Annotated in this window: 56 protein-coding genes, 1 pseudogene and 2 riboswitches (1 of these 59 running past the window's edge); of the genes and pseudogenes, 30 read left to right on the top strand and 27 right to left on the bottom strand. The window is 51.0% G+C overall.

Annotated elements, in window-relative coordinates:
• The 7 genes from HOM51_02285 to HOM51_02255 form a co-directional block, all read left to right on the top strand.
• Positions 1-207, top strand: partial view of a transketolase gene (locus HOM51_02285; protein ID MBT5033326.1) — the final stretch only. Its footprint begins 609 nt before the window's first position; the window shows 207 of its 816 coding nt (coding positions 610-816); the start codon falls outside the window, past its left edge; its stop codon occupies positions 205-207.
• Positions 204-1,151, top strand: coding sequence for a transketolase (locus tag HOM51_02280; protein ID MBT5033325.1), 948 nt, complete (start codon positions 204-206; stop codon positions 1,149-1,151). The genes HOM51_02285 and HOM51_02280 overlap by 4 nt, the downstream gene beginning before the upstream one ends.
• A gap of 26 nt (positions 1,152-1,177) precedes the next feature.
• Positions 1,178-2,122 carry an NAD(P)-dependent oxidoreductase gene (locus tag HOM51_02275; protein ID MBT5033324.1) on the top strand — a complete coding sequence of 315 codons (945 nt, stop codon included), beginning with the start codon at positions 1,178-1,180 and terminating at the stop codon, positions 2,120-2,122.
• Entirely contained in the window at positions 2,109-3,635 is a 1,527-nt protein-coding gene (locus tag HOM51_02270) for a radical SAM protein (protein ID MBT5033323.1), read from the top strand. The genes HOM51_02275 and HOM51_02270 overlap by 14 nt, the downstream gene beginning before the upstream one ends.
• Before the next feature lie 2 nt (positions 3,636-3,637).
• Complete coding sequence (locus HOM51_02265) at positions 3,638-4,372, top strand: NTP transferase domain-containing protein (protein MBT5033322.1); 735 nt, start codon at positions 3,638-3,640, stop codon at positions 4,370-4,372.
• Positions 4,369-5,373, top strand: coding sequence for a kinase (locus tag HOM51_02260; protein MBT5033321.1), 1,005 nt, complete (start codon positions 4,369-4,371; stop codon positions 5,371-5,373). The genes HOM51_02265 and HOM51_02260 overlap by 4 nt, the downstream gene beginning before the upstream one ends.
• 95 nt (positions 5,374-5,468) lie before the next feature.
• Positions 5,469-6,497, top strand: a complete 1,029-nt coding sequence (locus tag HOM51_02255; protein MBT5033320.1) for a radical SAM protein — start codon at positions 5,469-5,471, stop codon at positions 6,495-6,497.
• A 78-nt stretch (positions 6,498-6,575) separates the two neighbouring features.
• Here HOM51_02255 and HOM51_02250 read toward each other — a convergent pair whose 3' ends face one another.
• The 5 genes from HOM51_02250 to HOM51_02230 all read right to left on the bottom strand — a co-directional run bounded on the left by HOM51_02250 (position 6,576) and on the right by HOM51_02230 (position 12,566).
• Positions 6,576-7,544 carry a glycosyltransferase family 2 protein gene (locus HOM51_02250; GenBank protein MBT5033319.1) on the bottom strand — a complete coding sequence of 323 codons (969 nt, stop codon included), beginning with the start codon at positions 7,542-7,544 and terminating at the stop codon, positions 6,576-6,578.
• Between the two features lie 167 nt (positions 7,545-7,711).
• Positions 7,712-8,608, bottom strand: a complete 897-nt coding sequence (locus tag HOM51_02245; protein MBT5033318.1) for a glycosyltransferase family 2 protein — start codon at positions 8,606-8,608, stop codon at positions 7,712-7,714.
• Positions 8,609-8,611: 3 nt separating this feature from the next.
• Complete coding sequence (locus HOM51_02240; protein MBT5033317.1) at positions 8,612-10,597, bottom strand: hypothetical protein; 1,986 nt, start codon at positions 10,595-10,597, stop codon at positions 8,612-8,614.
• A 39-nt stretch (positions 10,598-10,636) separates the two neighbouring features.
• Complete coding sequence (locus tag HOM51_02235) at positions 10,637-11,353, bottom strand: alpha/beta hydrolase (protein ID MBT5033316.1); 717 nt, start codon at positions 11,351-11,353, stop codon at positions 10,637-10,639.
• Positions 11,354-11,501: 148 nt separating this feature from the next.
• Positions 11,502-12,566: an autotransporter outer membrane beta-barrel domain-containing protein gene (locus HOM51_02230; protein ID MBT5033315.1), complete on the bottom strand. Its 1,065-nt coding sequence runs from the start codon at positions 12,564-12,566 to the stop codon at positions 11,502-11,504.
• Between the two features lie 470 nt (positions 12,567-13,036).
• Between HOM51_02230 and HOM51_02225 the strand changes: the two genes are divergently transcribed.
• Both HOM51_02225 and HOM51_02220 read left to right on the top strand, forming a co-directional pair.
• Positions 13,037-14,434, top strand: a complete 1,398-nt coding sequence (locus HOM51_02225) for a threonine synthase (protein ID MBT5033314.1) — start codon at positions 13,037-13,039, stop codon at positions 14,432-14,434.
• Positions 14,431-15,690 carry an insulinase family protein gene (locus tag HOM51_02220; GenBank protein ID MBT5033313.1) on the top strand — a complete coding sequence of 420 codons (1,260 nt, stop codon included), beginning with the start codon at positions 14,431-14,433 and terminating at the stop codon, positions 15,688-15,690. The genes HOM51_02225 and HOM51_02220 overlap by 4 nt, the downstream gene beginning before the upstream one ends.
• 25 nt (positions 15,691-15,715) lie before the next feature.
• Here HOM51_02220 and HOM51_02215 read toward each other — a convergent pair whose 3' ends face one another.
• Entirely contained in the window at positions 15,716-16,279 is a 564-nt protein-coding gene (locus tag HOM51_02215) for a YqgE/AlgH family protein (protein MBT5033312.1), read from the bottom strand.
• Between the two features lie 182 nt (positions 16,280-16,461).
• Here HOM51_02215 and HOM51_02210 point away from each other — a divergent pair, with 182 nt between their 5' ends.
• Positions 16,462-18,600, top strand: coding sequence for a hypothetical protein (locus tag HOM51_02210; protein MBT5033311.1), 2,139 nt, complete (start codon positions 16,462-16,464; stop codon positions 18,598-18,600).
• Positions 18,601-18,952: 352 nt separating this feature from the next.
• Positions 18,953-19,231 (top strand): hypothetical protein, encoded by a 279-nt coding sequence (locus tag HOM51_02205; protein MBT5033310.1) that lies wholly within the window; start codon positions 18,953-18,955, stop codon positions 19,229-19,231.
• A 44-nt stretch (positions 19,232-19,275) separates the two neighbouring features.
• Here HOM51_02205 and HOM51_02200 read toward each other — a convergent pair whose 3' ends face one another.
• Genes HOM51_02200 through HOM51_02185 form a run of 4 tightly spaced genes read right to left on the bottom strand, consistent with a single transcriptional unit; the run spans position 19,276 to position 21,955 of the window.
• A complete protein-coding gene (locus HOM51_02200; protein ID MBT5033309.1) occupies positions 19,276-19,683 on the bottom strand; it encodes a hypothetical protein in 408 nt (135 codons plus the stop codon).
• Between the two features lie 24 nt (positions 19,684-19,707).
• Positions 19,708-20,502 carry a 3-hydroxybutyrate dehydrogenase gene (locus HOM51_02195; GenBank protein ID MBT5033308.1) on the bottom strand — a complete coding sequence of 265 codons (795 nt, stop codon included), beginning with the start codon at positions 20,500-20,502 and terminating at the stop codon, positions 19,708-19,710.
• Positions 20,503-20,528: 26 nt separating this feature from the next.
• Positions 20,529-20,990 carry a ribonuclease HI gene (gene rnhA / locus HOM51_02190; GenBank protein ID MBT5033307.1) on the bottom strand — a complete coding sequence of 154 codons (462 nt, stop codon included), beginning with the start codon at positions 20,988-20,990 and terminating at the stop codon, positions 20,529-20,531.
• A gap of 2 nt (positions 20,991-20,992) precedes the next feature.
• Positions 20,993-21,955 (bottom strand): homoserine kinase, encoded by a 963-nt coding sequence (locus HOM51_02185; GenBank protein ID MBT5033306.1) that lies wholly within the window; start codon positions 21,953-21,955, stop codon positions 20,993-20,995.
• 131 nt (positions 21,956-22,086) lie between these two features.
• Between HOM51_02185 and HOM51_02180 the strand changes: the two genes are divergently transcribed.
• The 7 genes from HOM51_02180 (at position 22,087) to gcvPB (ending at position 29,509) form a co-directional block, all read left to right on the top strand.
• Positions 22,087-23,802, top strand: a complete 1,716-nt coding sequence (locus HOM51_02180; protein MBT5033305.1) for a hypothetical protein — start codon at positions 22,087-22,089, stop codon at positions 23,800-23,802.
• A 96-nt stretch (positions 23,803-23,898) separates the two neighbouring features.
• Entirely contained in the window at positions 23,899-24,135 is a 237-nt protein-coding gene (locus tag HOM51_02175; GenBank protein MBT5033304.1) for a CDGSH iron-sulfur domain-containing protein, read from the top strand.
• Between the two features lie 29 nt (positions 24,136-24,164).
• Positions 24,165-24,803: a hypothetical protein gene (locus HOM51_02170; protein ID MBT5033303.1), complete on the top strand. Its 639-nt coding sequence runs from the start codon at positions 24,165-24,167 to the stop codon at positions 24,801-24,803.
• Positions 24,804-24,881: 78 nt separating this feature from the next.
• A riboswitch (glycine riboswitch) is annotated at positions 24,882-24,989 on the top strand.
• 3 nt (positions 24,990-24,992) lie between these two features.
• Positions 24,993-25,093: riboswitch (glycine riboswitch) on the top strand.
• A gap of 43 nt (positions 25,094-25,136) precedes the next feature.
• Positions 25,137-26,270: a glycine cleavage system aminomethyltransferase GcvT gene (gcvT, locus tag HOM51_02165; protein MBT5033302.1), complete on the top strand. Its 1,134-nt coding sequence runs from the start codon at positions 25,137-25,139 to the stop codon at positions 26,268-26,270.
• A 13-nt stretch (positions 26,271-26,283) separates the two neighbouring features.
• Positions 26,284-26,655, top strand: a complete 372-nt coding sequence (gene gcvH / locus HOM51_02160; GenBank protein MBT5033301.1) for a glycine cleavage system protein GcvH — start codon at positions 26,284-26,286, stop codon at positions 26,653-26,655.
• Positions 26,656-26,660: 5 nt separating this feature from the next.
• Positions 26,661-28,007 carry an aminomethyl-transferring glycine dehydrogenase subunit GcvPA gene (gene gcvPA / locus HOM51_02155; protein MBT5033300.1) on the top strand — a complete coding sequence of 449 codons (1,347 nt, stop codon included), beginning with the start codon at positions 26,661-26,663 and terminating at the stop codon, positions 28,005-28,007.
• Positions 28,004-29,509: an aminomethyl-transferring glycine dehydrogenase subunit GcvPB gene (gene gcvPB, locus HOM51_02150; protein MBT5033299.1), complete on the top strand. Its 1,506-nt coding sequence runs from the start codon at positions 28,004-28,006 to the stop codon at positions 29,507-29,509. Before gcvPA ends, gcvPB begins: the two co-directional genes overlap by 4 nt.
• A 77-nt stretch (positions 29,510-29,586) precedes the next feature.
• Here gcvPB and HOM51_02145 read toward each other — a convergent pair.
• A pseudogene (locus HOM51_02145) lies at positions 29,587-29,871 on the bottom strand (hypothetical protein).
• A gap of 183 nt (positions 29,872-30,054) precedes the next feature.
• Here HOM51_02145 and HOM51_02140 point away from each other — a divergent pair.
• On the top strand, positions 30,055-31,338 hold the full coding sequence (locus tag HOM51_02140; protein ID MBT5033298.1) for a DUF2336 domain-containing protein: 1,284 nt from the start codon (positions 30,055-30,057) through the stop codon (positions 31,336-31,338).
• An 8-nt stretch (positions 31,339-31,346) separates the two neighbouring features.
• Here the strand turns inward: HOM51_02140 and HOM51_02135 are convergent, their stop codons facing one another.
• The 6 genes from HOM51_02135 to HOM51_02110 are packed head-to-tail and all read right to left on the bottom strand — an operon-like array spanning position 31,347 to position 39,980.
• On the bottom strand, positions 31,347-32,303 hold the full coding sequence (locus tag HOM51_02135) for a hypothetical protein (GenBank protein ID MBT5033297.1): 957 nt from the start codon (positions 32,301-32,303) through the stop codon (positions 31,347-31,349).
• Between the two features lie 34 nt (positions 32,304-32,337).
• Positions 32,338-33,300 (bottom strand): glutathione S-transferase family protein, encoded by a 963-nt coding sequence (locus HOM51_02130; protein ID MBT5033296.1) that lies wholly within the window; start codon positions 33,298-33,300, stop codon positions 32,338-32,340.
• 25 nt (positions 33,301-33,325) lie between these two features.
• A complete protein-coding gene (locus HOM51_02125; protein ID MBT5033295.1) occupies positions 33,326-35,407 on the bottom strand; it encodes a hypothetical protein in 2,082 nt (693 codons plus the stop codon).
• An 8-nt stretch (positions 35,408-35,415) separates the two neighbouring features.
• A complete protein-coding gene (locus HOM51_02120) occupies positions 35,416-38,112 on the bottom strand; it encodes a DUF4159 domain-containing protein (protein MBT5033294.1) in 2,697 nt (898 codons plus the stop codon).
• Positions 38,113-38,115: 3 nt separating this feature from the next.
• On the bottom strand, positions 38,116-38,997 hold the full coding sequence (locus HOM51_02115) for a DUF58 domain-containing protein (protein MBT5033293.1): 882 nt from the start codon (positions 38,995-38,997) through the stop codon (positions 38,116-38,118).
• 14 nt (positions 38,998-39,011) lie between these two features.
• On the bottom strand, positions 39,012-39,980 hold the full coding sequence (locus HOM51_02110) for a MoxR family ATPase (GenBank protein MBT5033292.1): 969 nt from the start codon (positions 39,978-39,980) through the stop codon (positions 39,012-39,014).
• A gap of 86 nt (positions 39,981-40,066) precedes the next feature.
• On the opposite strand from HOM51_02110, the gene HOM51_02105 reads away from it, so the two are divergent.
• The 4 genes from HOM51_02105 to HOM51_02090 all read left to right on the top strand — a co-directional run bounded on the left by HOM51_02105 (position 40,067) and on the right by HOM51_02090 (position 42,819).
• Positions 40,067-40,612: a DUF1285 domain-containing protein gene (locus HOM51_02105; GenBank protein MBT5033291.1), complete on the top strand. Its 546-nt coding sequence runs from the start codon at positions 40,067-40,069 to the stop codon at positions 40,610-40,612.
• Positions 40,613-40,703: 91 nt separating this feature from the next.
• Positions 40,704-41,234 (top strand): CoA pyrophosphatase, encoded by a 531-nt coding sequence (locus tag HOM51_02100; protein ID MBT5033290.1) that lies wholly within the window; start codon positions 40,704-40,706, stop codon positions 41,232-41,234.
• An 8-nt stretch (positions 41,235-41,242) separates the two neighbouring features.
• Positions 41,243-41,509, top strand: a complete 267-nt coding sequence (locus HOM51_02095; GenBank protein ID MBT5033289.1) for a hypothetical protein — start codon at positions 41,243-41,245, stop codon at positions 41,507-41,509.
• An 11-nt stretch (positions 41,510-41,520) separates the two neighbouring features.
• Positions 41,521-42,819 (top strand): CCA tRNA nucleotidyltransferase, encoded by a 1,299-nt coding sequence (locus tag HOM51_02090; GenBank protein MBT5033288.1) that lies wholly within the window; start codon positions 41,521-41,523, stop codon positions 42,817-42,819.
• Here the strand turns inward: HOM51_02090 and hemF are convergent.
• A complete protein-coding gene (gene hemF / locus HOM51_02085; GenBank protein ID MBT5033287.1) occupies positions 42,806-43,666 on the bottom strand; it encodes an oxygen-dependent coproporphyrinogen oxidase in 861 nt (286 codons plus the stop codon). The genes HOM51_02090 and hemF overlap by 14 nt on opposite strands.
• A gap of 2 nt (positions 43,667-43,668) precedes the next feature.
• A complete protein-coding gene (locus tag HOM51_02080) occupies positions 43,669-44,145 on the bottom strand; it encodes a tRNA (cytidine(34)-2'-O)-methyltransferase (GenBank protein ID MBT5033286.1) in 477 nt (158 codons plus the stop codon).
• 214 nt (positions 44,146-44,359) lie between these two features.
• Here HOM51_02080 and petA point away from each other — a divergent pair, with 214 nt between their 5' ends.
• The 4 genes from petA (at position 44,360) to HOM51_02060 (ending at position 48,228) form a co-directional block, all read left to right on the top strand.
• Complete coding sequence (gene petA / locus HOM51_02075; GenBank protein MBT5033285.1) at positions 44,360-44,911, top strand: ubiquinol-cytochrome c reductase iron-sulfur subunit; 552 nt, start codon at positions 44,360-44,362, stop codon at positions 44,909-44,911.
• 10 nt (positions 44,912-44,921) lie between these two features.
• Positions 44,922-46,187: a cytochrome b/b6 gene (locus tag HOM51_02070; GenBank protein MBT5033284.1), complete on the top strand. Its 1,266-nt coding sequence runs from the start codon at positions 44,922-44,924 to the stop codon at positions 46,185-46,187.
• Positions 46,184-46,948, top strand: coding sequence for a cytochrome c1 (locus tag HOM51_02065; GenBank protein ID MBT5033283.1), 765 nt, complete (start codon positions 46,184-46,186; stop codon positions 46,946-46,948). Before HOM51_02070 ends, HOM51_02065 begins: the two co-directional genes overlap by 4 nt.
• 80 nt (positions 46,949-47,028) lie before the next feature.
• Entirely contained in the window at positions 47,029-48,228 is a 1,200-nt protein-coding gene (locus HOM51_02060; GenBank protein ID MBT5033282.1) for an MFS transporter, read from the top strand.
• A gap of 14 nt (positions 48,229-48,242) precedes the next feature.
• Here HOM51_02060 and HOM51_02055 read toward each other — a convergent pair whose 3' ends face one another.
• The 4 genes from HOM51_02055 to HOM51_02040 are packed head-to-tail and all read right to left on the bottom strand — an operon-like array spanning position 48,243 to position 51,161.
• Positions 48,243-48,503 carry a hypothetical protein gene (locus HOM51_02055; GenBank protein MBT5033281.1) on the bottom strand — a complete coding sequence of 87 codons (261 nt, stop codon included), beginning with the start codon at positions 48,501-48,503 and terminating at the stop codon, positions 48,243-48,245.
• Positions 48,504-48,522: 19 nt separating this feature from the next.
• A complete protein-coding gene (gene mtnA, locus HOM51_02050) occupies positions 48,523-49,620 on the bottom strand; it encodes an S-methyl-5-thioribose-1-phosphate isomerase (protein MBT5033280.1) in 1,098 nt (365 codons plus the stop codon).
• Positions 49,617-50,495 carry an S-methyl-5'-thioadenosine phosphorylase gene (locus tag HOM51_02045; protein ID MBT5033279.1) on the bottom strand — a complete coding sequence of 293 codons (879 nt, stop codon included), beginning with the start codon at positions 50,493-50,495 and terminating at the stop codon, positions 49,617-49,619. Before HOM51_02045 ends, mtnA begins: the two co-directional genes overlap by 4 nt.
• The gene (locus HOM51_02040) at positions 50,496-51,161 is read right to left on the bottom strand and encodes a dienelactone hydrolase family protein (GenBank protein ID MBT5033278.1); all 666 of its coding nucleotides are present in this window, start codon (positions 51,159-51,161) and stop codon (positions 50,496-50,498) included.
• A 286-nt stretch (positions 51,162-51,447) separates the two neighbouring features.
• On the opposite strand from HOM51_02040, the gene HOM51_02035 reads away from it, so the two are divergent.
• Genes HOM51_02035 through HOM51_02025 form a run of 3 tightly spaced genes read left to right on the top strand, consistent with a single transcriptional unit; the run spans position 51,448 to position 54,067 of the window.
• On the top strand, positions 51,448-52,179 hold the full coding sequence (locus HOM51_02035; protein ID MBT5033277.1) for a hypothetical protein: 732 nt from the start codon (positions 51,448-51,450) through the stop codon (positions 52,177-52,179).
• Complete coding sequence (locus HOM51_02030) at positions 52,176-53,465, top strand: M48 family metalloprotease (protein ID MBT5033276.1); 1,290 nt, start codon at positions 52,176-52,178, stop codon at positions 53,463-53,465. Before HOM51_02035 ends, HOM51_02030 begins: the two co-directional genes overlap by 4 nt.
• The gene (locus tag HOM51_02025; GenBank protein MBT5033275.1) at positions 53,462-54,067 is read left to right on the top strand and encodes a hypothetical protein; all 606 of its coding nucleotides are present in this window, start codon (positions 53,462-53,464) and stop codon (positions 54,065-54,067) included. The genes HOM51_02030 and HOM51_02025 overlap by 4 nt, the downstream gene beginning before the upstream one ends.
• On the opposite strand, the gene ychF is transcribed toward HOM51_02025, so the two are convergent.
• The 4 genes from ychF to HOM51_02005 all read right to left on the bottom strand — a co-directional run bounded on the left by ychF (position 54,064) and on the right by HOM51_02005 (position 57,564).
• Positions 54,064-55,164 (bottom strand): redox-regulated ATPase YchF, encoded by a 1,101-nt coding sequence (ychF, locus tag HOM51_02020; protein ID MBT5033274.1) that lies wholly within the window; start codon positions 55,162-55,164, stop codon positions 54,064-54,066. The two genes, HOM51_02025 and ychF, sit on opposite strands and share 4 nt — an antisense overlap.
• Positions 55,164-55,772: an aminoacyl-tRNA hydrolase gene (locus tag HOM51_02015; GenBank protein ID MBT5033273.1), complete on the bottom strand. Its 609-nt coding sequence runs from the start codon at positions 55,770-55,772 to the stop codon at positions 55,164-55,166. Before HOM51_02015 ends, ychF begins: the two co-directional genes overlap by 1 nt.
• A 70-nt stretch (positions 55,773-55,842) precedes the next feature.
• Positions 55,843-56,526 (bottom strand): 50S ribosomal protein L25/general stress protein Ctc, encoded by a 684-nt coding sequence (locus tag HOM51_02010; protein ID MBT5033272.1) that lies wholly within the window; start codon positions 56,524-56,526, stop codon positions 55,843-55,845.
• 102 nt (positions 56,527-56,628) lie between these two features.
• The gene (locus HOM51_02005; protein ID MBT5033271.1) at positions 56,629-57,564 is read right to left on the bottom strand and encodes a ribose-phosphate pyrophosphokinase; all 936 of its coding nucleotides are present in this window, start codon (positions 57,562-57,564) and stop codon (positions 56,629-56,631) included.
• Positions 57,565-57,671: the final 107 nt, after the last annotated feature.

Below are 57,671 nucleotides of genomic sequence, written 5' to 3'. Positions count from 1 at the left end.
TCAGCGTCAGAGGTTGATGGGCATGACGTCGACGCCCTACAAGAAGAATTAAAAAAAATTAAGGACAAGCATTCCGACCAACCCAAAGCTCTAGTCGCTCACACCGTAAAAGGTCACATGGTTCCGGAGTTGGAAGCAGATCCGATTTGCCATATTCGAGTCGTCGCCCCGGAAGTCATAGATAAAACTCTGAAAGATTGGTCATGAATGCATTGCCAGCAAAGCCAATGCGAGATGTTTTGATTGAGGCCCTCTACGATCGCATGGTCGCAGACGAAAAAATCTTTTTTTTATCATCTGATATGGGAGCACCCGCGCTTGACCGTATAAGGGCAGATATCAAGGATCGTTTCATCAATGTAGGCATTGCCGAACAAAACCTGATTAACGTGGCTGCCGGCCTCGCGATGGAAGGGTTTACCGTCTATACCTATGCGATTGCATCCTTTTATTTCCGGGCATATGAACAAATTCGGATTAATCTCGCATTGCCGAGCCAACTCCGTGAAATGAATGTAAATATGCTCGCGCTTGGAGCTGGGTTTAGTTACGACGTCTCGGGACCAACACATCACTGCCTGGATGATATTAGTGCGATGCGAACGATGCCCAATGTTATGACCATTAGCCCGTGCGACTGGAATGCGGCACTGGCACTCGCCGACTATGCTCCAACCACCCCGCGACCAAAGTATTTTCGTCTTGATGGGAAACCCTTGCCCGCTATTTACCCGGGGCCCGAAGCCATCAATTTCGTCAAAGGATTTACAGAGCTTTGCACCGGCCGGGATGTATGCTTCGTCGCCGTCGGAGTGATGGTTCACCAGGCGCTCAAAATTGTTTCTCGCTATGAAGGAAGCGTCGGGGTAATTGACGTCTTCATGTTAGATAATTGTAACGAAGATGAATTGGCGAGTTCGTTAAGTCACTATTCTACAGTTATTACCCTGGAGGAAGGGTATATTAATCGTGGCGGACTGGATTCTCTTGTTGCAAACCTGATAACCGAACGGGGACTCAATTGCCGGCTGAAGCGCTTTGGCGTGCCAAACAAGTTCGAGCTTTCTCTAGGGGACCGATATATGTTGCACGAGGCAAATAAGATGAATGAATATCACATCACCCGCGCTCTAGAAGCCGCCTTAATATAATTTTCCGTATTATGAGATCTTAAAAAATGACAGAAAAAACCAAGATCCTGATTACCGGCGGCGCCGGCTATCTCGGCTCCATTATGGTTCAAAGCTTTCTCGATGCAGATTATGACGTTACCGTCCTCGATAACTTTTTGTTTAAACAAAACTCTCTTGCCGCGTGTTGTGCTCGTCCAAACTTTAATATCATTAATGGCGATGCACGCGATGAGGCCTTAGTGAAAAAGCATGCTTCAAAAGCCGATGTAATAATACCGCTGGCAGCCCTTGTAGGTGCCCCCATTTGCGCCAAAGATCCCATTGGAGCCACAACTCTGAACCATGACGCCCAGATAATGCTTTTGGACTCGCTAAGCCCCGATCAATGGGTTCTACTCCCAATTACAAACAGTGGATATGGAGTTGGGGAGGAAGGAAAGTTCTGTTCAGAAGAGAGCCCTCTTCGACCGATTTCCCTCTATGGCCAACACAAAGTCGAAGTAGAAAAGCAAGCACTAGAGCGTGAAAACACGATCAGCTTCCGTCTCGCGACGGTCTTTGGCATGGCTCCGCGAATGCGACTTGACCTCTTGGTAAACGACTTCGTTTATCGTGCATTTTATGACAGCGCTGTTGTTTTATTCGAAGGGAATTTCAAGCGAAATTACATTCACATCCGTGACGTCAGCAGAGTTTTTATCCACGGCCTCGAAAACTTTAATACAATAAAAAGCAACGCCTATAACGTTGGTCTCTCTAGTGCAAATTTATCAAAGATTGAGCTTTGCGAAAAAATTAAGGAACACATTCCAAAATTTGTCTTTCTTGAGGCCCCTATTGGCGAAGACCCCGACAAACGGGATTATATCGTCTCCAATGAGAAGGTCGAGGCAACAGGATTTATGCCTAAATTTTCCCTAGATGACGGCATTGAGGAGCTGATCAAAGGTTATACGATGATCCGAAATTCCATGTATGGCAATCTATAGAACTGCTGAAATCGTCACGGACAGGACTAATAATAATATGGATTTGGTGCTAATCAACCCCGGTGGTCGGGGGGGGATTTATCAATCTCTTGGAAATGAGTTAACAGCGATCGAGCCGCCTCTTTGGTGCCGTATAATCGCTGGATATGTGCGGGATCAGGGCTATTCAGTCACGATCATTGATTCTGAAGCGGACAATCTTGCCCCTCCAGCAGTTGCACAGAAAGTCCATGACCTCGCGCCACACTTGATTTGCGTGGTTGTTTTCGGGCATCAGCCCTCCGCCTCCACTCAACAAATGGTTCCTGCGGGAGAAACATGCCGAGCCCTTAAGGATATTGCACCGTCTATTCCGCTCTTGATCGTCGGTGGCCATGTGTCTGCCCTTCCTGAACGGACTCTACAAGAGGAAGCCGTGGACTTTGCCTGTAAAGGCGAAGGTCCGGCAACAGTCGTTCAACTCCTTAAGGCATTGTTGACACCGCCTCTGCAACTGGCCGGTGTTGAGGGGCTTGTATGGAAGAAAGATGGGGAGGAAATTATTGTTAATCCATCGGCTCCACTGACCGTAGATCTGGACAAGGAGTTTCATGGGAGCGCTTGGGACCTGTTGCCGATGGATAAATATCGGGCACATAACTGGCAATGTTTCGGCGACCTAAATGCGCGTATGCCCTATGCATCAATCTATACGTCCCTGGGCTGTCCCTATAAATGTAACTTTTGTTGCATCAATGCGCCGTTCGATTCAAATCGATATCGAATGAGGGACCCCAAAAAGGTCGTCGAAGAAATTGACCTTTTGTATAATGTGTATGGTGTGAAGACATTTAAAATTATTGATGAAATGTTTGTGCTGAATGAACGGCATGTAACGTCTATCTGTGACCTTTTGATCGAACGCGATCTGGATCTAAATATCTGGGCTTATGCGCGGATTGATACAATCAAGCCCCATTTCCTCAAAAAACTACGTAAGGCTGGCTTCCGATGGCTGGCACTTGGAATCGAATCCGGATCGGAGCATGTTCGGAACGGCGCTGCAAAGACTTTACGGTCCGAAGATATCGTTAATATTGTTCGGCAAATTCAAATGGCTGACATTAATGTTATCGGCAATTATATTTTTGGGCTTCCTGGTGACGATCTAGAAACAATGCAACAAACTCTTGATCTTGCCATAGATCTCAACTGTGAATTTGGAAATTTCTATTCTGCAATGGCTTATCCTGGCTCACCATTATACCTCTCAGCAATAGAAGATGGTTTGGATTTACCGCTCAAGTGGTCTGGTTATTCCCAGCACAGTTATGACTGCAAGCCGTTATCCACTGACAATTTAACAGCCGCCGAAATCTTAGAATTTCGGGACACCGCTTTTCATCATTATTTCGAGGGCGAGCGTTATCTCACCATGGCAACGCAGAAATTTGGTTGGGAGACCCGAAAGCATATTGAAGAAATGTCCAAGCATCGATTAAGTAGGGAAATCGTTGAAGTGGCTAAGTCCTGACTATGACACCTCTTCAAGATATTGATGTGGTAATTCTGGCGGGGGGACTCGGCACACGTATCGCGGATACGTTAGGGGATACCCCGAAAGTTCTTGCGCCTATAAATGGACGCCCGTTTTTGGATCATTTACTTCATCATCTAAGAGACTTCGGGTTCTCTCATTTTCATCTTAGCCTTGGGCACCTTGCAGATAAGGTTATCGATCATCTTACCGTTAATGGTCGGGCACCATCTGATGTCGAATGGGTGGTTGAGCCAAAACCTCAAGGAACAGCTGGAGCTCTTCGATTTATTGCAAAAATGCTTTCTTCTGATCCAGTGCTCGTTCTCAATGGCGATACATGGTTTGACACCGATCTAACCGAATTTATCCATCAACATATTCGCGAGGATCGGGAAGCATCTATACTTTGTACTACCGTACCCGACGGTTCGCGATATGGCCGGGTTGAGGTAAATGAAGTGGGGAACGTATTGCGTTTTATAGAGAAAGAAGAACAATTCATCGGATCATGCATGATCAATGCTGGCACCTATCTTCTCTCGCAAAAAATGATTCAGAATATTGTGGATGGTAACGAAATCTCATTGGAAAAAATTTTTCTACAAATTCTACCTTCAAAAAGCGTATGGGCTCACTTGGGAGATGGTACGTTTATCGATATTGGCACACCAGACAGTCTTATTGAGGCCAAAAATCATATAGGCATTGTTAAGAAAGGAACCCCCGCGTGATTATCAGTAGAACACCTTTTCGAGCCTCTCTTTTTGGTGGTGGGTCAGACTATCCCAAATGGTATCGGCAATTCGGGGGGAGCGTTCTCGGGTTCGCCATTAATAAATATTGTTATATTAGTTTAAGGTCTCTCCCCCCCTTTTTTGAACACAAGCACCGTGTTGTCTATTCGCGTGTTGAGACTGTAAATGAACTATCAGAGATTGAACATCCTGCGGTACGTCATATTCTGATTGAAAAGGGTATTAATTCAGGAATTGAAATCCACCACGATGGCGACCTGCCTGCACGCTCTGGAATTGGCTCAAGTTCTTCATTCAGCGTCGGGTTGTTGCACGCATTAGCCGCATCGAACGGAAATATGGTTTCCAAGCAGGAGCTTGCAATTGAAGCGATTCATTTTGAGCAAGAAATTATGAAAGAGCACGTCGGCTCTCAGGACCAGGTATGGGCCGCATATGGTGGCATGAATCGAATTGATTTTTACAGAGATGACAAATTCGATGTTGCTCCTCTGATGCTTAGAAAAGAGCGCCAAGAAAAGCTTATGGGATCCCTAATGCTCTTCTTCAGCGGGGTATCAAGATTTGCGCCCGAAATTGCAAAAGATAAAATCGCCAATCTAAGTCAACGGGAAAACCATATGGTTCGCATGGTGGAAATGGTCAAAGAGGCAGAAGAAATTTTGAGCAATCCAGAACGCGACGTAGATGAAATCGGCTCTTTGTTACATGAGTCTTGGATGTTAAAACGTGAGCTTGCGAAGAATGTAACAACAGAAAAGATGGATTCAATCTACAGCGCCGCGATGGACGCCGGTGCCTTAGGGGGGAAAGTTCTTGGGGCCGGAGGAGGTGGGTTTCTACTTTTTTATGTAAAGCCGGAAATCCAGATGACCGTGCGGGAACGGTTAAAAGATCTTGTATATGTAGATTTCGATATCGATTATTCTGGAAGTAAAATTGTTGTTTTCGAACCAAATGGCTTGCAGAAATTATGATATTCGACTGTCCGGAATTTGCCGATACCATTTGCGTGCGGCAAATATAAAACATGATGTACAAATTTCAAATATTTGTGAAATGACCGATTGAAATGGGTAATGTTTCAAACAAATACCTAGGCTTGCGCATACTTATAATTTCCAGGTTGCTTCTGGGTGGAAAGCTTTCAATTCTCAAAATTTGGAATGCCGTAGTATGTTATGGAAGCTTTTTTCTCCGCCGCAAAACGTCGAGCAAATCACCCTACCTCATAAACTTTGAACTTTGGAATGAGTGTAATGAGAGTTGCGTTTTTTGCCGTTCCGACAATAACGAAATTTATGATAGTAATCCGGGGGGCGACGGTAGTGTTATTTCCAAAGGAAAGTTAAAATTTGAAACCTATTTGAAAGTTCTGGACGAATTTTCCAGCCGGCTCATGCTAGCAATCCCGTATATCAATGGCGAACCGTTGATGTCAAAAGACATATACAAAGCTATTCAAGCTGCAACAGATCGTAAAGTCGGCACGATGATTGCCTCAAATGGCATTTTGTTAAATGAGTCAAACAGCCGCAAGCTTCTCACTGCTGGTCTGGATTGCCTAAAGGTTCATATCAGCGGGTTCACTACTCCAGTTCATTCCATCCAGCATCGTCGTGGCGATGTTGAGAAGATCAAAAAAAACCTGATCCGATTAGTGGAGATACGAAAGGAAGTGGGCAGCAATGCAATCATATTGCTCGATTTCATTAAATACGAACATAACAAACACGAACTAGAACTCGCGCGTAAATTTGCTCAGGATCTTGGAATTCTCTTTAACATACGCCCGGGAAATCCACGAGGAATGGAGTCCAGTGAGCCTCTTCAGTCCACAGCTAAATTGCCAACAGACGTTCCCTGTGCCTGGCTCTGGACAGTTTTAACGATCGACTGGAACGGTGCGGTATACCCCTGTTGTGAACATGTTGTCTGGACGGATGTTCCCGCTTATGGATGGGCGGATAAAGAAAATTTATCGCAAATCTGGAATGGGGCTGATGCTAAGGCAATGCGCACTACACACCTGAGCCAAGGTCGAACGCCCATTCCAATTTGTGCAAAATGCCCCCTTCAGGGCGTAAAATTCAAATGGTAGCTTTGACCCATTCATACGCCCCATAAAATTTCACTGACTTATATTTCAGTTGCTTGAATTTAAAAAATTTGGCCCGAATTAAGATTGTTGCCGACCGTTATCATCTGGTGGCGATTCCTCAAAGCCAATCGTATCATCAATAATATAGGCTGGCCGGCCTTTAACATTGTTATAAATTCTTCCGATATAAATTCCGATCACACCATTTGTGAACAAAATAATCCCGCCAAGAAGCAATGTGACCCCCATTATTGCCGTCCACCCCGGCAGATTCCATCCATTCAATTTTTTGAAAAGAACGACAATAAGATAAAGAAAGGATAAAGCTGAAACGCTAAATCCAATAAATAGCGATAAATATAAGGGGATTTCTGAAAACGAAGTAATTCCCTTCACAAACTCATTCAGCGGACCTCGGCTTTGGAAGAGTGGGAATTTTGTTTCACCGGCAAATCGCGAGTTGCGTTTGTATTCGATGGTTTCCTGTCGGAAGCCGACCCAAGGAATCAGACCTCTCGTATAGGGTTGATATTCATTCAGCTTAATAAGTTCAGCGACCACACGTCGGCTGATCAACTTAAAATCCCCTGCGTTCTCGGGCAAACTTATATCAGATATCCTATTGATTACCTTGTAAGCCCAGCTTGTAATCCACATCTTACCGGCGCTCTCACCAGAACGTTCTGTACGCACTGTATGGACGACATCCGCACCATTATTAAACAGTGCAACCATTTTTGGGATTACTTCAGGAGGGTCTTGCAAATCGGCATCTAGATAAACAACCGCATCGCCTTTTGCGAAACGCATTCCCGCCATCACGCAAGGGGATACACCAAAACGCCGGGACATATTGACTATTTTAATTCGCTCGTCTTTTGCCCTATGAGATTTAAGGATTTCCAGAGAATTATCATCGGAATTGTCGTTTACGAAAATTAGTTCGAAATCAATATCGGCTCCAGATAGCACTGACGCGGTTGTGCTAATCAGTTCCTCCAATACCTTTTCCTCATTTCTGAAAGAGAAAACGACAGAAAGAAGCATCTTTGAAATCCTTCACGCGCATAAAATCATAAGAAAGTGAACTAATACGTTCCTATTCCCAAATATCCTGATTTACAAGCCAGCAAACATTGAGAGTCGGATGCTCTAATGTCCATCAATTGCCCAAAAAGAGCAAACTTTTGATCCCACAGATTCAAACTCAAAAATTAGTGCGTTATAAGCCGACGAATCATACCAAAACAATCTTTTAGGAGCGTAAACGGCGTTATCAAAAAAAATCTAGTCCATCCTAAAAAGGTAATGAAGCCTAAGAACCAGGAAGGGTAACTATCGCTAAAATGCTTATAGAAGTAATAACTGGTACTTCGGGTTTTATGCCAATTAATAAATGTTCTGGAAACATCGCTGGTACTCAAGTGATGCATCACCGGAACATTCCCACAAAAAAGAACCTTGCCGCCCTGCTTTAGAATTCTGACACATAGGTCTGAGTCGTCGAGATGCAGAAATAGGTTTTCATCCATGCCACCAACCCGCTCATAACGGCGTTTAGGGATCACCATAAATGCCCCTGACACCGTTGGAACTTCCTGGATAACATCTGGTGTACCACTTTCGTGCATATGGAACCGACGAAAATATGGATGGTTTGGAAATAGTTTATCAATTCGTGTGATTTCCACGACCGCCCGCCAAGGCGTTAAGACTTCGCGTCTGCTGCCTTGTTGCTCCGTTCCATCTGGATTTTGCAACCTACCGCCGCACAGCCAGGCATCGGACCTTTCTTCAAAAACATCCAAGATTTTTGTAATTGTACCCGGCTGAAGTACACAGTCAGGATTCACAAAGGTCAGAAAATCCCCGTTTGCCTGCTCAGCGCCCATATTGCATCCAGCCGCAAAACCGGTATTCCGACCAGGGTCAATTACTTTGAATTCTTTACGACTATCGGCAAGGCCTTGCAGTTGCTTAACAGTAGCGGCCGAATTCCCATTATTTACGATGAGAATTTCGGTGATTTCAGGTTGCGCTAATACCGAGTCCAAGCAATCAAAAAGAACGGGACCCGTCCAATAAGTTACGATTACGGCGGACACAGTCATGAGCTATTGACCATTTGTAAGAATTTGTTTTTTTAATTTAGGATCAATTGACATATAGCGTTCGATACCTTGATTCAATCCTTCCCGTAAATGCTTCATGCCCAACAGGCGATCATCATATTCAGATGAAACGACCATTGCCGCACCTTTATAATAGTTTCCAACTGGGTCTCCTGGATTTTGATCTAAAATTTTTCGGGTTAATTCTAAAAGCATCGGTGTCTTGCCTTTAGATAATAGGTTGGAGAAAAAAGGAATTAGAACGTCGGTCCGGTGTGGCGCAACCTCCATGGCCCGACCGACCCATTTATCCCAAGAGTTTGTTTTATCTGTTGTGGCAGGCCGCAATTGTATTAGCGAGGGATTATAATAAAGTTCGGAAAAAACAATATTACCTGCGAGCACCAAATCCACGGAGCGCGCGTTCTCTACTCTCTCCTCCAATGCTTGAAGTAATTTAGATATCATTTCGGATTTCGTAGAGTCTGCTATTGTTCTCGCCGGTGGCAGAGCTATTTTCCGAACTTCCGAGCGGACAAAACTGGAAAATGCATTTTCTCCCGCCCTAAAATCGCTGGGGAATTCCCATATTTTACTCGTCGTTGAGGATGCAATAAGATTTTCTTTTGCGTCTACAACTCCTAACCCAAATGCCAGTAGGCGGAGCCCTACACCAACCTGGATAATGAGGAGCCCGATGAAGCATCCCATCACCAAACGAGTAGACGTAGTCTTCTTGCTCTCAACGCCAATACGAATATCCGATACCGCTGCAAGGGCGAGAGCAACGAAGGGAAGACTATACGCCAGTTGAAACCACAAGCTGTTTAATACGGCGTAGGACGCCCCGAAGATCGCCGCATACGGATAAAGCGGGCGCGGAGCATACGCCGGAAGTGCCAGAAGCATCGCGAGTGCCAAGATCGTTCCGGGTAGGCCCATCGCATAAAGCGCTTCGATTAGCCAGTTGTTCGAATGGATATAATTTCGCCATAGAACGTCCCATGTTGGACTTAAAAATGTTTCCCCGACGGTGGTTGCATTCGCAAGAATTGCGTCTCTGGTCTGCCCCCAACCGTGACCAAGCACCAATCCATATAAATCGGAGCCAAGCGCATTTTCCATGACCTGGGTGATAAGGTTGCGCGAGTTCAAGGAAACCGACAAGGTACTAAAAGTACCATAATAAATAAGTATGCTGGGCAATAGAGCACACACGAGGACAATCGAAATACCAAATCGTCGATCCTCGAACAGACCCATTTCGGTTAGTCTAGATTTCGACCACAAGTTACCAATCCAGCCTAACGCTCCAAGAAAGAACACGGCTATGGCTGTTACATTCTGAGAAACTAGGACGGTAAATATACTGATTAAGATAACAAGAATGATGAGAGGCCGGTCCTTATCCCCATCAAGCTTCAGGCAGAAAATTGGAAGCGTGATTGCAAAGTAAGCAACATAGCCATTTACAGAAATGAGAGGCGGCACCTCGTTGTTCAGGAGGGCCCAGCCTTTAAGAGAGGAGGCTGCTAATACAAGGGTGGCTGCAAAGATCGTGACAGCCCGCCAATGACGACTGTTTTGTGCGACACACATCGCACACGCGGTCATCACCGCGAAGTTCGCATACCAAAGAGCTCCCTCGCCGGTTTGCGGCGGTCCTAAAAAGCTGAGAACGGGGAAGTCTGACCCAACCGATACCAGAACGCTCCAAACGAAAATCATACCCAATATAACGACAAACGGGTGATGGATGACCTCATTGAAAAGAGTGCTATTTTCTCTCCAAACAAGAAGCAGTGCGAACGTGCAAAATGCGGACGAGAGGTGAAATGCGACAACCAAGGATTCTGTATTTCGCCAGAACCCAATGCCAAATACATCCAATGTGGAAAAGATCATTGCCACGGAAAGGCACATTGCCGCCATCGGTGCCCGAGCCGTTAAAGTGCCTGATCGGCGGTCACTCGTCTTTGGTAAATCCATGATGCCTATGGGTCATTCTCAGGGGGCCTAGGTATAATGCTATTTGTACTGTTCGAGAAGCGCTGGCCAATTTTTCACCCAGCAGCAATCATGATCAAAATTTTCCAATACAACAACTCGTGTATTTCGGGTGTCGGTCATGTGCGAAACAAAAGACCGAACAATTTCAGGGGCGACAACATCATCACGTGCACCGGCAAAATGAATTTGTGGTATGCGTTGAATATCCAATACGTATTCAACTGGATTCATGGAGCCGTCCAAGGGGGTCAATTTATCTCGCCGTGTCCATAGCTTATGATCTAGATTCGATGAAATTGTTATCAAAGTCGACACGTCTTGCCGCTTACCGGCAAGCAGAGCCGCAATAACGCCGCCACCTGAGTATCCGACTAAAGAAATTTTCCGGGCACCAATTGTTTCTTTTACCCTGTCTATTACCCGACCAATCGCCTGAACCACATTGGATGCGTATCTATGTGTAATCCAATATTTCGGATGACACACCGACAGCTCTGCCTCGGTGAGGTACTGACAAGGCCGTGCAATATAAAGTGCGTTCCCCGGTGGGTGGCGAGTTGCCAGACGGAGAGTGTAGGGATTTAGCGGTGTCGGGTCGGGCGATACACGGTTTTGGTCTAACCATGCATTACCATCACCCTCAATATAAACCGTCAGTAAATCGTCACGCGCTTTGGAAACTCGGAGAAAGCTCGTCAGAACGAAGTCGCCCGCACGAAAAACCTGTTTCTCCATATTAGCGTGATGAGCAACGTTCTCAGCTAATTGCAAAGGCGACTTAAAATAATCACTTCCGCACCCTCCCAGGAGAATTGACAACAAAAAGAAACGGGCCAGATTTCGCAATCTGACCCGTAAACTCTCTCGTATCATGGGTTGAGAATTAGAAATTAATTCTTATCCGCGCACTCGCACCCCATGTCGTCAACTCGTCCTTGAACTGTGTGGACGTTCCAGTTATCGAACCGGAAATATTCTTCCGATTGAAATTGATGCCAGCAGCAAAGGCCGCACCCGCTTCGTCACTTGATGACAGCGTTGTGCCGGTTAAAACAACCGGGCCATTTCTGTTAAGATCGTATTCGAGCCCAGCGCGTAAGAACGGCTCCACGCCTTTAGCGATACTATAGCCTAATTCCCCACTCGCGTTTAACCGTATGAGGTGGATGTTGACATCACCAACTGCAGTGCCGTCACTTTCACTGTACGAATCTTGTTCCTCACCCAAAGCCAAGATCCCAACTTTCGGTGTTATCCTAAGCTTTTTCCGCTGGATATTTCCGGTGAAGTTTGCCGAGCCAAACAGTCTCTTAGCGTTAAAGCTTCCCGTTACCCCATTGGAATTCCTGGAATTGTCATAGTCTAAGAAACTGACACCAACGGATGCATCAACTCCCCAAGCTTTATTAAACTTATACCCAAAGTATGGCGCGATTGTGAAGCCATTTCCCTCGAAGGTTCCGTTATTAAAGGACGTGGTTATATCAACATCCTCATAGCCAAAAGCCAGACCAATCAGAAGATTGCCGTTAAACTTCCGCGGTTTGTAGTCGATACCCGCAACAAAGTTAAATATATCGCCATCGAACTGGCCGCCCGCTTCGTTGTTATCCGCAGTCGTCCATCCCCCTTGAGCCCAAATCCCGGCTCTTTTCGACGCACCACCTGCTGACTTACCAGCGAGCGAGCGCGAATTGAAATAATTCATTTGGCTTCCAACCGTCGTCGGAGTAGGTCCCCCAACACCAAGAGCGCCACCAACTGCGGAAGCGACGATGCCGCCCGTTTGGGAAGCCGCTACTGCTGCGGTTTGAGCCCCTACAACCACTGCTCCTGTCTCTTGACTTGAGGCCGGCGTACTTGCGACCGCATCACTTGAGTTAATAAGCGCGACACCAACTGTCAGCGACAATACTGTTGCAAATAACCTTGAAGGAAAAATCATCATAAAGCCCTAAATATCCGCCGAAAAAAAACAAATGTAAGTCTTCACTTTATGCACGCACGAATGCGAAACATGCCACGATTCGGGTTAATCCTATCACCCTCACACCCGACTTCCAAAAACTCTGTAATGTCTTCAATGCCTTAAGTTTTTTTGTGGCAATTAAGCAACAGTTACGCACGTGGTCTTGAAGCCAGGGTCATCTATAAATCTTAATATTTAATCAACCCGAACCAAACAATTTCTGCATCCTGGCATAAAGAATTTAGTAGTGTCCTATGTTGCTTCCCTTGCAATCACAAGCGAATTCTAACTCCAGAGAAGCATTTGTCCGATGTAAAAGCAGGTTAATATGCCCGCAAGGTCGGTCCGGAACGCCTTGCTAAAATAGCGGTTTCTCGGTGAGCGGCCTTGCTCAGTAAGGGCCACGCCGTTAGGTTGAGCCGCTTTATTATTCGTAGAAAGATACATCCGTGAAATACATCAGCACCCGAGGCCAAGCGCCCGAATTGTCATTTGATGACGTCTTGCTGGCCGGGCTGGCCCGAGATGGCGGGCTTTATGTGCCTAAATCCTGGCCGACTTGGAGCGCGGATGATTTAGCCGACCTGCGTGGGCAGAGCTATCAAGAAATTGCGGTCAACGTCATGACACCGTTTTTGGGGGAGTGTATCGGAGAAGATGAATTCCGCGGCCTCGTTGATCAAGCCTACGCGAGATTTGACGATCCGGATGTCGCCCCCCTGACCAAGCTAACAGCCGATCATTGGCTGCTGGAACTGTTTCATGGACCGACGTTGTCGTTCAAAGACTACGCCCTGCAACTGGTGGGGTTGTTGTTTGATACGGTCCTGAAACAACGCGGTGAAAAAGTCACCATTGTTGGTGCTACGTCTGGCGATACGGGTTCAGCTGCCATCGAAGCTTGCCGCGACCGCGACGCGATTGAGATATTTATTCTGCACCCGGAAGGCAAGGTCTCTGAGGTTCAGCGCCGCCAAATGACCACGGTGATGTCTGCTAATGTGCACAATATCGCCATCGACGGCACCTTTGATGATTGCCAGAACTTGGTGAAAGCCATGTTCAATGATACTTCCTTCCGCGACCGAATTAATTTATCTGCGGTCAATTCTATCAACTGGGCTCGGATCATGGCGCAAATCGCGTATTATTTCTGGGCCTGGAGCCGCCTTGATGCTGATAGCGCTGCACCGACCTTTGCCGTGCCAACAGGAAATTTTGGCAACGTCTTTGCCGCCTACGGCGCCCATCAGATGGGCCTGCCGGTGACAAAGCTCGCCGTTGGATCCAACAGCAACGATATTTTGACACGATTTTTTGCCTCGGGTTCGATGAAGTCGAGCACGGTCAATCCAACGATCAGCCCCAGCATGGACATTCAAATCTCCAGCAATTTCGAACGCCTGTTGTTTGATCTTTATGGCCGGGACGGCAACCACGTGCGCGAAACCATGGATCGGTTTCGGGATACAGGAGAATTTTCGGTTGAGACGGCAGAACTTCAAAGTGCGCTCAATCTGTTCAGCGGCATGCGCCTGGATGATGCTGGGACCAAGGCCGTTATTGGCAAGCTATATCAGGATACCGGCAAGCTGGTTGATCCTCATTCGGCAATTGGTGTTGCGGCAGGTCAAGCGGTCACCGATGGCCCAGTGATTTCGGTTGCGACTGCTCACCCGGCCAAGTTCCCAAATGCAGTGGAAGAAGCCGCCGGTGTTCGTCCCGCCTTGCCGGACCATCTTTCTGATCTGTTGGACCGTGAAGAACGCTATGACACATTGGCCAATGACCTCAGCACGGCGCAGGCGTACGTGCTGCAAAAAACAGGAGACCGCGCCGCATCATGACGGTTCGCACCACAACACTTGATAACGGCCTGCGCATCGTCAGCGATAGCATGGATAACGTCGAGACTGTTTCCACCGGAATTTGGGTGGATGTCGGCACCCGGTACGAAACACCTGAGATCAATGGTGTCTCCCACTTTTTGGAACATATGGCGTTCAAGGGAACCGAACGGCGCACGGCCCGCGAAATCGTCGAGGAAATCGAAGACGTTGGCGGCAATCTGAACGCCTACACATCGCGTGAAACAACCGTCTATCACGCCAAGGTTCTAAAAGAGGATATGCCCCTGGCCGTCGATATCATTGGTGACATCGCACAAAATCCAACATTTGATGTGGATGAATTGGAGCGCGAGCGAGGCGTTATCTTACAAGAAATCAATCAGTCCAACGACACCCCAGACGATGTCGTTTTTGATTATTTTCAAGAGACCGCGTATCCAGAACAAGCCGTTGGTCGACCCGTCCTAGGCAGCACCGAGTTGGTTCGTGATATGTCTCGCGAAACGCTGATGAATTACATGCAAACAAACTACACCGGCTCCCGCATGGTTTTATCAGCAGCGGGACGCCTGGATCACGATACCTTTGTAAAGCTGGCCGAAGATGCTTTTGGCGGCCTGAATAAAGGCAACGGTGCCGATCTGGAAACAGCGAGCTATGCGGGCGGCGATTTCCGCAAAGAACGAGACCTGGAACAAGCACATCTGCTCCTGGGATTCGACGGCATTAGTTATAACGACGATGATTTTTATACGGCTTCCGTCCTATCGACTTTGTTGGGTGGCGGCATGTCATCGCGTTTGTTCCAAGAAATCCGTGAGAAACACGGTCTTGTTTACAGTATTTATTCCTTCCTTTCTTGCTATTCGGATGGTGGTTTGTTTGGCGTTTATGCAGGGTCAGGTGGCGAAGAATCGAGTCGCGTCATACCGTTGGTCTGTGATGAAATGCGTCGAGTCTGTGATGATATCACCGAACACGAAGTCCAGCGCACCCGCACCCAACTTAAGGCCAGCATTCTGATGTCCCTGGAAAGTACCATGTCGCGCTGTGAACAAATGGCGCGTCAGATTTCGGTTTTTGGGCGACCGTTAAGCGTCGAAGAAGTGGTCGAGAAAATCGAAGCGGTGGATGTAGAGGCTGTCAAAAAAGTCGCCCAAAGGATTGTTTCCTCAACGCCGACGTTAACAGCGCTTGGTCCTGTATCAGGTCTGGAAGACTACGAAGAAACAGTCGGTCGCCTGACCGTATAGAAGCTTACCTAGCCGTTTAGGAAGCCTAAGCGTGCCCGGCGTCATCGGACAGCATGCGCGGATCAATTCCTAGTTTGCCCATGCCGCGTTCCCATTTGCCGTCCAGTTCAGGACCGAACACCAAGTCATCGTCAGATGTCACATGCAGCCAGCCGTTCTCCTTGATCTCAGCATCAAGTTGGCCAGGCCCCCATCCCGCATAGCCTAGGGCCAACAAACATTGATCAGGTCCGTCGCCTTCGGCAATCGCCTGCAAAATGTCCATGGTCGTGGTAAGCGCCACCGCCTCGTCGACAGGAACCGTCGCCTCTTGGGTATAGTCCGCCGTATGCAGCACGAACCCCCGGCCCGAATCCACAGGTCCGCCAAAATGAATTTTTATTTGAGGCCGCGCAATCAAGGGCTCAATCCCAAGTTGATTGAGAAGGTCCGGAAACGTCAGCGATTCCAGTTCCCGGTTCACCACCAAGCCCATGGCTCCCTCTTCATTGTGGGCGCACATATAAATAACCGTCTTGGAAAACCGCGTATCTAACATACTCGGCATCGCCAGCAAGAGTTGACCGGTCAGATAAGGACTTTCACTCATAAAAAATTGACCATCCTGAGTTCACCAAATAACCACAATTATTGTGTCATAATTCTTATCTCAGCGGAACCCTCAGCCTCTCGCCCCGTAAAGATATCGTGATCGCACCTTTATTTTAACCGTTTAGAGGTAAAAAATGGTATTTCCAGGGCAGCAAAACCAAGGATCGAAAATTTAATCTGATGAAAAAGACCACATTTATATCTTTCGTTCTCTCCGGCGTTCTCTCCGGCGTTCTCTCCGGACTTCTGTTTGGGTTCTCGGGCACTGTTAGTGTGGCTGCTACCGAATCGAGTTGGAATAAGACGGAGCAAACTGCGCTCCGTCTGGTTTCTGCGACGACGAATGTGGGGGAGCGCGATACTGTGACGCTAGGTCTCCACTTTAAGCTTAAGCCCCATTGGAAAATTTACTGGCGTTCGCCGGGCGATGCTGGCTTCCCGCCGCGCCCAAAATATGAGGGGTCGGAAAATCTCAAATCGGCGTCGTTATCCTGGCCTGCCCCCAAACGCTTTTCTGTTCTGGGGTTCGAGACGCTCGGCTATACAGATGAAGTTGTCTTTCCCCTAACCGCTATTCTCAAGCAGCCTGGAAAACCACTAAAGCTTAACGCCTCCATTGATTATCTCGCGTGTGAGAAAATTTGCATCCCGTATACGGCAAAGCTCGCCTTGAATGTTCCTGGTGGCACGGGACAAGCGACATCCAACGCGCATCTCATCAGCCGCTTCCAGGCCCAGGTGCCCGGCGACGGAACGGCGCATGGATTGGCAATCGACGGCGCTGAAGTCGTCCGTAAAAACAAAAAGACAATTTTGCGGATCAACGCAACTTCATCCCTGCCCTTTGAAAAGCCCGATGTCTATTTGGAAGGCCCGCCGGAATTAGTCTTTTCCGCTCCCAAGGTCCAAGTCGCGAGCACCGGCAACACGGCAACATTTGATGTTCAAGTGGACGGCATTGCAGACCTTAAGGGCGGTCTAAAGGTGAGCGCCCTGACCGCGACATTGGTCGATGGCAAGCGAAGTGCGGAACGCGGATTGACGACGCTACAAACACCACCCACCACGACAGCAGGCCCGTCTTTGCTCCTCATTCTCGGGCTGGCGCTTTTAGGCGGATTGATCCTTAACTTGATGCCCTGCGTGCTGCCGGTTCTTTCGATCAAGCTTTTGGGCGTCGTTGGTCATGGCGGCGGTGAAAAGCGAACCGTACGGCTCAGCTTCCTCGCATCTGCCGCCGGGATTGTTGCGGCCTTCATGGTGCTGGCAGGCGCGCTCGCGATTTTGAAATCTGGCGGTGCCGCCATCGGCTGGGGGATTCAGTTCCAACATCCTTGGTTCCTTATCGCCATGACGGTGGTGATTTCCCTCTTCGCCTGCAACCTGTGGGGCTGGTTTGAAGTCCGCCTGCCCTCAGCGCTCAGCGATTTAGGCGGAGTCGGTCATACTCACAGCATGGGCGGGCACTTTTTATCGGGTGTACTGGCGACCTTGCTTGCGACTCCGTGTTCCGCACCGTTCTTAGGCACGGCTGTCGGATTTGCCCTGTCTCGAACCACCAGCGATATCTTTGTCGTCTTCGCAGCCCTTGGCGTCGGCTTGGCGCTTCCTTATTTGCTGATCGCCGCCTTGCCTGGCTTAGCGACTCGGCTGCCCCGCCCTGGGCCATGGATGATCACCCTGAAAAAAGTTCTCGCCCTGGCCTTGGTTGCGACGGCTGTGTGGCTGTTGAGCGTACTACAAGTAAGTTCGAACGAGACCACAGCTAAGTTTGTTAGCCTGTTAATGGCGATCATGGTCCTGATGTTTTATCTTCGAACGAAGGTGGAAGGCGGTCTGCAAAAGAAGGCGGGAATGACCATTGCTGCGTTGATTGTTTTCGCCCTGGCGACGCCAACGTTCATGCCGGAATCAAAGGCTCCTCAACAGCAAGCAACGATTGATGATAAAGGAATTTGGAAACCCTTCGACGAAGCGGTCCTTCATCGCCTGGTCGCGACTGGTAAAACCGTGTTTGTTGATGTCACCGCCGATTGGTGCATTACCTGTCAGGTCAACAAGTCCCTGGTTTTATCAAATGATGATATCTGGGACCGCCTACAAAGCGGCAAGGTCATTGCCATGCGCGCTGACTGGACCCGGCCTAGCGACGTGATTGCCAAATATCTGGCGCGTCATGGCCGCTACGCCATTCCCTTTAACATTGTCTATGGACCCGCCAATCCCAAGGGTATTTTGCTGCCGGAAATTCTAACCCCGTCGGCGGTCCTACGAGCCATGAACACCGCGTCCGTCCGATCCGTGGCAAAAACCCAATAATTAGCCCTTTAAATTCGCTTCAAATTGTATATGTGCTGTGAAGTGGATTTAAATAATCCAAGCATGGTTCATGACCCTTCAAGTTGGCGACTCAATCCCGTCAATGAACGTGCATTTTTGTATAATTTTCCACAGATTTTTTCTCTCACCCTCTAAATTAGGGGTAGCAAAAATTTGAAACAACACACACATTAAGCTTAGCGATTCGGGCTCATTTTGACCTGTTTTAGAATACATTTAATCAGAGAAAAATTTCATGTTTACGCGTTTTTCGACCCCCATCTACTTCATTGTAATTGCATCATTAATCGGCCTCCTCCCAAGTTTAGCGACAGCAAGGAGCGGGCAAGGTATGCCGGCCAGCGAATTCCTACGCTTGTGCAAGGTTACCTCTGACGACCAAAACGCTAAAGAAAGGTTCGCACGGTGTGAAAATTTAATTCAAGACACCCGTGCCGCTTTACAAAAAGATGCAATAAAGGGCCATAAAGCCTGTATCCCGGAAAGCGTAAAAAAGTTTCGCCCCGTGGTGCGCGTCATCGTTTGGCTGGAAGACCATCCGGAAAAGAAAAGAACCCCGGCTAAAAGCGCCGTCGCCCAAGCGCTGGCCCAGTCTTGGCCCTGTAAGTAAGCCCTGTAAGTAAGCCCTGTAAGTAAGCCCTGTAAGTAGAAGTTTTACAGCGACCCAAATATGCCCAGTCCGATATTAGCTAAGCCGCCCACGACGAGGACAAAAATCGTCGCGATAACACCATATCTTCGACACTTCGAAACGCCTCTGTCGTGATAGAGCCCATGGGCGTGGAGCAATCTTCCAACAACCAAGATCGCCCCCAGACAATGAATGAGCCAATGCGGTGAACCGCCGGCTTCGGCGAAGGCCATGACAAGCAGGGCCATCGGCACATATTCGGCAAAGTTCCCATGCACTCGAATTGCTTGGCCGAGTTGTTCATCGCCACCGTCGAACAAGCCTACTTTTGCCCGGTACCGATTTTTCACGACGAGGATTCCTAACATAACCAGCATTAGGGCAAGGATACCTGCATAGACGGCGGTGATCTGAAAGTGTGATGCTTCCATGTCTGCGAACTCCGTGAATATAACCTAACGCGCCGTCCAGCCGCCATCGATAGACAGGCTGGAGCCGGTAATGCTGCGCGCGGCATCGCTACAGAGATAGGCAGCGAGGGCTGCCACTTCCTCAATAGTAACGAATTCCTTGGTCGGTTGCGGGGCCAGAATGACGTCGCGAATAACTTGATCGCGGGGCATGTCATGGACCTTCGCCTGATCATCAATTTGCGCCGCTACCAGCGGTGTCCAGACATAGCCGGAGCAAATCGCATTGCAGGTCACACCAGCCTCTGCGGTTTCGAGCGCGATGGTCTTGGTCAATCCAACCAGCCCATGCTTGGCCGCAACGTATGCCGCCTTGTAGGGAGATGCCACCAGACCATGTGCCGAGGCGATATTAATAATCCGCCCCCAACCTTTGCTGGTCATGCTGTTCAGAACCAATCGGCTGAGATGGAAGCTAGAGGACAAGTTCAACGATTGGATATGGTCCCACTTATCGGGCGGGAATTCTTCCACCGGTGACACATGCTGCACGCCAGCATTGTTGACCAAGATATCGATGGTACCAAGGCGATCTTCAATTTCTTTCACCAGATTTTCGATGGCATCCGTTTGTGACAAGTCTGCTTGTAGGAAACAAACCTCCGTATCAGTTTCTGCGGAAACTTCTTCTACAGCAGCACCTACATCTTCTGGATTTTCATGACTGTTCAAAATGATTTGCGCGCCGTGTCGGGCCAGTTCCTTTGCCACGCCCAGGCCAATGCCGCTGGTTGACCCGGTTACCAAGGTGACTTTTCCGGCCAACTGGGGCTCGCCCATAAAGCGGTTATTTTCGGTATCTTGTGTCACAAAACACTCCCATATTCCCGCACATGATCAACGCCTCTATTGGCGAGGTCATCGGCGCGTTCGTTGCCCTCGTTACCGGCATGACCCTTAACCCATTGCCAGTCCACTTCGTGACCCGCCAAGGCTTCGTCTAGGCGCCGCCACAGGTCGTCATTTTTAACCGGCTTTTTAGCTGCTGTCCGCCAGCCATTTATTTTCCAGCCTTTGATCCACTTGGTGATCCCGTCCAAGACATATTTGCTGTCAGTATAAATCGTGACAGGAATTTGCCGATTGAGGGATTCAAGCCCTTGGATCGCGGCCATAAGCTCCATTCGGTTGTTGGTCGTATCGGGCTCGCCACCGAAAAATTCCTTTTCAGTATCCCGCCAGATCATTAACACACCCCAACCTCCTGGGCCTGGGTTACCAGAACAAGCACCATCTGTATAAATCTCGACTTGATCGTTTGAAGTCATTATCAGTCCAAACCGTACTCACCAGGTCCCTTAACGCCTTGATGGAAACGCAGCCGCTTTAAAAATTCCAGCGGGTCTTTCGGCGTCACAAGCGCATTGGCAGGCGTATTCAGCCAATCATAAAGTCGGGTCAGCAGAAACCGCATCGACGACCCTCGCGCCAACAGCGGCAGAGCCTCCAATTCGAGCGGCGAGAAATCTCGAACTCCCCGATACGCTGTCAGTAAACGCCGCGCCTTGGTCGCGTTGAAACTGCCATCGGGCTCAAAACACCAGGCATCAAGACAGATCGCTATCTCATAAGCGAAGCAATCATTGCAGGCGAAATAAAAATCAATCAGCCCAGAGAGTTCATCGCCCTGGAAGAAAACATTGTCGGGGAAAAGATCGCCATGAATAATTCCACTCGGCAAGCCGTCTGGCCATTCGTTTTCCAACAAGGTTAATTCGGTCTCTAGCTCACTCGCGAGACCTTCTTTGACTTCATCCGCGCGCGCCAAGGAATCAGACAACAGACCCCGCCAAGCAGTAACCGATAAATTGTTGGCGCGGCTGAGGGAAAAATCCAGTCCTGCCAGATGCATTTTCGCCAGCGCTTCACCCAACTGCGAACAATGTTCAGGCTTAATCCGACGGTGCCACATGCCATCGAGGAACGTCACCACGGCTGCCGGGCGACCACACAAGGATCGAAGGGCGATACCATCTCTTCCTTTTATGGGAACTGGGGCGTGTATTCCCCGCGATGCCAAGTGATCCATGAACCCGAGAAAAAATGGCAGATCGACCGGGTCCACGCGTTTTTCATAGAGAGTCAGGATGAAGGCGCCCTGATCCGTATGCATCAGATAATTGGAATTTTCGATGCCCTCGGCAATTCCCTTGCACGACCGCACTTCGCCGATGTCGTACTCAGCGATAAAGTCGATCAGGTCTTCGTCAGAAACTTCTGTGTAAACAGCCATTAGATTTCCGTCTGCAAAGGTCGAGTTCTAATCCGTGTCATAAGCGATAGGTGCAGGCAGTGGCAAGAGTGGGGTTATATCTGCTATAATATCAAGCCTGTAGCGGTGCATGACAGAACTGATAAATTAGAATGAAACGAATTTTTACATACAGTGCGGCAACTATAATTCTTGTAGCTGTCATTCTTGCGCCCGAGCCACTCCAAGCAGCCCGAACCGGAACAAATTTACCAGCTTTGGCACCGGATCGCACGGACATCATCGACCCGCTGATTTTACGAGTTCAGAAGGTGTTACGAAAAATTGGCCTCTATAAAGGCCCCTTGGATGGCCTTGTAGGACCGAAGACGCTGAAGGCTGTCCATGCTTACCAGAAAATTCGCGGCCTTAAGACAACCAACCGAATTACCCAGAAACTTGCCGATCAGCTTGAAACCGAAGACAAAGTCGATGCCCTTCTTAATCGCTTGAAGGATGCCAAGGCTAAATCCATTGAAACAGCACGTCAGGCGCTATTAGATCAAAAGGCGACACGGGAACTTTTGGGAGAGCCCGGAAAGACAGAGATTGCCGACCCGACACGCGACAAAGCTGCTTGTTTCAAGAAACCGTCGCCACGTTGTTTGCTGACAGAGGCGACGGAATCATCCAAAGCCATTTTCAAGCCGGAAATGCGGGACTGGGCCTTAGGTGAATTATTGGTGGCTCAAGCCAGGTTGGGTCTGGCGAAAGAAGCCATGAAGACGGTCCGTCGGATTGCTGATCCGCGTTTGATCATGGTCGCACTTCGCAATATCGCCCAAGCTCAAGCCTCCGAAGGTCGCGACGACGAAGCCGCACGCGCTGCCAAAATCATTCCCGATCTAATCCGCCGCGCTGAAGCCTTTGCCGCGATTTCAAAAATTCAGGCCGTCCGCTCTAACGATGCAGCGGTAAAAAGCATTGCCGAATTACTATTGCTCATCGACGCCGTGCCTGATCCGTTAAAAAAGGCTGCCTTGTTTGGCAAAAGCGCCGTCGTACAAAGCCATACCGGCGACACGTCAGGCGCGCGAAACACCCTGGCCCGTGCAGAGACTTTGGCCAATAACCTTTCAGACACCCAACGCCGAGAAACCGCATTGGGTTATATCGCCACTGCCTGGGCAGAAATTGGCGCGACTGATCGCGCCCTGGATGTGCTGAAAGAAATGGGTCGTAAGAATGAACGCACGCCTGTCCTCGTGAGTGCTGCAACAGCACAAGCCAAGGCAGGGGATGCTTTCCTAGCCCTGGAAACCGCCCAGGGAATTGATTCTTTGCGCTATAAATCTGTCGTGCTGGCACGCATTGCCGCTGCCCAGGAAGCTTCAAAAAAAGGTGGTGACGCGCTAAAAACACTGGACCAGGCGCGTACCGCGGCAAAAGAAATTAAAAAGCCCTTTGCCCGGGATTATGCCATCAGCAGGGTCGCGCTCACCCAATCCTGGATCGGCCGCGTCCGTAAAAATACTGATGGACTGGTCGCTGCTGCCGCCTTTGCCAATACCATAAAGGACAAAAGATTGCGCGCCGAAACGCTTTGGACCATTGCCGGACAGTTGCGCCGCTTGTCCGGAAACGACCGAGCCAAAGCCATCAACGCCATGGCTGATACGGCGACGGACGAAATTAAAAGCCAGTTGAGCCAAGTCTGGATGTTTGGTGATCTGAGCCTTGTTCACCTGCGCCATGGAGAAACAGACGCCGCCTGGAAAGCCTGGCAGCGTGGCCTTAATATAGCGGAGCATATTCAGAATGCCTGGGGCCGAACCCGAGCGCTGGGAAAATTGGCGGCGACACTAATTAAACTAGATAAATCCAGGTAAAAATGGGGTTTTTTGTCGTCAGTGAGCGTCTTGTGCGCTTAATAGCGCTCCTTTAGAGTAACTCCAGATTTGAACAATAAAGTGAGATATTCAGTTATGGATAAACCCGTTGTAGCTCAAGAATTTCCTTATGCCGCCGACTTAACGGCGGGCGAAAAATACGCATGGTGCGCCTGTGGCCTGAGTAAAACTCAGCCCTATTGCGATGGCGCGCACAAAACAACCGACATTAAGCCAGTCGTATTTACGGCTGAAGAGACAAAAAGAGTCTTCTTATGCGGCTGCAAAGCCTCCAAAAAGCCTATCTGCGACGGTTCCCATAATTCCCTTTGATCATGGTTGGAAGTGGGCTCAGTTGCAGAATGCCAATAAACTGGAGTTTCAGTTGGGCCGTTAAATTCAGCCTGTTCATAGTTCTGGCTTCTGCGGTTGCCGGGTGTTCTCTGTTCGGTTCAGGTAAATCCGATAAGAAAGTGCCCCTAACCCGTACAGGCTCAGGGTGCCCCAATATTCAAATTTTAGGGGACCTTCGGGAAAAAACAGTCTTTAGGCCTGGGGCCGGGCGCGGCAAATTTGATATCCTCTATGCCGGACAAATTAAGGAATATTTCGTCGGCTGCTCCGTCCGGCGCGTAAAGGGTGCAGTGGGTAAGCTCGGCGAGGTTCCCCGAATTCTCGCCGTCCGCTTATCACCTGTCATTTGGGCGCGTAGAAATCTCGGTAAAGGCTCGACCGAGACCGCGACCTTAGATTATTTCATCGGCGTTGTTAGATCGGATGAAACCCCGCTCGAGAAGAAAATCATTCCGTTACTGGTTAAGTTTCGAGGTGATCACATCGATGATCGTATTCAGGAAAAACCAATTACCCTCGTTCTAAAAATGCAACCAAGCGAACGTGTCACGGACTTTTCCATATTTCTTGGCTTTCAGCTGAACCGTGAACAACTCCAATTCAACCGAGAACGACTGAATAATATACGTAAACAGCAAGGGCTATAATATTGACGTAGCCTGCTGGACAGCTACACTGATGAAGGTGGCTGCGTTTGATCGATTGTAGCCATCAAATATTCTCAGTTGACCATTGCGGGAGAGATTGGTCGCGCCTTATCGTAATGAGGCAAACCCGGCGCCGAAGGAGCAACCGCCCCGGAAACTCTCAGGCAAACGGACCGCAATGGGATGAGACTCTGGAAAGCAAGCCCCCGCCGCGATGGGTGCTTCACCGAAGATGTAACTCGTGGGTTCGACTAGAACCCTGGGGAATCTTTCAGGTTCAAAAGACAGAGGGGGCGTTAGCTGGATTGATAGCCAGCAATGCGCAACCTTTTGATGGAGAACCAGGTGTCCAATACAAAACCCGACACAAATGACGCCCCCTTAAAACAGACGCCTCTGGCGGCTTTGCACCAGGAATTGGGCGCGCGCATGGTTCCCTTTACCGGCTACAACATGCCGGTGCAGTACCAGGGCATTATTGCCGAACACACACACACCCGCACCCAAGCCGGTCTGTTTGATGTCTCACACATGGGCCAAGCAATTTTACACGGGCCAGATATTGAAAAGGCACTGGAAACACTTGTCCCTGGTGACATTGCGGGACTTGCGGAAGGTCGGGTTCGCTATACCTTGCTAACCAATGATGCGGGCGGTGTGCTCGATGATTTGATGGTGACGCGCCACGAAGACCACCTGTTTCTGATAGTCAACGCGGCCTGTAAAGATGCAGATTTCGCGCATATTTCTGCGCAACTTGGCAAAGCCTATACATTGGAGATCAAGGCAGACCTCGCACTTTTAGCCCTGCAGGGCCCTGCGGCAGTAACTGTTCTTTCTCGCCTCGCCCCTGAAGCCGCTCAAATGAGTTTTATGAGTGCCCAGACTTTGGTGCTGGGGGGCATAGAATGCGATGTGACCCGATCCGGCTACACCGGCGAAGACGGGTTTGAGATTTCGGTCTCAGCTTCACGTGTGGAACGCTTGGCCCGACGATTGCTCGACGAACCTGAGGTGGCGCCCATTGGGCTCGGTGCGCGTGATTCGCTCCGCCTGGAAGCCGGGTTGTGCCTCTATGGCAGCGACATCGACACCGTAACCACGCCTATTGAGGCCGGCCTAAACTGGACCATCTCCAAACGTCGGCGTACGGAAGGCGGTTTTCCCGGCGCGGATATCATCCTCCAACAACTGGCAGAAGGTCCGCAACGAAAACGCGTCGGTCTCAAGCCTGAAGGCAAGGCCCCTGCCCGCGCCCATACGGAAATCACAGACTCAGCAGGTAAGAAAATCGGTGAAGTCACCAGCGGTGGGTTTGGCCCGAGCGTCGGTGGCCCTGTGGCCATGGGATACGTGGAGACAGCCCATGCCAAGCCAGGAACGCCGGTTAATTTTCAAGTTCGAGGCAAGGCGCTGCCAGGCGAAGTCGTGGCACTGCCTTTCGTCCCCCACCAGTATTTTAAATAAGGAGATCAGACAGATGGCTGAATTAAAATTTACCGAAGAACACGAATGGGTTCGGGTTGAAGGCACCACAGCAACTGTGGGCATCAGCGATTTCGCGCAAGAGCAATTGGGCGACGTGGTGTTTATTGAACTGCCAGATGTCGGCAAGGCGTTGAAGAAAGGCGACGAAGGTGCGGTTGTAGAATCGGTTAAGGCAGCCAGTGAAGTATTTTCCCCGGTCAACGGCGAAATCACCGAGGTAAATGAGGCCTTAAATGATGAACCCGGCCTGGTCAATTCCGATCCCATGGGGAACGGATGGTTTTTCAAAATAACCATTGCCGATGCCGCCGACCTGGACGGAATGATGGACGAAGCAGCCTACAAGGCATTTGCGGAAGGATAAGACTGATGCGTTATTTGCCGCTGACTGATACCAACCGGCGAGAGATGCTCGACGTCATTGGCGCGGGCTCGATTGAAGATCTGTTCTGCGATGTACCGGAAGCGGCGCGTCTGAAAGCGCCGCTCGACCTGCCCAACTCTGCGGATGAGCAGACTGTAGAGGCCGCGTTGAGGTCATTGGCGAATAAAAATATCAGCCCGTCAAATGTTCCGTCGTTCCTGGGTGCCGGCATCTACCACCATCATATTCCGGCCGCCGTGGATCACCTGATCCAGCGCGGGGAATTTTTGACCGCCTACACCCCGTACCAACCAGAGGTCTCGCAAGGCACCTTGCAGGCGATGTTTGAATTCCAAACCCAAGTGGCGATGCTGACCGGCATGGATGTGGCAAACGCGTCGCTTTACGATGGCGCAACGGCGTGTGCCGAAGCCGTCCTAATGGCGCAACGCGTCACGCGAAGAACCAAAGCGATTTTGTCCGGCGCACTCCACCCGCATTACCGCGACGTCACGGAAACATCTGCCCGGTTCATGGGCAGCAACATGATTGCGAGCGCGCCAGATCAAAATGGTGATGAAGACTTAATTTCCTTGATCGATGAAGAGACCGCCTGCGTGGTTGCCCAAAATCCTGGATTTTTCGGTCACGTTCGTGATCTCACGCCCCTAGCAGAAGCCTGTCACGATAAGGGTGCTCTGCTGGTTGTAATCGTCACGGAAATCTTTTCACTGGGCGCGATTAAGTCACCTGGTGATATGGGCGCCGATATTGTCGCGGCGGAAGGTCAATCTCTGGGTAACTCTGCAGGCTTTGGGGGACCGACTGTTGGTCTGATGGCCGTGCGTCAAAAGTTTCTGCGACAACTGCCTGGCCGATTGGTCGGCCAAACCGTGGATGCGGATGGCAAACGCGGGTTCGTGCTGACCCTATCCACCCGCGAACAACACATCCGCCGGGAAAAAGCGACGAGTAATATCTGTACCAACGCGGGCCTGTGTGCGTTGGCATTTTCGATCCACCTGAGTCAATTGGGAGAAGCGGGCTTTACAGGACTTGCGAAACTTAACCATGCCCGCGCCGTTCAATTGTCAGAGAGACTAAGCGCCATTGATGGCCTTACGGTCCTCAACGACACCTTTTTCAACGAATTTACAATTGCGCTGCCCAAACTCGCCGCAGGCGTTATTGATGAACTTGCCGGGAAAGACCTGCTTGGGGGTGTGCCAGTCTCAAGGCTGTATCCAAACGACTCTGGTCTTGAAGCTCTTCTGCTGGTCGCGGCGACAGAAACCACGACCGACGCTGATATGACAATGCTAATAGATGGGCTAGTGGAGGTTTTGAAATGATCGATACTCAAAACACCCTGACAGGACACCAAGGACTAAGGTTCGAGGAGCCTTTGATCTTTGAACAAGACAGCCCGGGAGCTTCCGGCGTGGATGTCCCTGAGATCCCGGATCACGCATCGAAACTTGGCGGCCTAGAACGCAGCGAACCTATTGGTCTACCCGGCCTGTCGGAACCGCAGGTTGTCCGCCATTATCTCCGTCTCAGCCAGCAAAACTATAGCATCGACAGTGGCTTCTATCCGTTGGGGTCCTGCACCATGAAATACAATCCGCGGGTGAACGAGAAAGTTGCGCGACTGCCCGGGTTGGGCGACCTGCACCCCCTCCAACCGACGCAGACCGTACCAGGGGCGCTTGAACTCATGGACCTCTGCGCGACATGGCTGAAGACCTTAACAGGTATGCCCGCCGTGGCCCTATCCCCTGCGGCTGGTGCACATGGGGAATTAACCGGGCTCATGACTATTCGCGCGGCATTAGAAGCTTCTGGCAATCCGCGTAAGCGTGTTCTGGTGCCCGATTCCGCCCATGGCACCAACCCAGCGAGTGCACATGCTTGTGGCTATACAGTCGAATCCATTCCAGCCGACGACCGGGGACGGGTCGATATTCAGGCCATGCGAGAGCTGTTGGACGAAGACGTCGCTGCAATCATGCTGACCAATCCCAATACCTGCGGCTTGTTCGAAAATGAAATTATAGAAATCGCCAAGGCGGTGCATGACGTCGGCGCGTATTTCTATTGTGACGGCGCGAACTTTAACGCCATCGTCGGTCGCGTGCGGCCGGGTGATCTTGGCATCGACGCCATGCACTTGAACCTGCACAAAACATTTTCTACGCCTCATGGCGGTGGTGGCCCGGGCAGCGGCCCTGTGGTTCTATCAAAGCCTTTGGCTCCTTTCGCGCCATTACCCTATGTCATTCATGGTCCCGATGGTTTTGAACTGGTTGAACAGGACGACCGCCCCGATGTGCAACCCTTAGGCCGCGTAAAAGGTTTCCACGGCCAGTTCGGCATGCTGTCCAGAACATTATCTTATATGATGAGCCTTGGCGGTGATGGTCTAGCGCAGGTATCTGGCGATGCGGTACTGTCTGCCAATTACCTTCTCACAAAATTAAAAGATACTCTGAGCGCGTCGTTCGAAGGCCCTTGTATGCATGAAGCGTTATTCGATGATCGTTTCCTTGAAGGCACGGGCGTTACGACCTTGGATTTTGCCAAGGCCCTGATTGACCAAGGTTTCCATCCGATGACCATGTACTTTCCGCTGGTCGTCCATGGCGCACTGTTGATTGAACCAACTGAAACCGAAAGCAAGGAAACCTTAGATCTGTTTGTTAAAACGATGACGGAAATGGCTGCCAAGGCCAAGGCAGGAGACGTCGCATTCTTCACCGAAGCGCCTAAGCTGACACCCCGCCGTCGCTTGGATGAAACCCTGGCGGCGCGAAAGCCGATACTGGTTTGGAAATCGGACTCAGAACAGGATTAGAGAAAACCACCGCCGTCGCCGTCTTCGGGAAGTTCTTCGTCATCGGTGCCAAAAAGCGATTCCACGTAGGAAAATTCCTTACGCAAGCCCCGTCTGGACAGCAACTTATTCTGGGCGGCGTCTGGTAAATCGGTGAACCGAAAGGCGCCTTTCTCAATCAGCAGATCGATCAAATCTTCTAGAACCCGCGCCAGTCCCAGATCAGACTCAATTAAATTACGACGCTGTTGGGCGTCATCATCTCCTTGAAAAAGAAAACTCTCAAGATCGGGATCATCGGCTGACATCTCCACCAAACCTTGTGCAGGCTCAGAATAAACCGCGATAATTTGGCCGTTGGCATCAAGTTGAACGAAGGGCATTTTCCGGTCTCCAAATCCTTGGGAATTTAGTTTTACCTGATTAGCATTTTAGCAACGATGAGGAAATTCTAACAAGGCACCGTCGAACGCATTGACTCTCGACATGCAAGCGCGTCATCCTATTGGGCAAACACTCAATTGGAACCAAAATTCTGTCGGCGGCGAAAATGATGGAGATTCCCTATGCTATCCTGGGTTCTGGGCAAAAAAAATAAACGAAAGACTAAAAAACGCACCAAAGACGATGGCTCGCGCCCCTCTTATGAAGAAGCAAAGGTCATCGCGCAAAAGGGGTCGCTTGACGAACGTCGGCAGTTAGCGTCTCACGAGGACCTAGAGCCTGAACTGCTTTATTATTTCGCCAACGACAAGGCCCCTGAAGTCCGCCGCGAAGTCGCCGATAATGACGGCACGCCGCTTCAAGCCGACATTATTCTTGCCAAAGACGAAGATGAAGATGTCCGTTGTGAGTTGGCCCGCAAGATCGGGCGTCTGATCCCGAACTTGAGCGATGATCAAACAGACAAACTGACGACCCTCGCCATAGAAGTTTTGGAAGTCCTGGCAAAAGACAACTTGCCGTTGGTTCGGTCCCTTGTCGCGGAAGAACTGAAGCATTCCGCTAATATTCCGCATCGCATCATCCGCCGTCTCGCCGAAGATGTTGAAGAAATCGTCGCGGCACCCATTCTAGAATATTCACCGATGCTGAGCGACCGCGACCTGCTTGAAATTATCGCCGGGGGCCTCAAAGGCGGCGCCTTGGTTGCCCTATCACAACGCGGCAGCCTGAACAGTGACGTCGCCGATGCTATCGCGGATACCATGGATGAAGAAGCGGTTGCGACTTTGTTGGTGAATGAAAGTGCACAAATTCGAGAAGAAACCCTGGATAAAATTGTAGAAGAAGCCCCCAACAAACCGGGCTGGCATGAACCCATTGTCAAGCGCGAGAGCCTTTCCACTCGGATCATGAAACGTATCGCGTCGTTTGTGAGCGCATCGCTGGTGGACATGCTGATTGAAAGAAATAACTTGCGTGAAGATCTGGTCGAAGAAATTCGCAAAACCGTACGCAAGCGTATCGACAGCGGCGAACTTAGCGAAAATGTAGTCCCGCATGAATCCGCAAAAGAACGTGCAGAAAAAGCGTTTGAAGCGGGCGAACTCACGGAAGGACACATCAGAAAGGCGCTGAGTAAAAAAGACAATTCCTACGTCCGGTATGCCCTAGTTCACCTGTCCGACTTGCCGTTGAAAGGTGTCTCTAAAATGCTCAACACAGGCAATGCCAAGGCGGTAACCACGCTGTGCTGGAAATGCAATTTGAGTATGGATTTGTCGGTTCTGCTACAAGAAACCATCGCCAAGGTAAAACCAGAAAATCTGCTTAAACCGACCGAAGACGGTGGTTATCCAATGGAAGAAGAAGACATGGAGTGGTACGTTGAGTTTCATTCGGAGTAGTGCGCTGTTTACGAATCGCCGCGTTTCAACACGGGGGGCAAATCCCGGTAGCGCTTCCACCAGTCCCGCCACGGCACAAATGGCGATATATGGTCTATAAGCTGCATATGAACGGCGACAGTAGGCAGCGGGCTGAAACAAGGGATTTCCGTGTAAATCAAATCAATGGTGTTTTCTTCGGTGATATCGGGGTCAATGCCATAACTGCAAAGTCCAAGATACCTTTCCCAGTACTCCCGCATGACCTTGCTTGAAGTCACAAAACTTCCGGCAGATCGCCAGACCCGGCGCCAATGTCGGTCACTCCCTAAAAACACATGTGTCGGGACAATGCGGCGGTATTCCTCAGGATAATCATACGGCAGAACAACCACGTCGCTTTCCAAAGTAGCGGCAAGTCGTCCATAGCTATCGATCAATTCCTGCACCGCAGATAGATCATGCAGATAGTCATCCTCAATGCAGTAGATCACGTCTTTGCAGGCATCCCGCGCGTGCGTAAAAGTTTCCTTTAGCGACGCACCATTGCCAGTAACCTCCAACGAAACCAGACGGTTCGTGCAGTTGGCCTTAGCAAGGATTTCCTTAACCTCCTCCACAAACTCTGGGTCGGAGTGATCATCGAACACAGTCAGAGAAATTTTTGTATCGTTGCATTTTTCTACTGCATCGTTGATCGAATCAACCAGTGACCTTAAGCACGTCGTCGAAAGGACCGATTTCGGAATGTCCATGAAGCGGCGACGGTCGGGGCCATCCATGCTGGCCCGCGCACAGCTTCTAAAATGAATATCAAAATGGCTGACCGGACGTGGCAACGAGGGCTCAAACGCATCGAACCCATCGCCTCTGCCCCGTCCCTTACCATCATCGAAGTCGTGAACGCTGGTGCGTTGCAGGCGCTGAAGACTGTACCCCAAGCGCCTCAAGAGTGCGCGAACGATGCGGGTCTGTAGACGGGCCATTTATTGCCTCACACCCAATGGCGATAAGAATAACTCATAGGGACTCTCTTCCATGTGGTGCCATAAAATCTAAATCTGGTCCCACCGCCACAATCCCAGTCGGATTGACGGAGCGTTGTGCACCATAATAGTGAGCCTTGATGTGATCAAAATTCACAGTCTCGGCCACGCCCGGAACTTGATACAGTTCGCGCAAGTATCCCCACATATTGGGATAATCTACAATACGTTTTCGGTTGCACTTGAAATGGCCGTGATAGGCAACATCGAACCGAACCAAAGTCGTAAACAATCGCCAATCGGCTTCGGTGATCCGGTCTCCTGCCAGATACCGCTTCTTGCCAAATCGTTCTTCGAGCCAATCCAAGGTTTCGAACAAGGCCAAAAACGATTCTTCATAAGCCTCTTGCGATGTTGCGAACCCGGTGCGATAGACGCCGTTGTTCACGTTCGGCAAGACACGGTCATTGACCGCCTCAATTTCAGGGCGCAGGTCTTCAGGATAGAAGTCCAAGTCACTGTCGCTAAATTCGTTAAACGCGCTATTGAACATACGGATAATTTCAGACGACTCGTTATTTACAATTGTCTGTTTCTGCTTATCCCACAGGGTCGGCACGGTCACCTTGCTGGTGATCTTCGGATCGGCCTTGGTATAGACTTGGTGCAAGAATTCGGTGCCGTTGGCGGTGTCCGGTATGCATCCCGGCATGTCACCATGGAACGACCACCCTTCTTCCAGGTTCAGCACATCAACAACGGAAACAGAAATGATATCTTCCAGTTTCTTGAGCTTACGGAAGATCATCGTCCGATGCGCCCACGGGCACGCCAGGCAAACATACAAGTGATATCGCCCCGGCTCTGCCTTGAAACCAGATGAGCCGTCTGCGGTTATCCAATCGCGAAACACGCTTTCTTTACGAACAAACCTCCCGCCATCCTCTTTTTTAACTCTGTCTTCGTTATGCCAAGCGCCGTCAATCAGCCGTCCCATAGAAATCCTCTCAATAAATGAAAAATTATTTGCCTTCGCGCCACCAAGCGGCGGTCAATCCCCCAAGCAACAAGACAAGTATCACAAATCCGGTCATGAGGGGAATCTGCGATACACCTGAAACCACGAACGCGCCATTGCGGCGCAGCCCGATCCAACCTTTACCAGATGTATCCTTGTCTGTCTTGGTCCGCCGCACGGTTGGCAGGCCATCTGTTATCCAGTTCACACCACCGCCGGTAGCACGGGCGACAGGGGCCAGAATTTCATCAGTCGCACGTAAGTCGGCAAGCTCCAGAGGATTAGAAGGCCCAACCGCGGCGAGAGTCGATAACCGTCCATCATTGATACGGAACAGTCCCGATTCATCGACGGTAACTTCTGCCCGCGCAATTCCTTCACCGGCGGGTTTAAGCTCAATCTTTCTGGGCTTGCCGGAGGGCGACGTGACCGTGACCTCGGGCGGTGCCACTTCCAAGCTTCGGCGTTCGATCGTAATCTGATCGTCACTAACTTTTGCCGTCAGGCGTTCTTCTTCCAGATCAGGTTCCTTCATCAACCAATGGGCCAATCTCCGCAACAATGCCGCATGGGGACCACCGCCTTCAAAGCCGCGCGACCAGAGCCAGATATGATCGCTCATTAACTGTGCGACCCGGCCTTTGCCGACCCGGTCCAGAATCAACAAAGGTTTCTTATCGACACCATTCAACAGGGTCGTCCCGCGAGCCGCCTTGACATCTACTTGACGGAACCATCGACCCCAGTCGATCTTTCCTGAGGGGTTGCGAAGGGGGGCTGTTACAGGGTGGCGTTTGCCCTTCTCCGTAAATCCGGGCCTAAAACCTTGCTCTAAAACTTTACCGGTCGGCTGACCTGGCATCACCGCACCGAAGGTCGTTAGGAATAAGCTGCTATCACCCGCAAACCCGGGACCAACAGCAAGCATGACTGCACCACCTTCGCGAAGATAGTTCTCAATATTGATGAAATACGTCGGCGATAAAATATCGCGGATGGTATAGCGGTCAAATACAATTAGATCGAATTCCGGCAATTTGACTTCAAACAATTCCGTCACCGGGAACGAGATTAATGCCAGCTCTCGAAGTGGAGTAAAATCGTTTTCTTCCGGCGTCCGCAAGATTGTGAAATGAACGAGTTCGACAGCCGGGTCGGACTTTAACAGGTTACGCCAAACCCGCTCCCCGGCGTGCGGCTGACCAGAGACCAAAAGAACTTTCAGGCGATCCCGAACGCCATTGATAGAGACCACGCTTTTATTGTTAACAGTCGAGAGTTCGTCTTTTTGAGGGTCAACCTCCAGTTCCAGAAGGGTCTGCCCGGCGTGCTCCAACTCGAACGTATAGGGCAAGCTTTTGCCGATGGTCACCAACACGCTTTCTTTTTCGACGCCATTACGGTGCACCTTGACCCAAGTGGATTTACCACCACCAGATGTTGCGCCTCTATCTTGGACCTTGAAGACCACCGTGACTTTCTGGCCCACAATCCCATAGCCCGGCGCGTTCTCTACGATCAGCCGACGGTCTTTTTCTGCACGCGACCCGGTCAGCAACACGTGCAACGGCCCTGCAGGCTGATGGCGATCAGAATCTTTTGGCACGTCGTGAATTTGACCGTCTGTAACAATAACAGCACCGGCAAAGCGTTCGGCTGGGACATCCGTCATGGCCTGCTCCAGCGTGCTAAATAAACGTGTTCCCGCTTCCGATTTCCGCGCGCCTTTTTTATCATCAAGACGGATAACGCGAGTTTCCAAGTCTTTGTATTGAGAAAGAGAGTCGGCAACGGTTTTCACCGTGGCATCTGTTTGAGCGCGTCGCTCTCCCGCAGATTGACTGCCCGATTGGTCAGCCACGATCAGCGCGATATCGGGCTGTGACTTGCGATCTTCATTTACAATTTTGGGGTTCATCAATGCCAAAATCAGCACTGCCAACGTCGCGGCTCGAAAAGCAATTCCACTCCCCCCGCGCACCAGTCCAACGATCAACAACACCGCGGCAATAACAGCAACACCCGCCAGCAGGGGCCATGGAAACATTGGTGAGAAACTGATCATCCCGGTTATTGACCCTGGCATTGACCCCATCATTGACCCAACCTTTCCAGGATGGCTGGCGCGTGGACTTGGTCGGATTTATAATTTCCAGTCAGCACGTACATCACCAAATTTATGCCAAAGCGAAAAGCCAGTTCGCGCTGACGTTCGCCACCAGGGATTACCGGAAATAACGGCTGCTGCGACTCATCCACGGCCCAGGCCGCCGCCCAGTCGTGGTTGCCGACCACAACCGACGACACGCCGTCGTTGATCCTGGCACCTGCCCGTTCAATCCAAATACGCCCACCGGTAATTCGACCCGGAAATTCCCGCATTAAATAAAACGAACGGGTGAGCACATGATTGACCGGCACGGGTTGTACGGGAGGAATATCCAGAACCAACGCCAATCGGCGCATGGTTTCGGCTTCCCGCCCAGTCTGATGGTCCCGCGTATCAAACAGGATCGTGCCGCCGCTTCTCAGGTATTCATTCAACTGCAACACGGCAGCTTTGGATGGGGTGGCGTGCCTGCCGGTGACCGGCCAATATATAAGTGGGAAAAACGAGAGATCATCGGTGGCCGGATCAATTGCAATAGGCTCACCCAATTCCGCGGCTGTGCGCCGTTCAACAATAAGGCTCAACATCGATAGCCCTGAACGAGACGTGGAATCCACCTGTTTTAATCCAGATTTAATATAGGCGATACTTGTCTTTAGGCTTGCCTTCTTGGCGAACGATTCACTGCTTTGAGCCCAGCTCGGATGACTGCTCAAAACCAGAGCCACGAACACGGCCGTCGCAGAAGAAACTGTCAACAACCCTCGCAATGCCAAGCTAATGGCGAGGTCTATAACCGCCAAGATCAAGGCTGCACCCAATAACCATGGTCTGAGGTCGACTTCGTGACGATCACCGTAGACATCTTCACGCACGCCTTCAGCCTCGACGTCTAAGGGTTTTGGGTTCGACATTTGAGCCGACAGATTTAAAGCCCGACGCTCTGCCTCTTCGCCATAGAACCCAGGGGGATGCTTCGGCGAAGGAACAGTCTTTGCAAATTCGGCTCCGGCAATGGCGGTGACGTCTGCGGTCGGCGATCCCAGTCGGCCAAAGCCGTCCATGACCAAAACAGGTGCCAATGGTGGTCCACCGGGTTTGGATACAACCCCTTGGCTTAACGTGACCAAACGCCGAAGCATATCAACGAACAGCCCGGACAAGGGCAGATTTGACCACCCGGTATTGGCCATGGTGTGGACCAGGACGATCCACCCCCGCTTCCGCTTTTCGGCTGTGACCAGCGGAGTTCCGTCGGCAAGCCGAGCCCAGGTCTTTTCCGGTAAATCCAAAGACGGCTGCGCCAGAACCTGTCGCCGAACACGAACATCCTTAGGGATGGCCAATCCATTGAACGGGCTATTCACCCCGAAGGGTGCGAGGGCTGCTGGCTTCTGCCAAGACAAGGCGCCGCCCAGTATGCGGTCCCCTTGGCGCAACTTAACGGGCAACAAGGTGTCTTTGTCTTGTGACAGCCGAGGCCCGGCAAATCGAACCAAGACACCGCCGCGTTCGATCCATGCGGAAATTTTTCGCCGCTCTGCAGGACCAATCAGACCTGGGTCATCCAGCACCAGGACTGCCAATTGTCGAGCGAGCAATTTCTCCGTCGTTCCCGTGCGAACTTCGGTAAACGGATTGAGCGCCCGCCTTAAATAATAGTGACCGCTGAGCAACGGCTGATCCGAAAGCCCCGCCTCCCGGTCAAGAATCCCGACCGGCCGCCGCCGCCAACGCTCATCCACCAAAACATGGGAAGCTGCCGTTGTCTGAGCCTCAATATCAAACCGCGCCAGCCGGTTGCGCAATTCTGGCGGTAGGTCTAGATGGACGTTCGCAGTCTGCTTGCCATCGGCGAAGATCAACGGTTCGCGCGCAAGAGCACGACCGTCCTGACCAAACGCCCGCAGACTAAATGTCGCTGTACCTTCGGACATGGGCCGAACCGCTGTCAGGTTAAGTCCCGTACCTTTTGAAACTGGTGGACGCAGAACAACCGGAACAAAATCAGCAGAATCACGGACAACCGTCACTTTGCCGAGCTGACCCAAAACCTGAACAAAGGCATCTGTTGATGGACCTGCAAGGCCATCACTCAACCAAACCACGTGGCCCGGTTTTCCCTGTTTCAGTGCCTCATTCTGAACCAAGGTTTTAAGCACGGCTTTGCGCCCCGTCGGCCAGGGTTTTGGTTGCAGGGACTGGACAAATCGTCTGGCCTCAACTGCCTGCAACATATGGAGCGTTGACTCGCCACTTTTCGTTCCGTCAGGTGCGGTGGTTAAAATTATTACCGGTCGGGCGCTTCGTTCAGCCTGATCAACCAGACCCATCATCATATTTTGGCGACCCTTCCAATTTGCCGCCGCCGCCCAACCGTCATCCACAACCAAGATTAACGGGCCATCTCCCTGAAGTTCATCGGCTGCGTTCAGCAAGGGGTGGGCCGCGCCCAATATGACGCAGACGACGAGCAGCAGCCTTAGCAACAGTAACCACCAAGGCGCCTTGGCTGCACTTTCCTCGCGGTTCAAAATCCGCAACAACAGGCGTACCGGCGGGAACGCCACGCGCCGGGGTGCCGGTGGTGTGACCCTGAGAATCCACCAAATAATCGGGATTGCCGCGAGTCCTGCCAAAGCCCAGGGAACAACAAATGAGAATGAACCGAGCGCCAGCAAGGTCTAACTCCCCACCGGTTGCGACAACAGCATGAACAAGGCCAGCAGTGCCGGCTCAGGCGCATGGTCGGTGCGATGCTGAGCAAAGCTCCATCCAGCAGACGCACACAGCGCCTTTAATCCCTCGTTGTGGAGATCAAGCACCTCTTGATACTCATCGCGCACCGATTCCGTTCGACCGATTAAAACACCGCCTTCGTTTTCCATTCCTTCGAACCGAACGCGGCCTTCGAAGGGCAAGGCTTCTTCGGCAGGATCTAGCACCTGGACCATGTGGCCGCGAATTCCTTGGGTAGAATAAGCTTCAATAACCGGCTTAATTTCTTCCAAGGGCGATAGGAAATCCCCAATCATAACGACCCGCGCATAGCGGGCGATAAGTTCATAACTGGGCACACTGACGTGGGGTGTGTCGTCGTGGTCGAACAAGGTCGCCAACTGGTTCAATGTCGCACGCCCCGTGGAGGGTGATCTGCCTGACCCCAAAAGAGCCACGAATTCTCCACCGCGAACCAACAGCGACGCCACCGCCAGCAACAATAGGTCGGTCCGTTCCCGCTTCGTCGGCAGCGCATCGTCGGAGCGATATTGCATGGAGTTGGAGCCATCCCGCCACAGCCAAACGCTTTGCGCCGCTTCCCATTCATTTTCACGGACGTAAACATGATCAGACCGCGCCGATTGCCGCCAGTCGATCAGTTGCGCCGAATCGCCAATGCCGTAATGCCGGTATTGCCAAAACGATTCACCCTGCCCAACCCGACGACGACCGTGAACGCCTTGTGAGACCGTGGTCGCGACCCGCTCCGCCGCGACCAACAACGGCGGCAGTCCAGCCGCTAGTTCCTCTGCTCTATGATGAATATCGATATGCGGACGAGCCATAATGTACCCTACGGTTAAGCGATATCCTCACACAATCGGTCAATCACCGTCTCTAGTGCCACACCTTCCGCGCGGGCTGCAAAGTTCAATGCCATCCTGTGTCTTAAAATAGGATGGGACAAAGCCAGCACATCGTCGACCGAAGGTGCCAAGCGACCTGAGATCACCGCGCGCGCGCGAACACCAAGCATAAGGGCTTGGCTGGCGCGGGGACCTGGCCCCCAGGATACGTGTTGCTGTACCCCCGGAATTTCACTGGTCTCCGGTCGGCCGCTGCGAACCAAGCGCAAAATGGCGTCGGCCACGCTATCGCCAACCGGGATACGACGAACCAGGTTCTGCGCCTCAATGAGATCAGCTGCGCTCATGACACTCGCCAAATCATCAATATTGGCATCCACAGCCGCTTCCAAAATTTGACGCTCCGCCGCGACATCCGGGTACTCCACATTAACCTGCATAAAGAACCGATCTAACTGAGCTTCTGGCAGGGGGTAGGTGCCTTCCTGTTCCAGTGGGTTCTGCGTTGCCAGAACATGGAATGGCGACGGCAGGTCATGATATTGACCGGCGACCGAAACGCGGTGTTCCTGCATCGCTTGTAAAAGTGCAGATTGGGTGCGCGGGCTGGCCCGGTTGATTTCATCAGCCATGAGTAGCTGGCAGAACACCGGCCCCTTGATGAAGCGGAAAGACCGCTTTCCACCATCCGATTCTTCTAACACTTCGGACCCCAAAATGTCGGCAGGCATCAAATCAGGTGTGAACTGAACCCGGCGGGTTTCCAGGTGGAATACCTTAGATAAGGTTTCCACTAATCGGGTTTTACCGAGGCCCGGGACGCCCACCAACAAAAGGTGGCCGCTGGCCAATAAGGTAATCAAAGTCTCTTCGATTACCTCATGCTGGCCGTAAATTACCCGACCAATTCCGTCGCGGGCTTTGGCAATTGTTTGGCCCAGTTGTTCGATGGCCTCGACCATTGCGTCGGACGAGTCTATGTTATGATCTTCTTTGGCGGTAGCTTCCACGATACTGTCTCCACATTCACATTACCCGGTTATGATGCATGAACCAGGATACGCCGGATACGAATAATTTGCCCGTCTCAACTGACGGCCCCCAACAGTGCGGCGATTTTAACATCCGCATCGACCGCAATGGTATTTGGTATTATCAGGGTTCTCCAATCAATCGTTTAGGGCTGGTTAAATTATTTTCTTCGGTCCTTTCCCAAGACGCAACAGGAAACTACTGGATGACCACGCCGGTGGAACGGGGCACGATCGAAGTCGAAGACGTTCCTTTTCTGGCGGTTGAGCTTAGCATCGAAAACCCAGGGCCGGATCAAACCCTGAATATGAGGACTAACCTTCACGAAATTGTGACGCTGGATATCGATCATCCGCTGTCTATAACCATCAACCCAGAGACAGATGAACCCTCGCCTTATATAATGGTTCGGGATAATTTGAAGGCGCGCCTGACCCGCTCGGTTTATTATGAAATCGTCGAACTGGGCGTTGAAGAAACGATTGAGGGGGAAAACCTATTTGGGGTATGGAGCACGGGAGATTTCTTTCCCTTAGGGAGTTTAGACGAAGATGGAGAATAACTAAGTGAACGCAGCGCTGACCCGCGAATGGATTACCGAACGCTTCCAAGCAGGCGCGCCCAGTGGCGACCCTAAAAAATGGGGTGATTATATGTTGAACCCAGGGATGGCCCTGGCCGACAACCTTACGCCCGCCGCGGTGCTCATTCCGGTGGTTAATCGTAGCGATGAATTGACTATCATGTTCACTCGGCGCACGGCGCACTTAGCCAAACATGCAGGGCAAATTAGCTTCCCCGGTGGCCATATCGAAGAAACCGATAAGGAACCAACAGACGCGGCACTTCGTGAGACTGAAGAAGAAGTGGGGCTGCCTCGCCACCACATTGATGTCATTGGCCAATTAGAAAACTATATTTCCCGTACCGGTTTCAGGATCACTCCGATCGTCGGTGTCATAGAACCGCCCTTCCCTATGGAACCCGACCCTGGCGAGGTCGATGAGGTGTTCGAAGTGCCGCTGAGCTTCCTCCTTAATCCAGAAAACCACCACCGTCATACCCGCCAAATTGAAGGCGAGGATAGAGAGTTTTACGCGATGCCCTACGGGGACTATTATATTTGGGGAGTCACGGCCGGTATACTGGTCAACCTGTATGAATATTTGAGCCTGAATGATTAGAGTCCAGAATGATTAGAGTCTTTTTCCTATACCTGTTGCCACTACTGTTGCCGACATTGCTCTATCTCGGCTGGTTTTTGATTGCCAAGCGGCGCGATAACAAAGGCCTACCGCCGCTGACAGAAGGCCCGTGGGTCTGGCTGTTCGGCAGTGGATTGGTGTTTATGTTGGCCATTTTAGCCTATGTCGCGGTGACGACCGGGTCTGAACCGGGCACCAGCTATCATACCCCGGTCTACCAAGATGGGAAGATTGTCCCCGGCGGATTTAAATAAGGTCGCGCGCCATGGCAGCGCCCTCTGAAACCCTTCCGCCGCTTGTACCCACAGGCAAAATTCCGCCACAACCCTGGATGACTGCACCAGAAATTCGATCCGTAATGAGCGCCCTAACGGCCAAAGGGGCTGAAGTCCGCTTCGTCGGAGGTTGTGTCCGAGACGCCATCCGCAAAATTGAAACCCACGATATCGATATCGCGACCCCCACCCCACCAGAAGAAGTGATGGCGCTGCTTGAAGGTCGCGACATCAAAGTAATCCCAACCGGATTGAAACACGGCACCGTCACCGTGGTCAGTGGCATCTGGAATATGGAGATCACAACCCTTCGGATTGATCTTCAAACCGATGGCCGTCGCGCCAGGGTCGCTTTTACCGACGACTGGATTGCCGATGCCGCGCGGCGCGACTTCACCATTAACACGTTGTCGGCAACGCTTGATGGCGATGTGTATGATCCGTTTTCTGGAATGGACGATCTCGCCACGGGTCACGTGCGTTTTGTTGGCAATGCCCAGGACCGGATTGAGGAAGACATCCTTCGCCTGCTCCGGTTTTTTAGGATGCATGCAATCTATAGCAAATTCGGCCCCGATAAAACCGCACTGGCGGCCTGTCGGAACTTAGCCCCTCGGCTGACCGAATTATCGGGCGAGCGCGTTCGAACTGAGTTGTTTCGTATATTAATGGCCCCTGAGCCTGCGGATACACTTACCATCATGCGCGGCGAAAAAGTCCTGGAACCAATTTTACCGGAAGCAAGTAATATTGGCCGATTACGCACACTAACGTTTCTTGAAACCCGCGCCATCAATGTCGAAAGTGTTGTGCCGGATGTTCTCAGGCGGTTTGCAGCGGTTTTAGAATTGGAGGACAGCATGGTTGAGGACTTGGCCACCCGAATGAAGCTCTCCAACAAACAAGCTCAGCGCCTGACCACCCTTATGGCAGTCGATCCCCCGACAACACCGGAAGTAAATTCTTGGGCTCGACGGCAACGCTTGCGTCGCTTAGGTCCTGATATGGTCCGGGATCTCGTGCTTTTGGCATGGGCAGAGGAATTGGCGACAGAACCGCGTCGTTCAAGCAAACGAACCGCAGAATGGATTGAGCTTTTAGAAGAGGTCGATGCTTGGGGACCTGTTAAATTCCCACTCAAAGGTAAAGACGTCTTGGACCAGGGCCTGGAGCCCGGTGCCAAGGTCGGCGAAATTCTACGCAATGTAGAAAATTGGTGGGAATCGGAAGATTATTCTCCAGACCGGGAGGCCTGCCTAAAATACCTGAAAGACCTTATGGCCAAGTAACTTCTGGTGGCAGCGACATAAGGATGGCTTCCGTATTTCCGCCTGTTTTCAGGCCGAACAACGTGCCGCGGTCATAGATCAAATTGAATTCCACATACCGGCCACGCTTAACAAGTTGCTTTTGCTTTTCATCATCAGTCCAGGCCTCGTCCATGTGACGGCGGATGATTTGCGGATAGATGTCTAAAAAAGACCGCCCGACGTCTTGGGTGAATTCGAAGTCCTTTTCCCAATCGCCGGTATCCAGATTATCGTAAAATATTCCCCCAACGCCGCGCGCTTCTTCCCGATGGGGCAGATAAAAATAGCGGTCGCACCATTCCTTGAACTTTGGATAATACTCTGGGTCGTGGGCATCGCAGGCCCCCTTGAAGGCACCATGAAAATCGGCGGTATCTTCATCGATAGGGAAAACCGGGGTCAGGTCGCCGCCGCCGCCAAACCAACCTTTGGTCGTCACAATCATCCGAGTGTTCATATGCGCAATCGGCACCCGGGGAGACCGTGGATGCACCACCAATGAAATTCCAGCCGCCCAAAACTGCGGGTCTTCGGAAGCGCCCGGAATATTGGCGCGAAACTCTTCGGAGAATTCACCATGAACGATGGAGACATTTACCCCGGCTTTTTCCAGGACACGACCGCCTCGAAGGACTGACATCTCTCCGCCACCGCCATCGTTATCACGGTCCCAGACCGTCCGCTTAAACCGTCCTGGAGAAAATTCACCCGCGCCTTCGCGAGCGCAGTCATCTTCTATTGATTCGAAAGCGGCGCACAATTGATCCCGCAGGTCTTTGAACCACGTCGTTGCGCGATCTTTTTGCTCGATTGTGCGTGCTGTCATTCTTATTCCTTTTCCGTTGATTTTACTGGAAATCCATTGGTTTGCCGCAAACCTTCGCCCAGCACCATGGCTGCCGCAACCGCGACATTCAAGGACCGTGCATCTACTGCCATGGGAACCGTGACGCGGGCGTCAGCTGCTTTATGAACGTCGTCCGGAACACCTGCACTTTCGCGGCCCAAAAGGACTGTATCGTTGGGTCGAAATTGGAAATCCGTATAAGATATTTCCGCTTGGGTGGTCAAAAGAATTAGTCGTCGTCCCTGTTCAGCGCGCCCCGCCTGATAAGCCGTCCAAGAGGCGTGCCTGGTTAAATCCACTTGATCGAGATAATCCATCCCGGCCCGGCGCATACGGCGTTCATCAAACACAAAACCGCACGGTTCAATCACATCAACAGGCACACCCAAGCACGCCCCCAATCGCATCAGGGTGCCTGTGTTTTGAGGAATATCCGGTTCAAACAACGCCAGTCGCATAATTTCTCCTTTGAAACGGCGGATTTTACATGTTCCGGGAAGGCCTTAAAGGAAAAAAACTTTGATCTTAACCCTTTGCAATATAAAGCCGTTCATTATAACCTGCTACGTGTGGCGGTCGAATTAGAGCGTACACACTAGATAATAAGTTGTGAGGCGGAATAACGGGAAATATCCCACCGCCCTAACCGGATAAAGATAAGGGGTCTATTTCATGGCAGAGTCGCCAACCACTTCTCCGGATACGCCGGACGATGAAGACCGACGCGATTTCCTTTTGATCGCCACCAGTACAGTGGGGACATTAGGAGCCGGAATTGCCGTATGGCCATTAATCGACCAGATGAATCCTGCAGCCGATACTTTAGCGTTGTCCACAACTGAAGTTGATCTGTCACCGATTGAGGTTGGGCAAAGCATCACCGTCGTCTGGCAAGGCAAGCCTGTGTTCATCCGCCGTAGAACGGCTGACGAAATTAAAACCGCCCAAGGCGTGAAGCTTTCCGAAATGCTTGACCCTGAACCGGACAAGGCCCGCGTCAAAAAGCCCGAGTGGTTGGTCATGATTGGGGTTTGCACGCACCTTGGGTGTATCCCCAAAGGACAAAAGGGAACCGAGCCCAAAGGTGAATACAACGGCTGGTTCTGTCCGTGTCACGGATCGCACTACGATACATCCGGTCGAATCCGTAAGGGCCCCGCACCAAAGAATTTACCGGTGCCGCCTTACGCATTCATCAAAGACAAAATCATCAAGATCGGGTAGGGGATAAATAATGTCGGAGTTAAATCTTAAAAACCCGGTCCTGAAATGGATTGAGTATCGCCTTCCCATCTTCGCGTTCATGAAGCATGAGACGGTGGATTACCCCACGCCGAAGAACCTGAACTATTGGTGGAACTTTGGATCGCTGGCGGGAATTATTTTAGTTGTCATGATCGTCACGGGCATTGTTTTGGCAATGCACTATACGCCGCATGTCGATTACGCATTTGCCAGTATTGAACGAATCATGCGCGACGTGAATTACGGGTGGCTGATCCGCTATCTGCATATGAACGGCGCATCGATGTTCTTCCTGATCGTTTATATTCATATGTTCAGAGGTCTTTACTACGGATCGTACAAGGCACCGCGCGAACTTTTATGGATGATCGGCGTGGCGATTATCCTGGTCATGATGATGACCGCGTTTATGGGTTACGTCTTGGTTTGGGGCCAAATGAGCTTCTGGGGCGCGACCGTGATCACCAACCTGTTCTCAGCCATTCCGCTGATCGGCGACTGGATCGTATCGTGGTTGTGGGGCGGTTTCGCGGTTGATAACGCAACATTGAACCGGTTCTTCTCGCTGCATTACCTGATGCCATTCGTTATTTTCGCGTTGGTCTTCGTCCATCTTTGGGCGTTGCACGTGCATCGGTCCTCCAACCCATTGGGCATCGATACCAAGACCGATGGTGACAGCATCCCGTTCCATCCATATTACACCATCAAGGATACGTTCGGATTGAGTGTATTCTTCCTGTTCTATCTTGGGTTCGTGTTCTTCGCGCCGGACTTCTACGGTGAGCCGGATAACTACATCGAAGCAAACCCGTTGGTTACGCCAGCCCACATCGTGCCAGAATGGTACCTATTGCCGTTCTACGCGATCTTGCGGGCTTTCACTGCGGACTTCTTCCTATATTGGCCGATTTCGTGGCTGATGTCGGCCAAACTGGCCGGCGTAATCGCCATGTTCCTGTCGATCCTGGTGTTGATGCTTCTACCGTGGCTGGATACATCGAAGGTTAGGAGCGGCAAATTCAGACCAATCTTCCCATACTTCTTCTGGATATTCATCGCCGATTGTATCTTCCTTGGATACATCGGCGCGACCACACCGGAAGGCTGGCGGATAATTGGTGGGCAGTTAGGCACAGCCTATTACTTCGGCCACTTCTTCGTCATCACACCGCTGTTGGGATGGCTCGAAACGCCGTTGCCGCTACCTGAAAGTATCAGTGCGGCGGTCACTAAAGAAGGGGGAGAAAGCTGATGCGTAAATTACTCCTAAGCGCCGCCGCCGCGATGATATTGTTCAGCGGCACTGCCTTTGCCTCCGGTGACACACCAAAGGCCCCGGCCCAGAAATGGTCCTTCAGTGGCATATTCGGCACCTACGACCGCGCCCAATTGCGGCGCGGGTTCCTAGTCTACAAGGACGTCTGTGCGGCCTGCCATTCTCTTGATCTGGTTGCGTACCGTAACCTGATGGATATTGGGTTTAGCGAAGCTGAGGTCAAAGCCATTGCGGCGGAGCAGGAATTCAGGGACGGCCCCAACGACGAAGGGGAAATGTTTGATCGCGCTGGTCGGCCTGCGGACCATTTTAAGGCTCCGTTTGAAAACGAAAACGCCGCTCGGGCTGGCAACAATGGCGCCAACCCTCCAGATCTTTCGCTGATGATTAAGGCCCGCTTGCGGGGACCTGACTACGTTCATGGGCTGTTGACCGGATATAAGGAAACCCCACCGAAAGGGGTGACGGTGCCGGAAGGGATGAGCTACAACACCTACTTCCCGGGTCATCAAATCGCCATGGCACCGCCACTGTCTGATGAAGCGGTGGAGTATAAGGACGGCACCAAGCCGACCCTTGATCAACATTCCCGGGATATTGTGACGTTCTTGGCCTGGACAGCGTCTCCGGAAATGGAGGTACGCAAGCGTATGGGCATCAAGGTCATGTTGTTCTTACTGGTGCTAACAGGAATGCTGTTTGCGCTGAAAAAGAGAATTTGGTCAGACCTGCATTGACCCTCCTGATATAGCGATTACCTTCGAAAGGGCCGCTGTTATCAGCGGCCCTTTCAGTATCATCCCTGGAAATAATCATAATGGCCCTGCACCGCGACAATCGTAATGTCCTCGTTCTAGCGACGAGTCAGGCGCTTTACATGACCGGCATGAGCATAAATGCGATTTTAACCGGTCTCGCAGGACTTATGCTGGCCACAGATAAGGTGCTCGCAACCCTACCGTTCACCGCGGTTATTATCGCCATGATGTTTACAACAGTCCCGGCTTCCTTGCTTATGAAACGTATAGGTCGGCGCTCTGGGTTTATACTTGGTGCCTTGATTGGCGTCATCGGTGGCTTGATTAGTGCGTACGGTATCTATGTTCAGGAATTCTGGTTTTTAGTTGCAGGCACATTCGTTTTCGGCATGTTTGGCGGGTTTGCCCAATATTTTAGATTTGCTGCTGCGGATACGGCCCGCCCTGAATTTAAAAGCAAAGCCATATCATTGGTCTTGGCCGGTGGCGTAATTGCCGCCATTGCCGGTCCTGAACTGGCTAAATGGGCAAACGGCCTGTTTGAGCCGATCCTCTTTTTAGGGGCCTACTTCGTGATTTCAGCCCTAGCGCTGATCTCTGCGCTGCTGCTGTGCTGGCTCGATATCCCCAAGCCATCGGCGGAAGAAAACAAAACGTCGGGTCGTCCGTTGTTGGAAATCATGCAACAGCCGACATTCATTGTTGCCGTTCTATGCGGCATGATCGGCTACAGCACGATGGCGTTGGTTATGACGGCTACCCCCCTGTTTATGCAGTTTTGTGGCTTCGGCGTCTCAGACACGGCCTTTATTATTCAATGGCACAGCCTCGGCATGTTCGCACCGGCATTTGTTACTGGTCATTTGATCCAGCGGTATGGTGTTTTAAATATTATTCTGATTGGTATCGTGTTACAGGCAGGTGCATTAATTCTTGCCGTTTCCGGCATCGCCATACACAACTTCTGGTTCGCCTTGGTCTCCGTTGGAATTGGTTGGAATTTCATCTTCGTCGGCGGCACAACCCTGTTGACGGAATGCTACTCCCCTGCAGAGCGGGCAAAGACCCAAGCCGTCAACGATCTAATTGTCTTTGGATCTGTGGCAATGGCGTCGCTGCTTTCAGGCGCGATTCTGCATCTGTTTAATTGGAACACGGTCATGGCCATCGCCGCACCGGCGTCATTGATCCTCGGCGTAGCCGTAATTTGGTTAAGAACCCAACGCCGCAGGGAAACGCTCGCGGCAGAAATGCCTTAGCAATTTTTTTGGGGCTACTTCTTGACGTCGTCCCCGTAAAACGTCGCCTTTAAAGCAGGGATCAAGTTATTGCGTTGTTCGTCCTCTGCCAACAGGTACACCACCGCCCAAATTGCCAAGGTAATTAAAGATAAGACCTGAACAACGCGGGTCAGCTTAGGCTTAATATTCTGCTCATATCGTTCTACCAAATCCATATGTTTTCGGTAGATATGATGCCGCAACATCAATGCGCCAATCGCCAATCCTAAAAATACGAAAAACCCTGAAGACATAAAACCTATGTTCCAACGCCTATTTAGGTGCGTCCGGGTAGAGCGCCCGCAAGCCTTGTTCGGAAGCGTCGCATACTCCCTGTTCGGTAATCAGCCCCGTCACCAATCGCCGAGGCGTAACGTCAAACGCATAGTTTGCCGCGTCGCTATTGTCTGGTGTAAGCGTGATCGTCTCAACTGTTCCATCCGACGTTCGTCCCGTCATTTCAGTGACCTCCGCCGCGTCGCGTTGTTCGATGGGGATTTCAGCAACCCCGTCCCGCAAAGTCCAATCGATGGTCGGTCCTGGTAGACCAACATAGAACGGCACGCCATTGTCTTTTGCAGCTAGGGCCTTCAAATAGGTGCCGATTTTATTACATACATCGCCGGTCCCGGTGGTGCGGTCTGTTCCGGTAATACATAGATCAACCATGCCATGCTGCATCAAATGGCCGCCGGCATTATCGACGATGACTGTATGGGGAACGCCATGTTGGCCAAGTTCCCAGGCGGTCAAACTCGCCCCTTGGTTTCGCGGCCGGGTTTCATCGACCCAAACATGCACCGGCACACCCGCGTCATGGGCCTTATAAATGGGTGCCAGCGCCGTGCCCCAATCAACGGTCGCTAACCAGCCTGCGTTACAATGGGTTAGGACGTTCACCTGTTCCGGCTTACCCTTTCGTTCCCAAGCCTCGCGAATGAGAGGCGCACCGTGATCACCAATGGAGCTACAAATTTGGACGTCTTCATCACAGATTTCAGCGGCGCGTTCATAGGCCGCGGCCCCCCGCTCTCCTGCCGTCAAAGGTGACAACAAATTGCGCATTTCATCCAATGCCCAGCGTAGGTTAACTGCGGTCGGTCGGGTTTCCATCAACTGACTATAAGCCGCTTCCAAGCTCGCATCCGATGCATCGGCCCGCATCGCCAACGCCATTCCATAGGCCGTCGTCGCTCCAATAAGGGGGGCCCCTCGGACCAGCATCGCCGCAATCGCGTGTGCCGCATCGTCGATTGTATCCAAGCGCGTCGTGACAAAGTCGTGCGGCAGCTTGGTCTGATCAATAATTTCTACCGCGCCCCCATCAGACGCGAGCCAGATGGTGCGATACGGTTTGCCGCCAACCTTCATCGATTTAAAACCCGCCCGGCAACTGCATCAAGTTTCTTAATGAGTTCTGGATCGCGTGCCTCCGGTGCCGTGATCAATGCATTTTCCAGCGCCGTGTGGCAGCCTTGGGGGCAGGGCTCGGTTCGTCCTGCCAAGGCTGGTGCGACTTGCTTAACCAGAGATCGAGCCTTGCCTGCGTTCTCCACCAAAACCTTAATGATGCTTTCAACAGTGACGTGATCGTGGTCGGGATGCCAGCAGTCAAAATCTGTGACCATGGCGACGGTGGCGTAACACATCTCGGCTTCGCGGGCGAGCTTGGCTTCCGGCATATTGGTCATGCCGATGACATCGCAGTTCCACGACCGATAAAGCTCAGACTCTGCTAACGTCGAAAACTGCGGCCCTTCCATAACAAGGTAGGTCCCGCCCCGCGCTACAGGAATATCGAGTTCGGTGGCCGCCGCCTCAAGCGCATCGCCAAGCCGTCCACAGACCGGGTGGCCGAGGCCCACATGCGCCACCAGTCCGGTGCTAAAAAAGCTTTTGGTCCGAGCGAAGGTACGGTCAATAAATTGATCGACGATCACGAACGTGCCCGGTGGCAGTTCCTCTTTCAAAGAGCCAACGGCACTCACCGAAATGATCTCGGTAACGCCTGCTCGTTTTAGGGCATCGATGTTCGCACAGAAGTTTAATTCACTCGGTGGAATACGGTGCCCGCGACCATGGCGGGGCAGGAACACGATTTGCTGTCCGTCCAATTCACCGAATAATAACTCATCCGACGGCTCGCCGAAGGAAGAAGTAACCTTCTCCCACCGGGTATTGCTCAGGCCATCGATCTCAGAGACACCGCTGCCGCCGATGATGCCGATAACATTAGAATCTGACATCTACAGATTTTCACCAAAGAAGGCGAGTGTCCGCTCCAGCGCCTGAACGTGGGCTGCTTCTTGGTAGCTGCCGCGATGATCGCAACTGAAACCATGCTGCGCATCGTCATAGACATAAGACGGTATATCCGGATACGCCGCTTGCACGCCTTCGACTTTCTCCATCGGAATGGAGGCGTCTTTTTCGCCGAAGTGAAGCAGTGTCGGAACCTTGGGATTTTCTTCGCGGAAGTCATAAATCTGACCGCCGTAATAACAGACTGCCGCATCGACATCAGACCGACACGCCGCCAGCCACGTCAATGAACCACCCCAGCAGTAGCCGACAATACCAACTTTGCCTTCGGCCCGAAGTACAGCCGCCGCCGCTTCGTTATCCAGCACGGCACTGTCCCAAGGGCAGTTCGCACGAAGTGCCATGCCTTGTTCCCGATCCGCCTGTTCGTAGCCCAGTTCGACGTTCTTTTCAGCCCGGTCAAATAAAGCCGGCGCAATCGCGGAATACCCTTCCGCTGCATAGCTGTCACAAAGTTCACGAATATGCGCATTCACGCCAAAGATTTCCTGAACTACAACAAGCCCAGCCTTCGCATCCCCAGATGGATCAGCCCGATAAGCATCCAGCGTATGACCATCAGATGCAGTAAGTTGGATATTTTGTCCCATGATATCGTTCTCCCTAAACAATTTAAGCCACGCCAGATTTCCCACCGACGCGCATTTGACAGTTGTTTTAAGATGTCTGAGCTGAAGTGACAAATTAAATTGCCTTCAGCCTCAGACCGAAGTATTTGAGAGGCTTATATATTATCGTTCACAACGATAAAATTTTCACAATTTATAGTTTGATCATTTTTTGCTAGACAGTCGGGTGTTAGGAAAATAGCATTCCATAATTTCACTGATACGTAGCTCGGTGAACACATTCAACTCTATCGATGAGGGCTAAAAAGTGACTAATCTCCGTCTTCAAGAGAAAAAATTGCGTCGTTTACTAAAATTGTTTGCGATTCTTTCGGTATTCGTTGTTAGCGCCTGTGCCAATTCAACTTATTATACCGCTGGCGAGTTAAAAGGGTTGGGCAATTCCTCGCGTGTTCTATTGATGCCAACCGATGTGCTGCTGAGCGAACAAACCGCCACAGGTATTCTCGTCCCGAATGCCAAATGGACAGCGGCGGCTGAAGGTTACATGAACGATAGCATTCGGGCCCTATTGACGAACCGCAATGCCGCCCTGGTTGAGAGTCATATCCAGGCTGGCGCGCCCGGTTCCAATCCTCGAATAGTACAAATTCTAAAATTGCATGGCGCGGTTGGGTCTTCGATTTTAGCGCATCAATACATCTCTCATTTAAAGCTCCCAAGCAAAAATGAAAAATTTGATTGGTCCTTGGGTCCCGAGGTACAGGCGCTACGTAAACGGTACAACACGGACTACGCCCTATTTATTTATGTGCGCGATTCATACGCTAGTGCTGGCCGAGTTGCCCTGGTTGTTGTCGGCGCTGTATTTGGTGTTTCCGTTCCTACTGGCGTACAGGCTGGGTTTGCTTCTCTTGTCGACCTACGGACAGGGAATGTCGTTTGGTTCAACAGATTGCTGAGAGGTGGTGGTGATTTACGAACCGCCGAAGCTGCGACGGATACTGTTTCGTTGCTTTTGAAGCAATTTCCAAAATGAAAAGTTTCAAACGTACTTTCGTTACCGGGCTGGTCCTGGTGTCGGTATCAGCCTGCATGATGAACCAATCCCATTATGAAGCAGGTCTAAAAGATACAGATAAAAATCTAGCGATTTCGTCGTCTCAAGGCGTGCGGGCATCAACGACAGGCCCACAACAAGGCAGTGATGAACTTGAAAAATCTTATGACCTTGCAAACTTGCGACCTGGCATTCGTCCGAGCCTAAATACCGACGAAGCCGGGATATGGATGCAGATGGATCGTGAAGAAGGGAAATCACGCAATGCCGGAAACATTGTCACCGACAAGGCATTGAATACTTACATCCAAGGCCTGGTTTGCAAATTGGCTGGAAAATTTTGCGGAAATACCCGCGTGTATGTCGCAAATGTTCCAGAATTTAATGCCTTCATGGCCCCCAACGGCATGATGCAAGTTTGGACGGGGCTTTTACTGCGTGCCCGAAACGAAGCCCAGTTGGCGACCGTGATCGGTCACGAAATGGGACATTTCCTGCGTCGGCATTCGTTGCAGAGAATGCGCGACACCATGAGAAAAGCCAATTTTGTCCTGTTTGTTCAAATCGCCTCAATTGCTGCTGGCGTTTCATTTGCGGGCGACATCGCTGCCCTTATTGCCAGTGGTAGTATCGCCTCTTTTAGTAGGGATAACGAACGCGAAGCCGATGGCTACGGTCTTAGATTTCTGCTTCAACATGGCTATGATGCTCGTGAGGCAGCAAAAATATGGGCACAACTGATCAAGGAAATTGAGGCAGATGAAGACCACGCACGTCCGTCACTATTTTTAGCCTCCCACCCACCGTCTGAAGAACGCACAGATATGTTGCGGCGGATCGCGGACCGTGAAATGGCAAAAACCAAGAATGCGGATACAGGTCGGGAAAGATACCTTGCAGTGCTGCTGCCCATTCGCGCCAAACTATTACGTGACGAATTAAATCAGCGACGCTATGCACAAACGGAAAACCTCATCGACCAACTCATTGTTGACGGGGCAAACATTGGTGAACTTTATTTTTACAAGGGCGAATTATACCGGCTACGGGCGGAATCAGATGACTTTGATAAAGCAATTAAAGCCTATCAAACCGCTTTAACTAAAAAAGCCTGGCCGCGTGAAATTTACCGGTCCATGGGACTCGTCCACTTAAAACAGAAAGCCCCTAAAAAAGCTATTGGAGCATTTTCTCAGTATCTTCGCATTAATCCAAATGCCGAAGATAAGGAAATTATCTTACAAATGATGAAAGCCGCAAAATGATCTTGAAATTAAAAAATCCCATTTTCGCCTTTTCACTTGTCGCACTTCTCGCTGGATGTGGGAAATTCGATCTTGTACCTGCGGGAAACGTGAGTGTCGAAGGGGGAATATCCGTAAATTCCGACATCGCGTGGAGCCGCTTAAAAACTGGGAAGTATGAGATTTGGACACTTGATGGAACCCGCCTCCAACAAATGTATTTCGCTGGCGGACTAGAAGAAGGGCGGCCAATATTTCATGGATTGCCATCGGGATCAGATGAAAAAATCCCCCGCTATTTCAAGAATATGAACCCCATTGAGCTAAAAGAATTATTTGAAGCCAGCTTAGTACGCACTAAAGCCGAAAAAGTGAAGGTGACATCCTTTAAGCCTGCCACGTTCGGAGCGGTCCCAGGTTACGATCTCAAATTTTCATACTCATTAAAAGAGGGGCTGGAAATGTTGGGAATTGGTGTTCTTGCGATCAAGGATGAAGAATTTTATATGGCGCTTTATGTGGGGAGTAAACTTTATCATTTTGATAGAAATGTTGCGAACGCACGCAAAATTTTACGGTCCATTTCATTCGCTAAATCCAAATCAGGTTGGAGTTTATTTTAAACATTAAACCTGAACAGCATCAGATCACCGTCATGAACCGTATAGTCACGGCCTTCTTGGCGCATTTTTCCGGCGTCTTTTGAGGCTTGTTCGCCACCCAGGGTGACGAAGTCGTCATAGGCGATGGTTTCGGCACAGATAAAGCCGCGTTCAAAATCACCGTGGATGGTGCCGGCCGCTTGCGGGGCCTTTTCACCGTCGGTTATGGTCCAGGCGCGGACTTCCTGGGGGCCTGCGGTAAAGAAGGTGATCAGGCCTAAAAGGCTGTAGCCGGCGCGGATAACCTGGGCGAGCCCGGTTTCTTCCAATCCCAGCGTTTCCAAGAACTCTGCCTTTTCGTCGGCATCATCCAATTGTGCCACTTCTTCTTCGATGCGGGCTGAAATGACCACGGTTTCGGCACCTTGATCGGCTGCCATGGCGGCGACTTTTTTTGTTAGCTCGTTGCCAGTGGCTGCTGAGTCTTCCTCCACATTGCAGACATATAAAATGGGTTTTGACGTCAGTAATTGCAGTCCCTTGAAAGCTTTTGCATCTTCATTGGAGACGTCCAGCATGCGAGCAGGCTTGCCCTCTTGAAGAAGCTCTAACGCGCGTTCGACCAAGGCCAGTTGCTGGATCGCATCTTTGTCGTTGCCACGTGACTTTTTAGTCAGCGGCGTCACGCGCTTTTCCAGGCTTTCCAGGTCAGCCAGCATAAGCTCTGTTTCGATGGTTTCCGCGTCCCGCAGTGGATCGATGCTGCCATCGACATGGGTAATGTTTTCGTCTTCAAAACAGCGGACGACTTGCAGGACCGCATCGACTTCGCGGATGTTGGCAAGGAATTGATTGCCCAGGCCCTCCCCCTTAGATGCACCGCGCACCAAACCCGCGATATCAACGAATTCCAACTGCGTCGGCACGACCTTCTTCGGGTTGGCAATCGCAGCGATGGTATCGAGCCTGGAATCCGGTATGCCGACCCGGCCTGTGTTGGGCTCGATCGTACAAAAAGGAAAGTTCTGGGCTTCTGCTGCGGCTGTTGCCGTGAGCGCATTAAATAGTGTCGATTTACCAACGTTCGGCAATCCGACGATCCCACAGTTAAAACCCATTAGTCGTCTTCCTTTTTATCGGGGGCTGGTTTATGGGTCTGAGGTTTCATCACCCGCGCAACCTCCGTCATAAAATTAGCGTCTTTGCCATTAATTACGGTATCGAAATGATCTGCAATTGCCTCTAATTCCGGTTCCAACCATTCCCCATCTGCCTTGGCGAAGTCTTTGAGCACATGGCCTGTCACCTTAGATTTATCACCAGGATGGCCGATGCCCAATCGAATGCGTCGATAGTCGGGTCCTATTTGAGCGTGGATACTGCGCAAGCCGTTGTGCCCGCCGTGCCCCCCACCCGATTTAACGCGAAGTTTTCCCGCCGCTAAATCAAGTTCATCGTGCAGGACAATGACGTCTTCAGGGGCAATTTTATAGAATTTAACCGCTTGAGCGACAGAACGACCGGATTCGTTCATGAAGGTCATGGGTTTTAGGGCCAAGACTTTCTGTGTGCCGACCTTGCCTTCTGCCAATTCGCCTTGGAACTTGGCCCGGAAAGCACCAAAGCCATGGCGGCGGACAATTTCGTCCACCGCCATGAATCCGATGTTGTGCCTGTTCTTGGAATACTGGCTTCCGGGATTTCCCAGGCCGACAATAAGCAACATGACGAACGGTCTCCCGCAAGAGTCCAAACTTGGGGCCACAAACTTGGGGCCACAAACTTGGGATCAGGCTTTATTCCTTGTCGTCCGAAGTTTCTTCGCCCTCGGTTGCACCCTCTTCGCCCTCTTCGCCTTCTTCGCCTTCCTCGCCTTCCTCGCCTTCTTCGGCTTCGTCTTCCTCGATCACAAGGATCGTCGGTGCCGCAATGGTAAGAATGGTGAAGTCACGGTCGGTAATGGTGGGCGTTACGCCATCCGGCAAGTCAACCGAACTGATATGCACACCATCGCCAATTTCGAGGCCCGCTAGATCAACCGTCAGAAAATCAGGAATATCGTCAGGCCGACACAATGCTTCGATCGTGTGACGAACAATATTAATGACGCCACCCGCCCGGAGGCCGGGGCAGTCTTCCTCATTATTAATTTGAACCCGAATTTCAACAGCCACCCGGGTGGTCGCGCTGAAACGCATAAAATCCACATGCAAGGGACGGTCTGTCACTGGATCCAATTGGATGTCACGGGGTAGAACCCTATGTATCTCTCCGTCCAAATTGACTTCGCAGACCCGGGCAAAGAAGCCTCGAACGTGAAGTTGCTGAGTCAATTCAATTGGATCCACTGAGATCATTTTGGGGTCTTCTTTATTACCGTAGATTACGGCAGGAACGCGACCTGCACGACGTGTTGCACGGGCTGCCCCCTTACCGGCCCGGTCACGCACTTCGGCGGCCATTGTTGATGCTTGAACCATCGATTTTACTCCTAATTCTCATTTCAAAAATACCGGCCTCCAGGGGTGCCGGCTGGTCGTCTTTACTCAATTTCAGCGCCAAATTGACGCAGAAGCTGGAGGTTATAGTTCAAATAAATTGGAAATGGAAGATTCTTCGCTAATTCTTCTCAGCGATTCGGCCATCAGCGGCGCCACGGTCAACTGTTCGACATTCTGAGATATCCGAACCGCTTCGGTCGCTTGGATCGTATCGGTGATAATGAGTTGCTTCATCGGCGACGATGATACCCGTGCAACGGCCCCACCAGATAACACCCCGTGGGTCGCATAGGCCGACACGGATGTGGCTCCTGCGTCCATCAGCGCGGCCGCAGCATTACACAGCGTTCCTGCCGAATCGACAATATCGTCAACCAGGATACAGGTCCGGTCTTTAACGTCACCAATGATGTTCATGACTTCGGAGACCCCGGCGCGTTCGCGTCGCTTATCAATGATTGCCAGCTCGGCGTTCAAAGGCTTGGCAAAGGCCCGCGCCCGAACAACACCGCCAACGTCCGGCGAAACAATCACAAGGTTTTCACCGTCGAAGCGCTGTTTAATGTCTTCAATAAAAACCAACGACCCATATAAATTATCCACGGGAATATCGAAAAAGCCCTGAATTTGGCCCGCGTGCAGGTCCATGGTTAGGACCCGGTCAGCACCAGCCTCCGTAATCAGGTTGGCTACCAACTTGGCTGAGATCGGCGTTCTAGGCCCAGACTTCCGGTCCTGACGCGCATATCCAAAATAAGGCACGACAGCTGTGACACGCCGGGCCGATCCGCGCCTGAGCGCATCAAGGCACACCAGCAGTTCCATCAGGTTATCGTTGGCAGGATAGGACGTGGACTGAATGACAAATACATCCTGGCCTCGAACATTTTCTTGAATTTCAACAAACACTTCCATGTCAGAAAACCTACGAACACTGGCTTTTGTCAAAGGAAGGTTGAGATATGCGGAAATCGCCTCGGCCATGGGACGATTACTATTACAAGTTAAAATCTTCATTTTTGAAGGTCTCTTTATCGTCCCAAATTTAATGACAACACCGCGACGCGGCGGAACTTACCAATAGGGGCTCGGACTGTAAACGTGATTCTCTAATATTACGATTT

The sequence above is a fragment of the Rhodospirillaceae bacterium genome (assembly GCA_018660465.1).
Classification (GTDB): domain Bacteria; phylum Pseudomonadota; class Alphaproteobacteria; order Rhodospirillales; family JABJKH01; genus JABJKH01.
This window is presented reverse-complemented; position numbering and strand designations above follow the sequence as displayed.

Coding starts and splice junctions, on each gene's coding strand:
- HOM51_02100 (MBT5033290.1), top strand. CDS start 40,704: ATGTTGAACCCAGGGATGGCCCTGGCCGACAACCTTACGCCCGCCGCG.
- HOM51_02200 (MBT5033309.1), bottom strand. CDS start 19,683: ATGGAAGCATCACACTTTCAGATCACCGCCGTCTATGCAGGTATCCTT.
- HOM51_02105 (MBT5033291.1), top strand. CDS start 40,067: ATGAACCAGGATACGCCGGATACGAATAATTTGCCCGTCTCAACTGAC.
- HOM51_02110 (MBT5033292.1), bottom strand. CDS start 39,980: ATGGTCGAGGCCATCGAACAACTGGGCCAAACAATTGCCAAAGCCCGC.
- HOM51_02025 (MBT5033275.1), top strand. CDS start 53,462: ATGATCTTGAAATTAAAAAATCCCATTTTCGCCTTTTCACTTGTCGCA.
- HOM51_02210 (MBT5033311.1), top strand. CDS start 16,462: ATGAAAAAGACCACATTTATATCTTTCGTTCTCTCCGGCGTTCTCTCC.
- HOM51_02265 (MBT5033322.1), top strand. CDS start 3,638: ATGACACCTCTTCAAGATATTGATGTGGTAATTCTGGCGGGGGGACTC.
- HOM51_02255 (MBT5033320.1), top strand. CDS start 5,469: ATGGGTAATGTTTCAAACAAATACCTAGGCTTGCGCATACTTATAATT.
- petA (MBT5033285.1), top strand. CDS start 44,360: ATGGCAGAGTCGCCAACCACTTCTCCGGATACGCCGGACGATGAAGAC.
- gcvPB (MBT5033299.1), top strand. CDS start 28,004: ATGATCGATACTCAAAACACCCTGACAGGACACCAAGGACTAAGGTTC.
- HOM51_02135 (MBT5033297.1), bottom strand. CDS start 32,303: ATGGCCCGTCTACAGACCCGCATCGTTCGCGCACTCTTGAGGCGCTTG.
- HOM51_02235 (MBT5033316.1), bottom strand. CDS start 11,353: ATGGAGAAACAGGTTTTTCGTGCGGGCGACTTCGTTCTGACGAGCTTT.
- HOM51_02180 (MBT5033305.1), top strand. CDS start 22,087: ATGAAACGAATTTTTACATACAGTGCGGCAACTATAATTCTTGTAGCT.
- HOM51_02090 (MBT5033288.1), top strand. CDS start 41,521: ATGGCAGCGCCCTCTGAAACCCTTCCGCCGCTTGTACCCACAGGCAAA.
- HOM51_02140 (MBT5033298.1), top strand. CDS start 30,055: ATGCTATCCTGGGTTCTGGGCAAAAAAAATAAACGAAAGACTAAAAAA.
- HOM51_02250 (MBT5033319.1), bottom strand. CDS start 7,544: ATGCTTCTTTCTGTCGTTTTCTCTTTCAGAAATGAGGAAAAGGTATTG.
- HOM51_02185 (MBT5033306.1), bottom strand. CDS start 21,955: ATGGCTGTTTACACAGAAGTTTCTGACGAAGACCTGATCGACTTTATC.
- HOM51_02060 (MBT5033282.1), top strand. CDS start 47,029: ATGGCCCTGCACCGCGACAATCGTAATGTCCTCGTTCTAGCGACGAGT.
- HOM51_02220 (MBT5033313.1), top strand. CDS start 14,431: ATGACGGTTCGCACCACAACACTTGATAACGGCCTGCGCATCGTCAGC.
- HOM51_02095 (MBT5033289.1), top strand. CDS start 41,243: ATGATTAGAGTCTTTTTCCTATACCTGTTGCCACTACTGTTGCCGACA.
- HOM51_02015 (MBT5033273.1), bottom strand. CDS start 55,772: ATGTTGCTTATTGTCGGCCTGGGAAATCCCGGAAGCCAGTATTCCAAG.
- hemF (MBT5033287.1), bottom strand. CDS start 43,666: ATGACAGCACGCACAATCGAGCAAAAAGATCGCGCAACGACGTGGTTC.
- mtnA (MBT5033280.1), bottom strand. CDS start 49,620: ATGAAGGTTGGCGGCAAACCGTATCGCACCATCTGGCTCGCGTCTGAT.
- HOM51_02130 (MBT5033296.1), bottom strand. CDS start 33,300: ATGGGACGGCTGATTGACGGCGCTTGGCATAACGAAGACAGAGTTAAA.
- HOM51_02045 (MBT5033279.1), bottom strand. CDS start 50,495: ATGTCAGATTCTAATGTTATCGGCATCATCGGCGGCAGCGGTGTCTCT.
- HOM51_02010 (MBT5033272.1), bottom strand. CDS start 56,526: ATGGTTCAAGCATCAACAATGGCCGCCGAAGTGCGTGACCGGGCCGGT.
- HOM51_02280 (MBT5033325.1), top strand. CDS start 204: ATGAATGCATTGCCAGCAAAGCCAATGCGAGATGTTTTGATTGAGGCC.
- HOM51_02055 (MBT5033281.1), bottom strand. CDS start 48,503: ATGTCTTCAGGGTTTTTCGTATTTTTAGGATTGGCGATTGGCGCATTG.
- HOM51_02170 (MBT5033303.1), top strand. CDS start 24,165: ATGCCAATAAACTGGAGTTTCAGTTGGGCCGTTAAATTCAGCCTGTTC.
- rnhA (MBT5033307.1), bottom strand. CDS start 20,990: ATGACTTCAAACGATCAAGTCGAGATTTATACAGATGGTGCTTGTTCT.
- HOM51_02195 (MBT5033308.1), bottom strand. CDS start 20,502: ATGGGCGAGCCCCAGTTGGCCGGAAAAGTCACCTTGGTAACCGGGTCA.
- HOM51_02275 (MBT5033324.1), top strand. CDS start 1,178: ATGACAGAAAAAACCAAGATCCTGATTACCGGCGGCGCCGGCTATCTC.
- gcvH (MBT5033301.1), top strand. CDS start 26,284: ATGGCTGAATTAAAATTTACCGAAGAACACGAATGGGTTCGGGTTGAA.
- HOM51_02080 (MBT5033286.1), bottom strand. CDS start 44,145: ATGCGACTGGCGTTGTTTGAACCGGATATTCCTCAAAACACAGGCACC.
- HOM51_02240 (MBT5033317.1), bottom strand. CDS start 10,597: ATGGATTTACCAAAGACGAGTGACCGCCGATCAGGCACTTTAACGGCT.
- HOM51_02245 (MBT5033318.1), bottom strand. CDS start 8,608: ATGACTGTGTCCGCCGTAATCGTAACTTATTGGACGGGTCCCGTTCTT.
- HOM51_02115 (MBT5033293.1), bottom strand. CDS start 38,997: ATGGCTCGTCCGCATATCGATATTCATCATAGAGCAGAGGAACTAGCG.
- HOM51_02005 (MBT5033271.1), bottom strand. CDS start 57,564: ATGAAGATTTTAACTTGTAATAGTAATCGTCCCATGGCCGAGGCGATT.
- HOM51_02040 (MBT5033278.1), bottom strand. CDS start 51,161: ATGGGACAAAATATCCAACTTACTGCATCTGATGGTCATACGCTGGAT.
- HOM51_02175 (MBT5033304.1), top strand. CDS start 23,899: ATGGATAAACCCGTTGTAGCTCAAGAATTTCCTTATGCCGCCGACTTA.
- gcvPA (MBT5033300.1), top strand. CDS start 26,661: ATGCGTTATTTGCCGCTGACTGATACCAACCGGCGAGAGATGCTCGAC.
- HOM51_02215 (MBT5033312.1), bottom strand. CDS start 16,279: ATGAGTGAAAGTCCTTATCTGACCGGTCAACTCTTGCTGGCGATGCCG.
- HOM51_02205 (MBT5033310.1), top strand. CDS start 18,953: ATGCCGGCCAGCGAATTCCTACGCTTGTGCAAGGTTACCTCTGACGAC.
- HOM51_02030 (MBT5033276.1), top strand. CDS start 52,176: ATGAAAAGTTTCAAACGTACTTTCGTTACCGGGCTGGTCCTGGTGTCG.
- HOM51_02125 (MBT5033295.1), bottom strand. CDS start 35,407: ATGCCAGGGTCAATAACCGGGATGATCAGTTTCTCACCAATGTTTCCA.
- HOM51_02230 (MBT5033315.1), bottom strand. CDS start 12,566: ATGATGATTTTTCCTTCAAGGTTATTTGCAACAGTATTGTCGCTGACA.
- gcvT (MBT5033302.1), top strand. CDS start 25,137: ATGGAGAACCAGGTGTCCAATACAAAACCCGACACAAATGACGCCCCC.
- HOM51_02270 (MBT5033323.1), top strand. CDS start 2,109: ATGGCAATCTATAGAACTGCTGAAATCGTCACGGACAGGACTAATAAT.
- HOM51_02070 (MBT5033284.1), top strand. CDS start 44,922: ATGTCGGAGTTAAATCTTAAAAACCCGGTCCTGAAATGGATTGAGTAT.
- ychF (MBT5033274.1), bottom strand. CDS start 55,164: ATGGGTTTTAACTGTGGGATCGTCGGATTGCCGAACGTTGGTAAATCG.